Here is a 56,083-nt window from a genome sequence, read left to right on the forward strand (position 1 = left end):
GGCCGGCGGTGTCGCGGCCGAGAAGCTCGATCCGGCCGTCCGCCGGGCGGATCAGGCCGAGAATCTCCTTGAGCAGGACCGACTTGCCGGTGCCGGAGCCGCCGACCACGCCCAGCACCTCGCCCCGCCGCACGTCGAGGTCGAGCCCGTCATGGACCACCTGCGGGCCGAAGCGCGTGACCAGCCCGCGCACGCGGATCACCGCGTCCTGCGCATCCGGTTGTCTGTCGTCAAACGGCGCCACGGTCCCTCACAGCCTGAGGAAGGAGAACAGGACGGAGAACACCGCGTCCAGGACGATCACCAGGAAGATGGACTCCACCACCGACTTGGTGGTCAGCGTGCCCACGCTCTCGGCGCTGCCGGAGACCTTCAGCCCCTCGTAACAGCCGACCATGGCGATCACCAGCGCGAAGACCGGGGCCTTCACCAGTCCAACCAGGAAATGCGGCAGCGTGACGGCGCCGTGAAGCTGGCGGATGAACTGCCCGAAGGTGATGTCCAGCGTCGCGTAGCTCATCACCGCACCGCCGAACAGCCCCATGATGTCGGCGTAGAAGGCCAGCAGCGGCAGGGTGATCATCAGGGCCAGCGCGCGCGGCACCACCAGAAGCTCCACCACGTCCAGCCCCAGCGTGCTGATGGCGTCCACCTCCTGGTTCACCTTCATGGTGCCGATCTGCGCGGTGAAGGCGGAGCCGGAGCGCCCGGCCACGATGATGGCGGTCATCAGGATGCCGATTTCGCGCAGGATCGACACGCCCAGCAGGTTGACCACGAACAGCTCCGCCCCGAAGCGGCGGAGCTGGTCCGCCCCCTGGAAGGCCAGCACCACGCCGATCAGGAAGGACAGCAGCCCGAGGATCGGCAGGGCGTTCAGCCCGGTCTGCTCGATGTGGAACATCACCGAGCGGAAGCGCAGCCGCCGCGGGTTGACGATCAGCCGCCCGAAGGTGATGGCGATGAGGCCAAGGAAGGACAGCAGGTCCCGCCCCTCGCGCAGCCCGTCGACGGCGGTGCGACCGGTGCGCTCCAGCATGTCGAGGATGGGGCGGTGCGTCTGGGCCCGCTCGACCGGCGGGGGGCCGACCTCGCGCACGGCGTCGAACAGGGCGGCGTGCTCCGGGCGGATGGCGGACAGGTCGACGCCGTGGCCCGCCGCCGTCAGCCGGGCGGACAGCGCGGACAGCAGATAGGCCCCCACCGTGTCCATGGCATCCAGCCGCGACAGGTCGAGGCTCACCGTCCCGCCGCCGTCCAGCGCGAAGCCGTCGAGCGTGCCCGACAGGGACCCGGCGGCCTGCAGATCCCAACGGCCGAGAGCCGTCAGCCGCCACTCACCGTCGCCGGCGCGCGACGATTCCAACCACGCCCTTTCGCGCGCCATGCCCCGTCCTGCCCTTCCCTTCCGGTGCCGCCACGCGGCGCTGCTCATGCTTGTGGAGAGGAACTTGGCCGCAAGCCCCCCCGATGGTCAACCTCAAGCCGGGGAAAAACAGCCGCACAGCGGTGGTTTGCACGCGGACCGCCGCCCCGATAGTATGGCGCCGCCGTTGCACAGGAACCTTTTCACCATGCCGAACCCCATCGACCTGAAGAACCACATCCGCGGCATCGCCGACTTCCCCAAGCCCGGCATCCTCTTCTACGACATCTCCCCGCTGCTGGCCCACGCCGAGGCGTGGAAGGAAGCGGTGGACCAGCTGGCCGAGGCGCTGCGCCCGCGCAAGCCGGAGCTGCTGGTGGGCATCGAGTCCCGCGGCTTCCTGATCGCCGCCCCGCTGGCCCTGGCGCTCGGCACCGGCTTCATCATGGTGCGCAAGCACGGCAAGCTGCCCGGCGACAAGGTCGCCCATTCCTACGACCTGGAATACGGCACCGACACCATCGAGGTTCAGGCCGACGCCGTGAAGCCGGGCCAGCGCGTGGTCGTGCTGGACGACCTGCTGGCGACCGGCGGCACCATGGCCGCGGCGATCAGCCTGCTGCGCCGCGTCGGCGCCGACGTCCGCGCCGCCGCCTTCCTGGTCGAGCTGACCTTCCTCAACGGCCGCGACAAGCTGGACGTCCCCAGCGTCTCGCTGATGAGCTACGATTCGTAAAAGCGCCTTCCCGAGAGGCGTCTGCCCATCCTTTAAGCACCCTCTCCCGCCCCGGGAGAGGGTGGCGCCGAAGGCGCCGGGTGAGGGTCGCCCGAGGATCAAGGCACTGATTCTCGGCGGCATCCTCACCCTTCCTGCGCGTTGCGCGGGCCCCTTCCCTCTCCCGGGGCGGGAGAGGGAGCATCGCGGCGGGGTTCGCCGCTCATGGCACAGCGCTTGCGAGAGTGGCCGGTCACAGTTGCTCGGCAGGGCGCCCCATGACCCATATGGCCCCGGTGATTCTCGAACAGCCGCCCCTTCTGGCCGTCCGGCCACCCGAAACCGTCTCCATGCGGACACGCGAGGGCTTGCGGCTGGACGCCGACCTCTACCGTCCCGACGGGGTCGGCCCCTGGCCGGTCCTGCTGCTGCGTCTGGCCTGCGGGCGGCGCACCGCGATGACCAGCCATTACGCGCACCCGCGCTGGTACGCCGCCCGCGGTTATGTCGTCGTGGTGCAGGACGTGCGCGGGCGCGGCACGTCGGAGGGCCGTTTCCGCCCCTTCGAGGCGGAGCGTGAGGACGGTGCCGACGCGGTGGCCTGGGCGGCCTCCCTGCCCGGCTCCAACGGCACCGTCGGCATGTACGGCAGCGGCTACGCGGGAATGGCGCAACTCCTGGCCCTGGCCGAGCGGCCCGCCGCGTTGCGCGCGGTGGTTCCGGCGCTGGCCGGCTGGGACGTCTTCACCGACTGGGCGACGGAGGGCGGGGCCTTCCGGCTGGCCGACGCGATGGGATGGGCGCTGCATTGCGCGGCGGAATCCGCCCGGCGGCTGGAGGATGGCGCGGCCTACCGCGCGCTCCTGGAGGCGATCCGCAGCCTGCCGCTGGACGACGAGATCCCGTCCCGCCCAAGGGTGCTGCGGGATTACGCGCGGCACTGCCATCACGACGATTGGCTGACCACGCCCGGGCCGGGTGGCGGCTGGGACGACCTGTCGCCGCGCCAAGCCCTTTCCGGCGGCGGGATAGGGGATGTGTCGGTCCTTCAGATCGGCGGTTGGTACGACCCGCGCCTGACCGGCACGCTGGCGGCGCACGAGGCCCTGTCCACCGGCAGCGATGGCTCTGTCCGCCTACTGGTCGGCCCCTGGGATCGCCATGGGGTGACGACCCATGCCGGACTCGACGAATCCTGCGGCGACGGCCGGGCGCCGTCCGACGTGCCATCCTTCGATGCGCTGCAACTCGGCTGGTTCGAGCGTTTCCTGAAGGGAGAGATGAACGGCGCCGACCGCGGCGGGCCGATCCGCCTGTTCGACGTTCTGGAACGCCGCTGGCGCGACCTGCCGGCCCTGCCGCCCGCCGCGCACCCGCTGCATCTGTCCAGCGACGGCCTCGCCACGCGGCGCGGCGGTGCCCTGCGCGACGATGCCCCGGGGGAAGCGTTTCTCGATGTGCTGGTCCACGATCCACGTGATCCGGTGCCCACCGTGGGCGGCCACGCCGTGCCCGACGCCGGTCCGCGCAACCGCGCCGCCGTCGACGCCCGCCCCGACGTGGCGGTCTACGACACCGCCCCGCTCACCGCGCCGCTGACGCTGTCCGGTCAGGCCGAACTGGAAATCTGGGTGGAGGCCGACGCCCCGTCCTTCGACGTCAGCGCCGTCCTGTCCGCCGTGCTGCCCGACGGGCGCGTCCTGCCGCTCAGCCAGGGTCACGCGCGGGTCGAACCGGGCGGCGAGCAGCGCCCCATGCCGGTGGCCCTGCGCGCGCTCTGCGCGACCCTGCCCGCCGGAAGCGCGCTGCGCCTCAGCCTCGCCGGGTCCTGCTTCCCGGCCTATCCCGTCAATCCAGGGACGGGGGCGGAGCCGGGCGAGACACGGCTGGTGGATGCGCAGCCGATCACCCTGCTGATCCACGGCGGCGGCGCCCGCCCGTCGCGCCTGCTGCTGCCGGCCCGGGCCTGACCGTCGGAACCCGTCAGGGGCGCCGGCCAAAGCCCTCCTCGCGGGCGTCGCCGAAGACACCCTCGTCCTCATCGTCCGCCTCGAAATCGCGGAGCGCGCGGGCGGCGCTGCGCAGGCACAGGTTCAGGCTGCGGTCGAGCAGGCGCATCATCAGGTCGCGGAACGGCGTCTTGTCGCCCAGCGACCAGGCCCGCTCCACCATCGCGCCATACATCTCGCGATCCTCGTCGGTCACCACCACCGGCGGGAAGCCCGCACGGTTCAGGATCAGGTTGCACAGCAGAAGCGCGGTTGCGGCGTTGCCCTGGAAGAAGGGACGGACGCTCATCAGCCGGTGATGCGCTTCGAAGGCGGCCTCCGGCCCAGCCTCCGTCCGGCGCAGCCAGCCCGACAGCGCCGACATCGACACCCGCACCTTCGCCGGATCGGGGGAAGCCCCGGCGTCGTCCTTGAGCGCACCGTCCCGGTAGCGTCCGGCGTTCGTGTCGATCCCCTGGTACAGCACGCCATGGAAGGCCGCGATGGTGCGCTCCGTCACCACCCCACCGCCCTGGAAGGACAGGCGGGCCATCAGTTCCAGCGCCGCGCGATGGTTGAGCACGAGGCGCTGCGGCTCGGCCGGGCGGCTGCGCAGCACGGAACCGCGGTCCAGCACCATGCGGATGTCGTCCGGTGACAGCTCCACCCCCTCCACGAGGAGGCAGGCGGTGGTCAGGCCGCGCTCGAAGCGGTCGGCCAGATCGCGGACCACCGTCGGCGGCATCGGCCGGGCGTCGTCCAGAACCCGCTTCTTCTCCAGAATATCGTCCAGCAGCGCCATCGTCCCGAACTCCGCAGATCCCTGGCATTTTCATAATGCCTGGACGGCGCGCGGGGAAGCACATCCTTTGCCGCCCCACAAGGTCAACAGGCTGCGGCGCAACCTCCAGCCTGCGGTTTTTTGCCGCTTGTGCGGCCGCGGTTGCCGGTTTTAACATCGCAATACAAGATTTCCGCTGCCCTATACTCGCCTGACCCGGCCCTCTGGAAGGATTGATCCGATGCAACATGTTGCCTGGGATAAATCGATGAGCGTCGGCGTCGACATTCTCGACGACGACCACCGAAAATTGCTCGACATGTTCAACCATCTATTGAAGGCCGGCATCGCGGAGAAGGACCGCGCCAGCCTGTCCGGGCTGCTGGGGGGCTTGCAGGAATACACGACCGTGCATTTCAAGCGTGAGGAGGCGCTGATGGAGCAGCAGGGCTATCCCGGCCTCGACGCCCACCGGGCCGCGCACCGCTATTTCATCGACGAGGTGCACAAGCTGACCTTGGACGATGACGACAGCAACGAGATGATGCTGCGCATCGACCTGATCCTGCTCCTGAAGGAGTGGTTCATCGAGCACATCCAGTCGGTGGACAAGCAGTACAGCCCCTTCATGGCCGAAGACGCCGGCAGCACCGCCACCCATTGAGCGAACGCGCGGAAGCCCCCGCACCGGGTGGAGCGGGGGCGTTCCGGCAGCGCTGCGGCGTTTGCGTCACCGGCATCAGAAGGCCATCGTGCCGCCCGGTTCGCGAAGGCGCAGATTGTTCTGGATGTGACGGACGCCGGAGATGGCGTCGGCCAGATCCTCGGCGCGGCGCTTCGCCATGCGGTCGTCCACCGTGCCGTCCAGCGTGACCTCACCGCCCGACACGGACACGGCGATGTCGGTCGCGTCGAGATAGGGGTCCTCGGTCAGCCGATCGTTCAGGTCGTCCTGGATCCGCTCGTCCGAGCGGGTGTAGCCCCGTGGGCCGCGACCGCGGAACTGGGCGCGGCGCTCATCCTCCTGGCGGCGGCGCTCGGCGTCGTCGTTGCCGAACCAGGACGCCACCTCGTCGCCCGCCTGCTCCCAGAAATTGCGCTCCCGCGCCATGCCGATGGGTTCGTCGCGGTTGCGCTGATCCCGGATGCGGTCGTCGCGATGCCAGCCGCGTTCGGCGTGGCCCCAGTCGCTGCCCCAGCGACGACCGGGATCGCGCCCGCCGGAACCGCCGCTTTCGTAGTCACTCCGGGGATAACCGCCTGCGCCATAGGCGCTGCGCCCAAATTCGTTGCGATCGCGGACGTCGCGGCGGTCGTCCTCGTCCACGTTGCGGGCCTCGTCCTTCCACCGGTTCTCGTACTGAGACATCGTGCCAGACTCCCGTTCGCCGTTGCCCGCCGCCCGTCCGGACGGCCCTTTTGCAACAGGGCGGCGCCGGGCTGCGTTCCCATTTCGACGCATCGCCGGAGTTTTCGCACAGTCTGGCACGCGGATTGCTGCGCTGCACACAGTCATCCACGCAGCCTTGGCCCCGGTCCTCCCTTCGGACCGGGGCTTCTTTTTTTTCCCGGACGACGGATCAGGCCGCGCTGACCCAGCGGCGGATCGGGCTGCGCGACAGGGCGGAGTTGCTGTAGGCCGCCCGGTGCGTCACCTCCGCCCCCACCCAGTCGGGGAGCGGAACAAGTTGGTCGGCATGGGACAGTTCGACCTCGGCGATCACCAGACCGGCGTTCTCACCGCCAAAGACGTCGATTTCCCAACAAAGACCATGATGATGAACGAGGTAGCGGGTCTTCTCAATCAGGCCGCCGCGGCAACTGTGGCGCAGCAGGCCGAGGGCGAGATCAAGGGGAAGCGAATGTTCGGCCTCCTCGCGGCACAGGCCGCGGCGGGGGCCTTTGACGGTCAGCGTGGCGTCCGGCCCGGCCACCCGGACCCGGACGGTTCGGCCGTCGTCGGAAGGCAGATAGCCCTGGACGATGGACAGGCCGTCTCGGCACAGGGGGCGGATGTCCCTACGGACCAGAAACCGCCGTTCGATCTCAACCGCCATGATACCGGCCTTTCGGCATATCGGACACCGTCGAGGATAATCGCCCGCCGTGCTGCGGCGCAACCATGCCTCATACGCATGAAGTCCATTCCTGCGTTGCGGTATTACCATTTGAACACATCACCGAACAAGCACCCACGACGCACGTCCCGGCGCTCCGTGGTGGGAGCGGCCACCCGTTCTGGGGTAGCATGCCGCCATGGCACAAGACCTCGCACCCTGGCTGATTCTGTTCGCGCTCTACGGCGCGCCTCTCCTTCATGTGATGCTGTCACGGCGTGGCGGACCGTGGCGCCCGCCCCCCGGCACACGCTGCCCTTTCGGCCCGCGGGCCGGCTGGGTGGTGATGGTTCTGATCCTGGGACCGATCGGCTGGCTGATGTTCGTGATGCGGAACGGGCGCCGTTCCCGTCCCGGCCGCAGCCCCGGAGCGTGACGCCCAAGGGCCGGTGGCGGAACGGGAACGGCGCCCGCGCGTTGGGTCGCCCGGACGGGTTGCCCGTCAGATCCGGCCCATCAGCAGAAGCACGATCAGGACCAGCAACAGCACGCCGAGGATGCCGCTGGGGCCATAGCCCCAACCGCGGCTGTGCGGCCAAGCCGGAACCGCGCCGATTAGAACGAGAATCAAAATGATAAGCAGAATGGTTCCGATGCTCATGGCGTCCTCCCAAATGTGGAGCTTTCGCTGAGAAGAACGCGAGCTTGGCCGGCTGGTTCCAGCTTCACGCCTGTTCTTTGGCGCCCGCCCTCTCCATTCGGAGAAACGGCGCCCTACCCTTCCGGTCTTTCTGTAAATCCCGTTTCCATCGATTCACATCGGCGGTCCGGTACGGCGACGCGGGCGCTCCCACACCTTCGCCAGCAGCGCCAGCTTGCTCCGCCCCGGCAGCCGTTCGTCCGACAGCGCTTCCAGGAAGTCGGCCAGACGCTTGGAGCGCATCACGCTGAAGGCGATCAGACCGACCGTCGCCAGAAGAACGAACAGGAAGAACAAAACGCGCGCCGGCAGCGGATCGTCGGCCATGGCGAGCAAGTTCATGCCGAGGAAGCCGGTGACCAGCGTGCCGATGGTGCTGACCACCGTCACCACGGTCAGCCGCAGCACCGTGTTGGCCTGCCGCCGCAGCCCGTCGCTGTCCAAGTAGTCGCTCATGTCCTGAACCTCGTCCCGCACCTCGGCGTAGAGGCGGTCGGTGCCGAGATGCCCGGCCCACAGGCGGAACAGGTCGCGCAGCGGCCCCTGGATCGACAGCTCATGGAACCAGTAGCGGTGGGTGAAGCGCAGGAAGATCTCGAACACCTGTCGGATGTCGCGCTTGAACCGCTTGACCGACTCCACGGTGCCGATGTCGAGCTGGCTGACCGCCAGAACCAACCGATCGGACAGCATCACCAGCGCCGCCCGGTGGAAATGCACGACCAGCCCGAGCAGGAAATACTGGTGCCGGAACTGGCCGAGCAGCCCGGTTTCCGCGTCGGTGAAGAAGGCATCGGCCTCCGGCCCCACCATGACCAGTGAATGGCCGCAGCACAGGATGCGGCTGCGCGTCCAGGCGCCGGGTGCCCGCGGGTCCCAGTAGCGGTCGTAGCAGTAGCGCTGCTCGAACCCCTCCAGGAAGGCGGGGGCGAAGGGCATCACCGCGCTGGGTCCTGGCCCCGATCCCGGCACCGATCCCGGCCCGGGCGATGTGGCGAAGCCCAGCCGCACCCAGTCCGCCCGTTCCAGCCGTTCCGGCTCGTCCAGCGACAGATAGGCCATGGCCGGCATCCGCTGATATTCGAGCTGGCGGTAGCGCAGCAGCCCGGTCTCCTCCGAATGGTGGTGGACCAGGGGGCGCAGAAGGAACGACCAGTGGGCGGCGATGCGCGGCGCCCGGTGGCGGCACACGAAGGACAGATAGTCCGCCTTCCGCTCATAGTCGGAGACGGCAAGCACGGCACCATCGGCGCCAAGCCATTCGACGCGGTGCGGGCATTGCGCGGCGCTGCCGTCCGGCTCCCAGGCGGGCGGATAGGTGCGGCCCAGCCGGAACAGCGTGTCCTGCACGCGGTCCAGCGGCAGATCCTCGCCGAACAGCTCCACGACCAGGATCGCCACGTCGACGTCGTGGAAGAAATGCAGATCGACATGGGCAATGTTGAAGCGAAGCGGCGCCTGCCCCCGCCGCAGGATGACCGCCAGCGCCGCCGCGTCACGCCGCCGGAAGACGCGGATCGGAGACCCGCCATAACCGGGCCGGTGGTCGCGCGACTCCCCCTCGCCATAGAGGAAACGCTGCACATAGGGCAGGAAGGACACGAACTCGCTGTAATGGCGCTCGCTGAATTCGCCGGTGTCCTGGGTGAACTCGTCCGCCACCTCCTGCCAGGGGCAGGTCGGCCCGCCCAGCCACTCCCAATGGTTCTGGATCTGCGCGCCGTCCTTCAGCGGCATCAGCTGCACCGGCCACAGCAGGATTTGGCGAAACCGGCGCACGCGGATCGGGCTCTCGTCCATGGCGCCCCTCCCCCTTGTCCTTCTTTTCCCACATCCTAACAGAGTCCGATCCGGCGAGAACGCGGCACCGAAGGGGGATTGCCGGGCGTTCGCGCCATCCCGTCGCGCCGGACCATTAACCAGGACGAAAGCCCCGCCCTGATAGCGTCCCCCGTTCAGATCATGCGCCGGAGGAGAATTGATTTGCCGATGACGCGCCGGATCGGGCTGTTCCTGCTGGCGGCTGGGCTGGGAGCGGCCACTCCCGCCCTGGCCGTTGAAGTCCCCACCTCCGACACCGTCTGCGCCGGCGAGGGCGCCGGGCGGCGCTGCACCGTGTCCACCGTCCAACCCTTCCCCGACAACCGGGGCGGACTCGGCGAACTGAGCATCAGCGCGGTGCGCGACGCGGCCTGCACCTCCCTCTACATCGTGTTCGACGAGCCCATCGCGCTTGCCCGCCCCGTCACGCTGGCGGTGGACGGCGCCCCGCCGCAGCGGTTCTACACGCCGCGGCAGCTTTCCGACCTCGCCGACACCCTCGACAAGGGGCCGCAGACCGGCGCCGCGCCGGAGGTGGGTCCGCCCGAATTCACCCGCTTCCTGTCCCAGGTCGCCGCGGGCGCCATCACCGACGAGGTCGCCGGGACCGAGATGCTGAGGCGCTTCGCCGCAATCAAGGAACCGCGGCGCATCGGCCTGACCTGCGGCCCGATGGAGCGTCTGTTGCCGCTGATGCGCGCGGATCGCCCGCTGCGGCTGGAGTTCCAGAGGCAGGCCAACAGCGCAACCCAGCTCTATCACTGGCCGCGGCTCGACCGGCGGACCGTGGAATTCCGGCTCGGCGGCCTGTTGGAAGCGCTGGACCGCGCCATGCCCGGCTCCTGATGCCGCCATAGGGGTTAACCATTCCGGCCGCTTGACTGCACCCACTCTTTGCCGTCCGACTCGCCCCATGTGGATGATTGGGCGAACCCGGGCCGGGCAAGCGGGTGTGCGACTTGAGAGCGCGCGCCGTCATCCCCATCCTGTCAAGGCAGGCCCCACCCATCGAGGACGGAGGAGAGCGGAGCGTGTTCGGCTTTGCGCGCAAACTGTGGTCGGACCCGGAACCCGTCGCGAGCCATGTGCCGCGGGGCGTGCGCGTCTACGCGGTGGGCGACATCCACGGACGGCTGGATCTGCTGGACCAACTGCTGGCGCAGATCGACCGCGACGCGGCGAGCGGCGCCGACCTCGTCAAGTACCTGGTCTTTCTCGGCGACTATGTGGACCGCGGTCCGGACTCCGCGATGGTCATCGAACGGCTGTGCCGGGAGCCCCTGCCCGGCTTCGGCGCCATCCACCTGCGCGGCAACCACGAGGCCGCGATGATGGACTTCATCGAGAAGCCGGAGGCCGGGCCGGACTGGCTGGAGTATGGCGGGCGGGCGACTCTGGCCAGCTACGGCGTTCCGGCCCCCGTCGAGGACGCCCCGCCGGAGCATGTGGAGGAAGCCCGCCAGCGCTTCGCCGCCGCACTGCCGCCCCATCACCGGGCCTTCCTGGCCGGGCTGCGCTCCAGCGTCGCCATCGGCGACTATCTGTTCGTCCATGCCGGCATCCGCCCCGGCCTGCCGCTGCACCGCCAGCGCGACGAGGATCTGTTGTGGATCCGGCGGGAGTTCCTGACCTCCCACCTCGACCACGGCAAGCTCGTGGTGCACGGCCACACCATCGTCGAGCAGCCCGACGTCCGTTCCAACCGCATCGGCATCGACACCGGGGCCTACGCCTCCAACCGGCTGACCGCGCTGGTCCTGGAGGGCGGGGAGCGCCGCTTCCTCTGCACCATCTGACGCCTTACGGTGTGGCGGCCTGACGGCGCCAGTCCTTGAGGAAGTTGAGGAAGGCACGCAGCGACGCCGGGGGCTGGCGGCGCGACGGGTAGTAGAGGAAGGGGCCGGGGAAGCTCTGGCTCCAGTCCTCCAGCACGGCGACGAGACGGCCGGCGGCGATGTGTTCGCGCACATACTCGTCGAAGGTCATCAGGAACCCTAACCCGTCCAGCGCCGCCCGCAACTGGATGCCGGTGTGGCCGGCGTGGAAGGGTCCGCCGGGCTGGATGCGGACGATACGGCCGTCCTTCTCGAATTCCCAGGGCGGGTGGGCGCCGCTGGCGTAGACGGTGGAAACGCTCGGCTTGCCCAGCAGGTCCTCGGGCCGCTCCGGCACCCCGAAGCGGTCGAGCACGGATGGCGCTGCGCACAGCACGAAGCGCTGCGGCGGGCCGAGCGGCACCGCGATCATGTCCTGCGCCAGATGTTCCTCGTAGCGCACGCCCGCGTCGTAGCCCTGCGCCACGATGTCGATCAGGGCGATATCCACGGTGATTTCCAGCTCCACATCCGGAAAGCGGGTCAGGAAGGGCGTGACCATCGGGGCCAGCACGAGATCCACCGCCGGTGCCGGCGCGTTGATGCGCAGCCGCCCCGCCGGACGCCCCTGGCGCTCCCGCAGGTCCGACAGGGCGCCGGCCACCTCGCCCAGCGCCGGTTCCAGCCGGCGGAGAAGCTGCTCCCCGGCCTCGGTCGGGGCGACGCTGCGGGTCGTGCGGTTCAGCAGGCGGACTCCGAGATGCTCCTCCAGGTCCCGCATCCGCTGGCTGAGGCCGGAGACGGACACGCGCTGCTCCAGCGCCGCGCGGCGGAAGCTGCGGTGGCGGGCGACGGCGGCGAAGGCTTGCAGGTCGCGCAGGTCGGTGTCGTCCATTCCCTGGTTCCGATTATTCGATGTGGTGAACAGCCCGTTCGGCATTGTCCATCTTATCGGATCAATGGGGTCAGATCATCATCCAGGGCAAGGCGGCGCTGGTACGGCGCCGCGACGGACGGAGAGGATCAGGAACATGGAACAGCGCACGCTCGGGGCCGCCGGCCCCGTCAGCTCGGTCATCGGTCTCGGCTGCATGGGCATGTCGGATTTCTACGGCCCCGCCGACCAGGAGGAGAGCATCGCCACGATCCACGCGGCGCTCGACGCCGGGATCACCCTGCTCGACACCGGCGACTTCTACGGCATGGGGCACAACGAGCTGCTCATCCGTGACGCCCTGCGCGGGCGCGACCGCGACAGGCTGCTCACCAGCGTGAAGTTCGGCGCCCTGCGCGACCCACAGATGGGGTGGAACGGCTACGACGCCCGCCCGGTGGCGGTGAAGAACTTCCTGACCTACTCGCTGCGCCGGCTGGGGGTGGACCACATCGACATCTACCGCCCGGCGCGGCTCGACCCGAGCGTCCCCATCGAGGATACCGTTGGCGCCATGGCCGATCTGGTGAAGGCCGGCTACATCCGCCACATCGGCTTGTCGGAGGTCGGCCCGGACACCATCCGCCGCGCCGCCGCGGTGCACCCGATCAGCGATTTGCAGATCGAATATTCCCTGATTTCCCGCGGAATCGAGGAGGCCATCCTGCCGACCTGCCGGGAGCTTGGCACCGGCGTCACCGCCTACGGAGTGCTGTCGCGCGGCCTGATCAGCGGCCACTGGAGCAAGGACCGGGCGGGCCAGGATTTCCGCAGCCGCAGCCCGCGCTTCCAGGGCGAGAATCTGGACCGGAATCTGGCGCTGGTCGAGCGCCTGAGGGAGATCGCCCAGCGCATCGGCGGTTCGGTCGCCCAGGTCGCCATCGCCTGGGTGGCGGCGCAGGGCCGCGACATCGTCCCGCTGGTCGGCGCCCGCCGCCGCGACCGTCTGGCCGAGGCGCTGGGCGCCCTGGACCTTACCCTGTCGGCGGAGGATCTGGAACAGCTCGCCCAAGCCCTGCCGCCGGGTGCCGCGGCGGGCGAGCGCTACCCGGCGGCCCAGCTCGCCCACATGGACAGCGAGACGTACAGGCAGCGCTGAGTTTTGCCCCCACCCCGACCCTCCCCCGCTTTCGCGGGAGAGGGAGACCTGTCCCCTCCCCTGCGAAAGCTCTCGCGCAAACCAAAGATTTGCGCTGACGCGGCAGGCGGACCTTTGGTCCGCCGAGAGCGGAGGAGGGTTAGGGAGGGGGCACCATTGCTGGAGTTTACCCCTCGACCTGCACCACGCGCAGGTTGTTGGTGGTCCCCGCCTGCGCGAAGGGAATACCGGCCACCACGACCATCTGGTCGTTGGCCTTGGCGAAGCCCTGCTCCTTGGCGAAGCCCAGCGCCCGCTCGACCATCTCCTCGTAGGTGTGGATGTCGGCGGACAGGACGCTGTGCGCGCCCCAGAGCAGGGACAGGCGGCGCGACACCGCGGCGTGCGGCGTGATCGCCAGGATCGGCACCGCCGGACGCCGACGGGCGATGCGGGCGGCCGTGGTGCCGCTGGAGGTGTAGGCGACGATGGTCGATGCGTGGATCACCTCGGCCAGATCGGCGGCGGCGGCGGCCACCGCGTGCGGCGCCGTCTGCTCCTCGCCGGGGTCGGAGGCGTCGATGATCGAGCGGTAGAGCTTGTGCTGCTCGGTGCTGCGGATGATGCGGTCCATCATCTCCACCGCCTCCACCGGGAAGGCGCCGCTGGCCGATTCCGCCGACAGCATCACCGCGTCGGCGCCGTCGTAGATGGCGGTCGCCACGTCCGACGCCTCGGCCCGCGTCGGGGTCGGGGCGTTGACCATGGAATCGAGCATCTGCGTCGCCACGATCACCGGCTTCACGGCGAGGCGGCAGGCCCGCACCAGCTCCTTCTGGCGGCCCGGCACCTCCTCGTGCGGGATCTCGACACCCAGGTCGCCGCGGGCGACCATGACGGAATCCGAGAGGCGGATGATGTCGTCGATGCGGTCGAGCGCCGCCGGCTTCTCGATCTTCGACATCAGCCCGGCGCGGTCGCCAATCAGCCCGCGGGCCTCCAGCAGGTCCGCCGGCTTCTGCACGAAGGACATCGCCACCCAGTCGACGCCCAGTTCCAGCCCGAAGGCGAGGTCGACGCGGTCCTTGGCGGTCAGGGGCGACAGCTCCAGCACCGTGTCGGGCAGGTTGACGCCCTTGCGGTTGGAGATGGTCCCGCCGATCACCACCTTGGCGTCGATGTAGTCGTCGCCAAGCCCGGTCACGGCGACGCGGACGCGCCCGTCGTCGATCAGAAGATTGTGGCCCGGCATCACCGCCGCGAAGATTTCCGGATGGGGAAGCGGGATCGCGGTCTTGTCGCCGTCGGCGCCGGACAGGACGAAGCGGATCGATTCGCCGGCGGCGACGGTGATCTTGCCGTCACGGATGGTGCCGACGCGGATCTTCGGGCCCTGCAGGTCCTGAAGGATGCCGATGGGACGGCCCATCTCGGCCTCCAGCGCGCGGATGGCGGCGTGGACCTTGGCGTGATCCTCGTGCGTCCCATGGCTGAAATTCAGGCGGAAGGTATCGACGCCGGCCAGGAACAGCCGCTTCAGCATCTCAGGCGTGTTGCTGGCGGGACCGACCGTGGCAACGATCTTCGCGCGGCGGTGACGACGCATATAGTTTCGGCCTCTTTGGGCCGCCTCCTTGGTGGAGTGTCGAACGGCGGGCATGCCGGGTGGAAAGCGGGCGGTCATAGGACCGTCCGGCTGCCGTTCACATTGGTGGATGACCGCCCGCTGACAACCACCAGGGCCGCAATAAAGCCCCGGCTGTGGCACAGCCGCCGCCTGCGGAGCAGTTCCCACGTCCGTTCGTACACCCAGTCATCACCGATCCGTCACCAGGGGGGGGCATGCAATGCCGCGTTAGCTCGTTTTGGTTGACAATTATTAGTACAATAGAATCTTTGCGCGAATCGCCAATCCGCCCGCAAGACATCGCTTCGACCGGGCGACCAGCGACGGGTTAGCGAAATCCTGCACGGTGTCCGGCACCCGTAGGGCACCACCGGCGCCCCCCGCAGCCGCCGTCCCGGTGACCGTCGACGAGGCAACGTTGGTCAGCGTGTGGGCCGCCGAGCCGCTGTTGGTGCCCGCCGTCAGCGCAAGACCCGTCGGGGCGGCGGACTTGCTTTTGCCCATGCCCCGTCAGGAATATGTCTACGCGGTGAGGCCTTCCCTGGCGCTTCGGCGAACGAGCGTCCGCGCGGCGTTCGCGCATTGGCTGCGCAGTTCGGGCACCGCGGTCATCTCCCAGAACGGCGCGCGGCTGACCGGGCCGAGCGCGAAAAGGCGATCGGACTCCGCCCCGCCCTCGCCGATCAGCGCACCCTCTTCCGTCACGTCGAGGCCGAGGCGCAGCGGGTCGGGACGAGCCAGACCCTGCTGGAGCAAGGCGCGCATCAACGGATGGCGGATGCGCCCAAAATCACACTCGGTGCCCGTCGCGTTGACGATGGCGCCCACCGTTCGCGTCCACAGCGCGTCCTCAACGCCCCGCGCACGGACCGTCGCCTCCACCCCGTCCGACGTGGGAGTCAGAGCCTGAAGGCGTCCGGCACGGATGGTCAGCTGCCCGCTCTCGCGCAGGGACTCGATGCGCGCGGCCACCTCCGGCGCCATGCGGTGGCGGTGCACCTCCCAATAGGGCCGGGCGTGGCGAAGGAAACGCTGCCGCTCCTCCAACGGCAGATGCTTCCAGATCAGCGGGTGGAAGGGCCGCAGGGAATCGAAGGCGGCGCGCCAGTCCAGCCCCTCCTCCCGCGCGCGGCGGACGTCGGCCTTCAGGGCGATCAGCACGTCGAGCACCGTGCCGGGCATCGTCTGGGGATGGACGAAGCTCTTGAAGGGGCGCGTCTCCAGATGGGTGGTGGGCAGCAGCCCGCGGCGCGACAGCGCCAGGATCGGGCCGCGATGGCCCTGGTTCTCCAGGGACAGCACCACATCGACCATCGTCAGCCCAGTGCCGAGGATCAGCACCGGGGCGTCCGGATCGATGGCGGCGACGGCCTCTCGGTTCCAGGGATCGCCGATGAAGCGCTCCGACGCGAAGACCTCGGGCGCCGCGACGCGCGGCGGCGAGGGCGGAAAATGTCCGACGCAGAGCACCGCCCGATCCACCGCGAGGCTCGTCCCGTCGGCGAGGCGCAACCGGACTCCGCCTTCCACCGCCGCATCGACCACCTCCGCCCGCACCGTGTCGAGCGTCACATGGGACGGAGCCTCCGCCAGGGCCTCGCGCAGCACGTCCTGGATGTATGCGCCGTAAAGCCGGCGCGACACGAAGGCGTGGCCGCTGGGCGGCACGTCGCCGCCGAGGTCCTTCGCCCACAGCCAGCGCAGGAAATGGCGCGGGTCGTCGGGATAGGCGCTCATGTTGTAGGCGCGCACGTTCAGCAGATGCGCCGCGCTGTCGGTGGAATAGGCCAACCCGGTGCCCAGCGTGCCGGCGCGTTCGATCAGATGGATGCGCGTCGGCTCCTCCGCCTTGCGCAGAAGGTGGGCCGCCAGGATACTGCCGGTGAATCCGGCGCCGACGATGGCGATGCTGTGCGCGGTGTCTTGGGACGGCATGCTCGTCGTTCCTCTCCCTGTGTCCAGCACCCCGCGGGGCGCCCCCGAATTGACATCATTAGAGCACCACGAATCCCTATTTAACAAGTTGGCTTTTACCGTATCGCATGTGCTTTCATGTTCCACGCACAAAAATAAACTTGGAAATCCTGTTATTAATCCCGACCACCAGGAACCGGACCGCGGAATGACCATGGGCAAGCGTGCACCCTTCGTCGTCGGAATCACCGACCATATGATCCCCCCGCCGGACTTGGAGGCGGCGGTGCTGGACGGCTGTGCCGAGGTGGATTTCCTCGACACCCGCCGCGAAGAGGATCTGGACCCGGAGCGTCTGGCCCGGCTGGACGCGCTGCTGGTGTGGAGCACCCGCATCGGCCCGGCGACGGTGGCGAAGCTGCCGCGCTGCCGCGTGGTCGTGCGGTTCGGCGTCGGCTATGACAAGGTCGACGTCGCGGCGCTGGAGGCCGCCGGGATTCCCTTCTGCAACAACCCGGACTACGGGACCGAGGAGGTGGCCGACCACGCCGTCTCCCTGCTGCTCTCCCTGCAGCGCCGCCTGTGGGAGCATGACTCCCGCGCCCGCGGCTACAGCACGACGTGGCAGACCAACACGCTGACGCCGCTGCGGCGGTCGAGCGCGGCGACGGTCGGCGTCGTCGGGGTGGGGCGGATCGGCACGGCGGTGGTCAACCGGCTGAAGCCCTTCGGCTATCGCATCCTCGGCTACGATCCGCAGCAGCCCGCCGGGCACGAGAAGGCGGTCGGCTACCGCCGCGTCCGCCGGCTCGACGAGTTGCTGGCTGAATCCGACATCGTGACCTTCCATTGCCCGCTGACGCCGGAGACCCGCGGCCTGATCGACGCGGAGTTCCTGGCGAAGCTGAAGCCCGGCGCCCTGCTGGTGAACACGGCGCGCGGCGAGATGTTCGCTGGCCTCGACCCGCTGGAGGCGGCGCTGCGCAGCGGCCAGGTCGCCGCGGTGGGGACCGACGTTCTGCCGACCGAACCGCCCGCCCCGCACCCGCTGCTCGACGCGTGGCGCAAGCGTGAATCCTGGCTGGAGGGCCGCCTCGTGGTCACGCCGCACAACGCCTTCCATTCCGACGAGGCAGCGATCGAAATGCGCCGCAACGCCGCCGAGACCGCCCGCCTGTTCCTGGAGGACGGGGTTCTGCGCAACCGCATCCTGCCCTGACTCCACCCGGTCAGGTCCCCAGGATGACCGGAACGTCGAGGCCGAGCGCGCCTCCGATGTCATGCAGGGCGTGCACGGTGTCGGGGTCGAGCGTGATGCCGCGCTCCGCGGCCAACGCCCGGCTCCGCCGCTCCGGCCCGCCGGGCACCAGCACGCCGTCACCGCCGGGCACCGGCGGGGTGTCCTGGATGTGGTCCAGCACCGAGTCGGCCAACGCCTGCCAGCCGCCGTTCCTCGCATCGGACACCCGCGCCGGATCGATCAGGAACGCCAGCGCGTTGTTCACCACCCGCCCCGGACGCAGGTTCTCCGGAAGGGCCGGCAGCCCGCCGGCCAAGGCCCCGGCGAGGATCTCGCAGGCGAGCGCCAGCCCGTAACCCTTATGCCCGCCAAAGGGCAGGATGGCGCCGGTCGGATCGCGGAACATCACGCCGGGGTCGCGCGTCGGCGCGCCCCGTTCGTCGATCAGCAGGCCGTCGGCGACCTCCTTCCCGGAGGAAGCGGCGACGCGGCACTTGTTGGCCGCCACCGCGCTGGTCGCAAAATCCAGCAGGAAGGGCGGATGGCCCGGCGTGGCGGGCACGGCGATGCAGATCGGGTTGGTTCCCAGCCGCGGCCGCCCGCCGCCATGCGGTGCCGCCAGCGGCCGGCTGACCACGTTGACGAAGAAGACGCCGATCAACCCGGCCGCGATGCACTGCTCGCCGTAGGAGCCGACCCGCCCGATGTGGTGGGCGTTGCGCAAGGCGAGCACGCAGGCCCCGCCCGCCTTGGCCCGCGCGATGGCGAGGTCCGTCGCCTCCCGCGCGATCACCTGCCCATAGCCGACATCGCCTTCGACCACCAGGAACGGCGCCTCGTCGCGAACGACGCGGGCGTGGCGGTTGGGTTGCAGGTGGCCCAGCTCCAGGCTCCTGGCATAGACGGCGATCTGGCACACGCCGTGACTGGCGTGGCCGGTGGCGTCGGAGTCCACGAGGTTGGCGGCGACGATGGCCGCTTCCTCCGGGCTGCTGCCGGAGCGTTGCAGGATGGCGTCCACAAGGGCCACCAGACGGTCCGCCGCGTAAGGACCACTCATCCTCAGAACACCGAATAGTCGATGGGCTGGTGGCGGTCGAGCGTCCGGTGGACCGGCGGCAGCGGGTATTTCAGCCCGGTCGCGCAGTTGAACAGCACGGCGCGCTCGTCGCGGCCCACCCGGCCGTCGGCCAACGCCTGCTTGTAGGCGGCGTAGGTGGCGGCGCCCTCCGGGCACAGCAGGAATCCCTCCTCCCGCGCTGCCTCGTCCAGCGCCGCCTGGATGGCCTCGTCGGGCACGGCGACGGCGAAGCCGCCGCTCTCCCGCACCGCGCGCAGGATCAGGAAGTCGCCGACCGCCTGCGGCACGCGGATGCCGGACGCGATGGTGTGGGCGTCCGGCCAGCGCGGCGCGTGTTCCTCCCCCGCCTCGTAGGCGCGGACCATCGGGGCGCAGCCGGCGGCCTGCACCGCCACCATGCGCGGGCGCTTGGAGCCGATGAAGCCGATGGCCTCCAACTCCGCAAAAGCCTTCCACATGCCGATCAGGCCGGTGCCGCCGCCGGTCGGGTAGAAGATGACGTCCGGCACCTCCCAGCCGAGTTGCTCGGCCAGCTCCAGACCCATGGTCTTCTTGCCCTCGATCCGGTAGGGCTCCTTCAGGGTGGAGACGTCGAACCAGCCGGCCTTGGCCTTGCCCTCCCCGACGATCTTGCCGCAGTCGTCGATCAGCCCGTTGACGCGGTAGACGGTGGCGCCCTGGAGTTCGATCTCGGAGACGTTGACCTCCGGCGTGTCCTCCGGACAGAAGATCGTCGTTTTGATGCCCGCCCGCGTCGCGTAGGCGGCCAGCGCCGCGCCGGCGTTGCCGTTGGTCGGCATGGCCATGTGCTTGATGCCGAAGGCCTTCGCCATGGACACCGCCATGACCAGCCCGCGCGCCTTGAAGGAGCCGGTGGGCAGACGACCCTCGTCCTTCACCAGCAACTCGGCGGCCCCCAGCTTGGCGGCGAGCTTGGGCAGCGCGACCAGTGGGGTCACCGCCTCGCCCAGGCTGACGATGTCCTGCACCCGGCGCACCGGCAGCAGCTCGCGGTAGCGCCACAAATCCTGCGGGCGTTCGGCCAGCGCGTCCTTGGTCAGCGCGCCGGGCACCCCCTCCAGGTCGTAGCGGACCAGCAGCGGCTTGCCCGCCCTGGACAGGTTGTGGACGGTGTCGGCCTCGTACCGCTCGCCGGTGTAGGCGCATTCCAGATGCGTGACGAAGGTCGGGCGCTCGGTGGTCAGGTTGCTGTCGAAAGGCACGGATGGAGTTCCTTGCTCGAGAATCCCCTCTCCCGCCCCGGGAGAGGGTGCCCGCGAAGCGGGCGGGTGAGGGTCGCGTGAGGATCGAACCACCGATCCTCGCCGACACCCTCACCCTCCCGCCGCAGAGCGGCGGGCCCCTCCCTCTCCCGGGGCGGGAGAGGGGTTTTGGTTGCTAGCGGACCATTCCCCACTTGCGGACGGTGTGGGTCTCGATCCAGCGGAAGACGACGTTCTCGACGACGAGGCCGATCAGGATGACGGTGACGAGGCCGGCGAACACCTTGTCGATGTACAGCTCGTTGCGGTTCTGGAAGATGAACCAGCCCAGCCCGCCCTTGCCCGACGAGACGCCGAACACCAGCTCCGCCGCGATCAGCGTGCGCCAGGCGAAGGCCCAGCCGACCTTCAGCCCGGTCAGGATGGCCGGAAAGGCCGCCGGGATCAGCAGGGTGACGACGTAGCGGATGCCGCTCAGCCCGTAATTCCGCCCGGCCATACGCAGCGTTTCCGACACCGAGGTGAAGCCGGCGTGGGTGTTCAGCGCCAGAGGCCACAGCACGGCGTGGACCAACACGAAGGTCAGGCTGACCGCTCCCAGCCCGAACCACAGCATGGCGATGGGCAGCAGCGCGATGGCCGGCAGCGGGTTGAACATCGAGGTCAGCGTGGACAGCACGTCGTTGCCGATGCGCGTGGACACCGCGAAGCTGGTCAGCAGCACGGCCAGCACCACGGCGATGGCGTAGCCCTTCAGCAGCACCGACAGCGACACCCAGGCCATCGACAGCAGGTTCTCCCGCCAGATCGCCTCCCACAGCGCCGCGACGGTGGCGGCGAAGGTGGGGAACATCAACGGGTTGTTCTGCCACGTCGCGGCGATCTGCCAGAGCAACGCCACCGCGGCCAGAACGGCGAAGCGGCGGAGCGCGGTGATGTTGCCGATCCGCTCCCACGGGGACAATGGGCGGGCCACGTCGCCGATCGGGCCGGTGGTGGCGACCGTCCGTTCATACTCCGGGCGGACGGGCGGCGCGCGGCGGCCTCGCGGAGCAAGCGACAGGCCGGTCATGACGGCAGCCCCTTCACCGTTTCCACCTCGTCGGCGAACAGCATGGTGTGGATGCGCTGGGCGGTGTCCTGGAAGGCCGGGCTGCCGACCGCGAAGTGATCGTAGCCGTCGCAGTTCAGCTCAGCCTTCACCTGCCCGGGATGCGGCGACAGCACGAGGATGCGCGAGCCGACGACCAGCGCCTCCTCGATGGAGTGGGTGACGAACAGGACGGTGAAGCGCAGATCGTCCCAGAGCTGGAGCAGCTCCTCCTGCATCTTGCGGCGGGTCAGCGCGTCCAGCGCCGCGAAGGGCTCGTCCATCAGCAGGATGTCCGGCTCCATCGCCATGGCGCGGGCGATGGCGACGCGCTGCTTCATCCCACCCGACAGCATGTGCGGATGCACGTCGGCGAACTTGGACAGGTTCACCCGCGCGATGCAGTCCAGCGCCTTCTCCTCGGCCTCCCGGCGCGACGCCTTGCCGCTGGCGAGCAGCGGGAACATGACGTTCTGCTTGACCGTCTTCCAGGGCGGAAGCTGGTCGAACTCCTGGAACACCATCATGCGGTCCGGCCCCGGCCCGGTCACCGCCCGCCCGTTCAGGCGGATGGCGCCCTCAACCGGCGCCAGGAAGCCGCCCACCGCCTTCAGCAGCGAGGACTTGCCGCAACCGGACGGCCCCAGCAGGACGTAGCGCTCCGCCTGGAACACCTGGAAATCGACGCGGTAGGTCGCGGTCACCAGATGGCGGCGCGTCTTGTACTGGAGCGTCACGCCGGACACGTCCAGCAGGGGACGCTCCGAGAGGTTGGCGGTGTCCACGGTGTCGGGATAGGTGAAGGCGTTCATCGGCTCAGCTCCCGGTTTCGCCGTGCAGGTCTTCGAAGAACAGGTCCTTCCAGGAGGCCGGCTTGTTCTTCATGGCGCCGACCTTGTGCATGAAGTCGGCGAAAGCCCCGACGCGGGCGGGGGCGACGGTGAACTGGTTGTCCGGGTCGTCGAGGATGCTGATGACGAAGGCCTTGTCGAGGTCGCCCCGGTTCTGCGCCAGATAGATGTCCGCCGCTGCCGAATGGTCGGCGTTGATGACGTCCATCGCCTCCCTCAGCGCGCCGAGGAAAGCCTGATAGGTCTTGGGATTTTTGGTGCGGAAGGCTTCCTTCGCCCAGATCAGGTTGAAGGTGTGCGGCCCGCCCAGCACGTCGTAGGAGCTGAAGACCTTGTGGATCTTCGGATCGCGCAGCTGCTGGTACTGGAACGGCGGGCCGGAGATGTGGCCGGTGATCTCCGACGAGCCGGACAGCAGGGCGGCGGTGGCGTCGGGATGCGGCAGCGAGACGGTCAGCTTGTCGAGCGCGTCGAACTTCCCCTCCCCGAACTCCTTCTCCACGGCCATCTGGAGCACGCGGGCCTGGACGCCGACCTTCACCGCCGGCAGGGCGATCTTGTCCTTGTCGGTGAAGTTCTTGAGCGTCTTGACGGTCGGGTTGGTGGTGGTCAGGAACAGCGGCATGCTGTTCAGGGCGGCGATGGCCTTGACGTTGGCGTTGCCCTTGGTGCGGTCCCAGATGGTCAGCAGCGGACCGACGCCCGCCGACCCCAGATCGATGCTGTCCGACAGCAGCGCGTCGTTCATCGCCGCCCCACCGGAGAGCTGCACCCACTCCACGCTGATGTCGAGACCCAGCGCTTTGCCGTGCTTCTCGATCAGCTTCTGGTGGCGCAGCACATGCAGCGGCAGATAGCCCAGCCCGTACTGTTCGGCGATCCGTATCCGGCCTTCCGCCGCCGCCGGACCGGCCAGCGCTGCGGCGGCAAGCCCCAGCCCGACCAGAGCGCAGAGCGCGTGGCGGATGACACGTCCAGGCTTGACCATACGAACCTCCGTTTAATTTCACCTAATCTCTAGTAGGAAAATGACATCATGATTCTACGAATGATTCAACAGAGAAAATCACTCTATAATACATTGTCAATTTGTATTATTTAGGCATGAAATGCCGGTGCCGACATGGGGTAGTTCCCCATGCCGGCACCGGCAAGACGATCAGGCGGCGATGCTCGGTTTGCGGCCAAGCACCCGGGTCACGCTGGGACGGCCGTCGACGCCGACCACCACATCGCCGGCCACCGTCGTCCGGCGGACGACACGGGGGCGGCTGCCATAGTCGTCCACAGCACGGTGGATGGTCGCCCGGTTGTCCCAGATCGCCACGTCGCCCGGCGACCAATGCCAGCGCACCGTGTTTTCCGGACGGGTGGCGTGGTCGGTGACGATTCCGATCAGGCGGTTGGAGTCGGAGGTGCCGAATCCGATCAGCCGTTGCAGGAAATGCCCGACCAGCAGCGTGCGCTCCCCGGTCACCGGATGCACGGAGACCAGCGGGTGCTCCGTCTCGTAGACGGTGGAGGTGAAGACCTCGTTGAAGCGCTTCAGCCCGTCCTCGCGCACCTTCACCCGGTCGCCTGCGTAGTCGTACTGATTGGAATGGATCGCCCGCAATTTATCAGCCAACTCACGCAACGGCTCCGGCAACTCGGCGTAGGCCGCCGCCGTGTTGCCCCACAGCGTGTCGCCGCCACGATCCGGCAGCACATGGGGCCGCAGGATGGAGACGCTGGGGTAGGCGTCGAGGAAGGTGATGTCGGCGTGCCAGGAACTGGCGCGTTCCCCGCGGGAACCGTCCACGTCCAGGATGCCTTCGGTCCCGCCGAGCGACGGGACGGTCGGATGACCGACCAAGGTGCCCCACAACCGCCCGAACGCCTCCTGCCGGGCATCGTCGATGTGGTGCTGGTCGCGGACGAAGACCACCTTGTGCTCGTAGACGGCGTCCTGGATCGCCTTCAGCACCGCCGGATGCAGGTCGCCGGACAGGGTCACTCCGCGCACCTCGGCGCCGATGTTGCCATTGATGGGCTTGATGTCGAACGCGTTGGAAAGGCTCATCGAACAGACTCCTTTGAAAGAAGGAAGGAACGGACAAGCGGAAAGGCGGGCGGAGGGCGGTCGGCGTCAGGCGGCGCCGAACCAGGCGAGCAGCGCTAGGGCGCTGAAGCCGAGCAGCACGCAGGCCACCGACAGGGTTTGGAGACGCCGCAGGTCGAGCGCCGGATCGGGGTCGTCAGGTCCGGACATCGACAGCCACAGCGCCATGGCTTCCGGGAAGGGCAGGCAGATCAGCTCCGCGGGCGGGTCATGGTCGCCGATCATGGATCACCCTCCCGTTTCGCCGTGCAGAATGGGAAAGGTGTAGTCCTTCCATGAGGCCGGCTTGGCCTTGATCGAGCCGACGCGGTGCATGAAATCGGCGATCACGCCGGTGTTGTGCGGGACCTGGGAATAGCTGATGTCCGGGTTGTTCAGCAGCGCCACGACCTCGTCCTGGGTCAGCTTGCTGCGTTCCTCCGCCAGATAGATGCGGGCGGCCTCGGCCTTGTCCCGCTTGATCAGCGCAAAACCATCGCCCAGCGCCTTCACCACGGCGGCGGTGAGTTTCGGGTTGCCGTTGTAGAACGCCTGCGTGGTGTAGGCCAGCACCAGCGTCGCTTCGCCGATCACGTCCCGCGAGTTCAGGATGCGGTGGACGTTCGGGTGGGCAAGTTGCTGCGACCCGTAGGTCGGGGTGGTGACGTGGCCGGTGATTTCCGTTTTGCCGGAGACCAGAGCCGCGGTGGCATCCGGCGGGCTCAGCGTCGTGGTCAGCGGCTCGAAGTCATACTGGTGCCCCGGCCCGAACTCCTTCTCGGCGGCGATCTGGAGGATGACCGAGTTGATCGAGACCTTCACCGCAGGCACCGCGATGCGGTCCTTGTCGGTCAGGTCGCGGATGCTGCGGACGTTCGGATTGTTGCTGTTGAGCCAGTAGGCCGAGGAGTCCAATCCAGAGATGGCCTTCACTCCGATGCCGCCGCGCGTCTTGTCCCAGACGGTCAGCAGCGGCGCGATGCCGGCGGAGACGATGTGGGCGTTGCCGCTCAACAACGCGTCGTTGGCGGCAACGCCGCCGTTCAAAACCAGCCAGTTGACCTTGACCGGCCCGATCCCCTGCGCCTCGGCGTGTTTCTCGATCAGCCCCTGATTCTTGGCGATCATCAGCGGCAGGTAGCCCAGCCCATACTGGATGGCGATGGTCAGATCCGCTACCTCGGCTCGCGCTCCGCCGGGGGACGCCAGCGCCACCCCTGCGGCGAGGGACAGGCCGAGAAAGGCCCGCCGTGCCGTCGATCCGTACCGTGTCACATCCGCTGTCATCGAAGTCTCCCGGGATGGCGCCGTCGGCGTGATTTGTCGCCCAATCACACCAATCCTGTGGAGCGCTGTCAAACAAAATCTACTTCTCAAGTAGATTTCTACATCGATATTTTGCAGAAATAAATTGTTTATTATTGCCGGCATCCGTTGAGGCTATGACGTGGCGAAGGCTCTCGGCGCACGAAAAAAGGGCCGCCAGGAGCGTTGCTGCTCCTGACGGCCCTTTGCATTCTTCCACCACCGATTTGGCGCGATGGCCAGAACCCCGGCGCCTACCGACGGAAATGCCCCCGGATCACTCCCACTCGATCGTGCCGGGCGGCTTCGACGTGATGTCGTAGACGACGCGGTTGACGCCGCGCACCTCGTTGACGATGCGGTTCGACACGCGGGCCAGGAAATCGTGCGGGAACGGGTACCAGTCGGCGGTCATGCCGTCGGTGGAGGTCACCGCGCGCAGGGCCAGCACATGGTCGTAGGTCCGCCCGTCGCCCATCACGCCCACGGTGCGCACCGGCAGCAGCACCGCGAAGGCCTGCCAGATCGCGTCGTAGAGGCCGGCGTTGCGGATCTCCTCCAGATAGACCGTGTCGGCCTTGCGCAGGATGTCCAGCTTCTCCGGGGTGATCTCGCCGGGAACGCGGATGGCGAGGCCGGGGCCGGGGAACGGGTGGCGGCCGATGAAGGCGGCCGGCAGGCCGAGTTCGCGGCCGAGCGCGCGGACCTCGTCCTTGAACAGCTCGCGCAGCGGTTCCACCAGCTTCAGCTTCATGCGCTCGGGCAGACCGCCGACGTTGTGGTGCGACTTGATGGTAACCGACGGACCGCCGGTGAAGGACACGCTCTCGATGACGTCGGGGTACAGCGTGCCCTGGGCCAGGAACTGCGCGCCGCCGACCTTGGCGCTCTCCTCGTCGAAGACCTCGATGAACAGGCCGCCGATGATCTTGCGCTTCTGCTCCGGGTCGGTGACGCCGGCCAGCTTGCCCAGGAACAGCGCGGACGCGTTCCGGTGGACCAGCGGGATGTTGTAGTGGTCGCGGAACAGCGTCACCACCTCCTCCGCCTCGCCGGCGCGCATCAGGCCGGTGTCGACGAAGATGCAGGTGAGCTGGTCGCCGATGGCCTCGTGGATCAGCACGGCGGCCACCGAGGAATCGACGCCGCCCGACAGGCCGCAGATCACCTTGCCGGTGCCGACCTGGGCGCGGATCTTCTCGATGGCCTGCTGCTTGAAGGCGGCCATCGTCCAGTCGCCCTTCAAGCCCGCAACGCGGTGCACGAAGTTCGACAGAAGCTGCGCGCCGTGCGGGGTGTGCACGACCTCCGGGTGGAACTGCACGCCGTAGAACTGGCGGGCGTCGTCGGCGATGGCGGCGAAGGGAGCGCCGTCGCTGACCGCCACGGCCTGGAAGCCGTCCGGCAGGGCGGTGACGCGGTCGCCGTGGCTCATCCACACCTGCTCGCGCGAGCCGACCGCCCACAGGCCGTCGAACAGCGCGCAGGTCTGCTTCACCTCGATGAAGGCGCGCCCGAACTCGCGGTGGTCGGAGCCCGACACGGTGCCGCCGAGCTGGTGGCACATCGTCTGCTGGCCGTAGCAGATGCCCAGGACCGGAACGCCCAGCGTGAAGACCACCTCCGGCGCGCGCGGGCCGTTCTCTTCGGTGACGGAGGCCGGGCTGCCCGACAGGATGATCGCCTTCGGCGCGTAGTCGCGAATCCGCTCCTCGCTCATGCTGAACGGATGGATTTCGCAATAGACGCCGGCTTCGCGGACGCGGCGGGCGATGAGCTGGGTCACCTGCGACCCGAAATCGAGGATGAGAACGCGCTCGGCGGACATGGACGACAACCTGATGCGGGGGGACAAGCCCCTGACTACCGCATTTCGGGGCCCGTGGACAAGCGTGCAAGCGGCGCGAGATCGCGCCAGCCATAGGCGATCTCCACCAGTTCCTTCCCGGCGAAGCGGATCGGCCGCTCCGCCACCCGCACACTGCCCAGCCGCTCGTAGAACCAGCGCGCCGGATTCTCGCGCAGGCACCAGACCACGGCGGTGCGCTTGCCGCCCTCCTGGAGCCGTTCGGCCATCGTCGCCATCAGGCGGCGGCCCAGCCCCTGCCCCTGCGCCTCGTCCAGCAGATAGAGGGCGTAGAATTCCCCCTCGTACCCCTCCACGGGAATGCGGCGCCCGCCGTAGGTGGCGAATCCCACCACCGAGTCCGTGCCGTCCACCACGACCAGGGCGCCCTGCCCCGGCCCGTGCGCCTGGACGGCGTTGTGCCAGCGCATCGCCGCGGCGGCTTCCGACAGGTTGACGAGATAGGAGTCGGGGACGAGCCCCGGATAAGTGGACTGCCACGTGGCGACATGGACCTTGGCAATGCCCACCGCGTCCGACGGGCGCGCGTCGCGAATCACCAGCGCTTCATCCATGGGACATCTCCGGACCCGTTGCCCACCCCAATGGAAACTGGGAGCGGGGCCGGAGGATGTCCAGTCAGCCAAAAGGGCCGGCGGCGCCGCAGCGGGCGGATTGTCGCGCCGCCGGCCGTCGGGTCACTGGGCCGGAAGGGCCGGAACGCCCGCCTGCCACTGGTCCCAGTGGGACACGATGTGATCGGTCATGCGCGAGCCGACCACCGCCACGTTCTCCACCGTCTCGGCGAAGCCGCCGGCGGTCTCGCCCGGCTTCGGGTCGAGGTGCTCCAGCGTGGTCTCCTTGGGGTTGCCCTGGTCGAAGTTGACGGCGCCGCGCAGGCTCATCACCCGGTCGGAGCCCAGCGTCCGCTTGATGACCAGCGTGATCGCCGCGGCCTCCATCTCGGTGATGACGTAGTCGTCGGCACCGTAGAGCTTCGCGATGTACTGCGCCTGCTCGGACATGCCGGGGCCGTGGAAGAAGGTGTCGCCGGTCATGTGCGTGCCGGTGCCGACGAAGGGCGCGCGCCGGGCGGCGTCCTGCGGGTAGCGCTGGCGGTAGGCGCGGGCGCTGTCGGAATCCTTCAGCGGCGTGTCGCCGGTCAGCTTCATCGCCCAGGAGACCAGCGTCGGGTTCAGCTGGAACAGGCGGACGGACTCATAGCCCTTGCGCGGCATGAAGGTCGGCTCGCCCGGCTTGCCCTCTTCCGGCGCCCAACGGTGGCCGAGATCGTAGTCCACCAGCCAGGTCGCCCAGTTGACCTCGGCGATGGTGCCGCGCGACGGCGGCGTGCCGGCCACGCCGGAAATGATGAAATAGGCCTGCGACAGGTCGAGCTGAGGGTTCAGCAGGATCGCCTGCATGGACGCGGAGGAGCTGACCTTGCCCATGCCCAGGACCGCGCCGCAGACGCCGTCGGCGTTGCAGTAGACGGGGTTCAGCGCGCCCTTGACGGCGATCGGCTCGGCGGACTGCCAGTAGCGCTCGTACCAGTTCTGGAACTCGCCGGCGCGGTCGCCGGTGTTCTTGCCGATCTCGAACATGGCGCCGACGAACACCTTGACCTTGACCGGCTCAGCCGCTTCGGCGGAGGTGCCCAGCCCCAGGACAAAAAGGGCGGACAGGGCGGCGCTCCGCCAGCGGGACGTGTTCCACATCATTGCGCTCCAACATGCGGGGAAAGGTCGCACCCTAACCGCAAACCTTGCGGTATGACCCGCACGAAATCAGCAGGCCGGTCCGTGTGTCCCCGCATGAGTGGCGGCGCTCGTCCTTTCTTGGGCTGGCGCGCATTCGCCGCTTTTTCCGCCCGCCGTCAATCTCTCTTACCATGTTGGTTTCGCCAAATTCTTAGCGGGGCGCCAACCGTCACCTTCCGACGCGAGCCTGACCGCCAACCAGTCAATCTATACCACAGTATTCACACAGTTCATTAGCGTACAAATACTTAGGATTCGAACTTTAATATTCTATTATCAATCTTCGCTCAAACTTCTAAGCCAGCAGGCCAAAAATATTTATTTCTTACCACGATGGCATCGACCATCGATCAATGGAGTTTTCCAATGGCTCCGACAAGCGTCACATCACCCGCCGATGTTCCCGCATATTTCCGAACTGTATCGGCATCGCGCTCAACGAACACATCGACACCTTCCGTCGCCACGACGACCGTCCGAAATGGCGGAGCCAGCGACAGCGTGGATCTCAGCGCTCTGGCAACGGCCCTAAAAGGCAATGCCCTTACGATGTTCAACGAGACGCTGGGCGACGAGGACCGTCGGAAACTGGACGACGCCGTGCACGCCGGCACTCTGACCGGCGATGATGTGGCGAAGGGCTTGACGACACGTCTGAAACGCATCGGCTTCGCGCAGTCCGGTGTCGATGTCGCCACCGTCGATCTCGATTCGGAGGCCGCCAACCGCGCTCTCGGCGGAGCGGTGCTCCTTCAGCGCGGCCAGCGCCGGTCCGACACGCCGATGCAGCCGGACAATTCTCCGATCCGCGTCGACAAACCTTCGGCATCGCCCTCCCCGGCGACCAGCAGGGATGCTCAGGCCAACGCCTACTTCCTCGCCATTGAGGATGGCGGTGACGATGCGTCAAAGAAGATCGCCGACCTCGGCATCAACCTAAGTCCGTTTGCCGCCTTCGGCGACGCGGTCCGTCGTCTGATTGGCAAGGGGGCCTTCGACTACCGGTAGGCTCACCTCTTCCGCTGCCAATCTCACAAATCCATCGCGCAAAAATTAAATAGCATCCTTCATTAACTTGCATCACAGAACAGTCCACAATCATATTGTCAATAATTGCATAGCATAAAGGAGATGCAATGATCATTAATTTGGAATTATATTTTCCGTTCTTCCATGTGGAGGCCCGAGAATGATGGGTAATGACGGTCAGGAGGCGGATCAATGACCAGCAGCTCTATCAGTTCCTCTCTTCACTTGTCCGCCGCCGGATACTGGAAGCCTGTACAGTCCGGAACCGGCTCCTCCGGGCATCAATCCTCAAGCGTCGGAAGCGGCGAAAAGACGGATGCCGTGTCCGTGAGCAAGCTTGGGCAAGCCTTGAAGGGCGCCGCCGCCGATGTGTTCAAGCAACTCGACTCAAAGGCGCGCGGCATGCTGGAGGGACTCGTCAACTCCGGCAAGATCAGCGCCTAAGACGCCGTGACCGGGCTGAAATCGATGGCGACCAAGGCGACCTTCAACCGCTACGTCTCCGAACGCCCCCGTGACGAGGAGGACAAGGAGCGGCTGGCCGACTCGGAGGCTGCCTGGCAGAAACTGCAGGCCTACGGCAGCCGGATGTCGGGTGCGCTGTCCGAGGTCGGGCGCAAGACCCAGGAGATTCAGGAAGCCCAGCAGCGCGGCGACATCTCGATGGACGAGATGAACGAACGCCTGAAGCCGGTTCAGGACGCGCTCAAGAGCGGAATCGCGGCGACCCGTGGCGCCTATGGAAAGCCAACCGACCAGACGGCCATTCTCAGCGACGCCAGCGGATTCACGAAAAACATGCAGGGCTTCAAATCCGCGCTGGCCTCCATGGGGGAGGACGCCGGCTTCGCGGAACTGTACGCGCCGGACGGCGAGGCCGCCGAGCAGAAGCTTCAGGAACTTGGCTTCGACCGGACCGTCTTCGGCAACGCGTTCCAGACGTTCGCGGAAACCGTGGACATTCCCGGCGTCGGGCCCAAATCCGCTGTCCCGAAGGCCGACGCCGCCGCTCCGACCCCGGCGCCCGCCGCGGAAAGCAAAATTGCCACGGAGACGCCAGCCGTCGCGAGCAAGCCTGACGCCGAAACCCCACCGCCGCCGGATACTGTCGGCAAGCCGGCGTCGAGCGACCCTGGCAACGCGCAGGCGGCGCTGTCCATGCTCCAATCGGCCCTTGCGTCGGGCGCGTCGAAAGGCGGAACCGGTGTCCTGGGTGCGGTTGCCGGAAACGCCAGCGAAGGCCAGAACACGGTCGCCAGCGGCCTGCTGGAAGCCCTGAAGGCCGGGGCGGGAAAGCCGCAAACCGGAAACGTGCAGACCGGCGACACACCGCCGGCCTGACGCATCCCACCGGGAAAGCTTCTCCCCGCCGATGTTACCCTTCTGAAGGCGCCGGATCAGCCTCGGCCATCTGGTCCACCTCCGCCTCGGCGTCCTCCTCCGCCTTGCGCACCATCACGGCGGCGAAGAAGCCGTCGGTGTCGTGGCGGGCCGGGGTCAGGCGCAGATACGGCCCCTCGGCGGGCGGGGTGCCCGCGCCCTCCTCCGCCCAGACCTCGGCGACCGGCAGCACGGTGAAGTCAGGATGGGTCTCCAGGAAGGCGGCGACCTGATTCTCGTTCTCTTCCGGCAGCAGGGAGCAGGTGGCGTAGACCAGCCGTCCGCCGGGCCTCACCAGCCGGGCCGCGCTGTCCAGGATGTTCGCCTGGAGCGGCACCAGTTCCGCCAAGCCGGGGCCGAGCTGGCGCCAGCGGCTGTCGGGGTTGCGGCGCCACGTGCCGGTGCCGCTGCACGGCGCGTCCACCAGCACGCGGTCGAACTTGCGCTTGTGCCGCTTCACCCAGGGGTCGCGCTCGCTGGACAGCGGGTGCGCCTCGATGTTGTGCAGACCGGCGCGGCGGAACCGCTCGGCGGCGCGCTTCAGGCGCCCGGCCAGCACGTCGCAGGCGACGACGCGGCCCTTGTTCTTCATCAGCGCGGCAATGGCCAGCGTCTTGCCGCCGGCCCCGGCGCAGAAATCGACCACCTGCTGCCCCGGCTTCGGCGCCACCGCGATCGCCACGAGCTGCGAGCCCTCGTCCTGGATTTCGACCAGACCGTCCTTGAAGGCGTCCACGGCGCCCAGCGGCGGGCGGCCCTGGACGCGCAGGCCCAGCGGCGACCACTGCGTCGGCGTCGCCGTGATCTGGGCGCGGGCCAGCGCCTTGATCGCGCTCTCGCGGTTGGCCTTCACCGGGTTGATGCGCAGGTCGAGCGGTGCCGAGTCCAGCAGCGTCCGCATCTCCACGGCAAAGCGGTCGCCCATGGCGGCGCGCATCGGCTCCTCCGCCCAGGGCGGGCATTCCACCGCCACGCTCTCCGGCATCTGCGGATGCTCCAGCGTGTGGGTGTCCAGCTCGTTGGCGAGCTTCGCCTCCTCCGGGGCCAGCGGGGCCGGGGCGAACTTGGTGGCGCCGAACAGAGCCTTCACCGTCGCGGCGGACTTGCCGTCGGCCAGGATCTCGTTGGCGAGCGCGCGGGCGCGCGGGGTCGGCGGATGGCCCTGACGCTCCAGCCACCAGCACAGCCGGGCGTGCCGCCGCAGGATCGCGTAGGCCGTCTGCGCCACCGCGGTGCGGTCTTTCGACCCGATGTAGCGGCGGGCGCGGAAATAGGCGCTCATCACCGCGTCGGCGGGGCGCGGGGTTTCGTCGATCTCGGTCAGCAGGTCGATGACCGCCTGAAGGCGGGCGGCGGGGGTCATGGGATGGTCCTCGGATAGATTCCCTGCTCGATAACCCGAGCGGGGGGCGGTTGTCATCCCCCGCGCACGCGCGGCAGCCTTTCGAGTCGCCGTCCCAGGCGCCAGCCCTGTGACAAGACGGCCCGATCGAAACCATCCGCGCGAAGAGCGGTTGACCGCAATCCCATGAATGAGGCAAAAAAGGGGTAGTTGTTCTTGCCCTGGCTCTCTTGCGGGCGGCAAGTCCAACGTTCCCTCTTCTTCGGCGTCTTCTTGAAATCTGGTGCGGGGTCCGCGATGACGGCTGCGGTCGGCAGTGTCATGGCGCGTGCGTTGGCGCGCGTCTCCACCCTTCTTGCGTTTGGCCTGCTGGTGGGCGGCCTGCTGGCGGGCTGTGCGGGCGACGCGGCGACCGGGTCGGGACCGGGCGGCGGCGTCACCGCGGCGTCCTGGCGGCCGGGGATGGAGAAGGTATCCGCGGATTTCCGCGGCCTGCCGGGCTGGATCGACGACGACCACGCGCAGGCCCTGCCCGCCTTGCAGCGCACCTGCCGCTGGGTGGCGTCGCAGCCGGCCGGCAAGCCGCTCGGCCCCAACCCCGCCGCCGGCACCACGTCCGACTGGCGCCCGATCTGCGAGGCGCTGCGCGGCCTGCCCGACGCCCAGCCGGAAACCGCCCGCCGCTTCTTCGAGGATCACTTCACCCCCGTCGCCCTGTCCGAGGGGCAGGAGGGGCTGTTCACCGGCTACTATGAGGTCGAGCTGCGCGGAAGCTGGACCCGGACCGAGCGCTACAACGTCCCCCTCTACAAGGCGCCGAAGCGGACCAAGCGCGGCCTGCCCAGCCGCGCCCGCATCACCGACGGCGCGCTGAAGGGCAAGGGGCTGGAGATCCTGTGGGTGGACGATCCCATCGACGCCTTCTTCCTGGAAATCCAGGGGTCGGGCCGGGTGCGGATGACCGACGGGTCGGTGGTGGCTCTGGGCTATGGCGGGCAGAACGGCCACCGCTACGTCCCCATCGGACGGCACCTGATCGACATCGGCTACGCCACGCCGGAGCAGGTCACCATGCCGCTGATCCGCCGCTGGCTGACCGAGCATCCCGGCGAGGCCAAGCGGGTGATGAACCTGAACCCGTCCTACGTCTTCTTCCAGCTCCGCCCCGACGTCGGCGCGCGCGGCGCGCGCAACATGGAGCTGACGGCGGGCCGCAGCCTCGCCGTGGACCCCGGCTACGTCCCGCTGGGCGTGCCGCTGTGGCTGGACGTGCGCGAGGCCCCCGTGCCGCAGGGCGAGATCAAGCGCCTCGTCGTCGCCCAGGACACCGGCGGCGCCATCAAGGGTGCGGTGCGCGGCGACCTGTTCTGGGGCCATGGGGCGGAAGCCGCGGAGGGCGCCGGCGTGATGAAGGCCAAGGGCCGCTACACGATGCTGGCGCCGCGCACCACCTCCTTCACGCTGGCGCAACGCCGCTGAGGGTCTGGTTGCCGATGCTGGTTCGCCTGTCCGCCCTGCCCGACCACGGGGCCGCCCTGGCCGCGTTGGAGGACATCTTCTTCCTGTCCACGCTGCGCAAGGACTTCGCCTCGGCGGAGGAGCGCACGGCCTTCCTCCGCACCTGGACGGGCTGGTACGTGGAGCGGGCGCCGGACGACGTGTGGTTCGCCTTGGCCGAGGACGGCACCATCATCGGCTATCTGACCGGCTGCAAGGACAGCGCCGGGGCGCTGGACCTCGCCCGCATCATCCCGAAATACGAGGTCTTCGCCGACCACTTCGCCTCCTTTCCCGCCCATCTCCACGTCAACGTCTGGCCCGGCTTCCGCGATCGCGGGGTCGGGCGGGCGCTGGTGGACCGCTTCGCGGAGGACTGCCGCGCCGACGGCCTGCCCGGCCTGCATCTGGTGACGGGGGTCTTCGCGCGCAACGTCAGCTTCTACCAGCGCGCCGGCTTCACCGCGGCGACCCAGCGGGGTGCGCTGCTGTTCCTTGGCCGGCGGCTGGATTGAGCGCGATTCGGAAGGCGCCCTTTAAAAGGCGGGCGGACAGCCTTCGGCCTTGAGCACCCGCTGCGTGGACGCCGGGTTGTTGACCAGCTTTCCCGCCGGGCGGACGGGCCGCCGCACCAGCTCGCCCCCGCAGTTCGGACAATGCTCCTTCAGCACCCCATCCCGGCAGTCGCCGCAGAAAGTGCATTCGAAGGAGCAGATGTAGGCATCGCGGGAGTCCGGGGGCAAATCCCGGTCGCAGCATTCGCAGTTGGGCCGCAGCGCAAGCATGATGGGGATCGCCTTTCCGTGGTTCCAGAAGAATAGCAGCGTAGCCGCGGCGGGAAAACAGGCGGTGGCCGCACGGCTTCCGAAAGCCCCCTCTCCCCAGAGGGGTGAGGGCTATGAAGGCGGATCGGCCTTCCCAACCCGGCGCACCGCGCCGTAAGGTCCACGATCACGACGACCGCCCGCCCTGGAAAGCCTGTCCCGCATGACCCGCCTGCCGCGCCTGATCGAAAGCCCGCAGAATCCCCAGTTCAAGCTGTGGGAGTCGCTTCTGGAAAGCCGCGGCCTGAAGAAACAGGGCAGGTTCCTGCTCGCCGGGCTGAAGACGGTGCCGGAGGCGTTGGCCCGCTGGCCGGAGCGCTTTTCCACCCTGCTCGTCACCGATCCGGCGCAGGCCGAGGGCTGGGGCCTGCCCGCTGGGCTTGAGATCGTCCAGCTCGCCCCCGCCCTGTTCCGCACGCTGGATGCTCCCGGCACCGGCTTCCCCCTGCTCGTCGGCACGGTGCCGGACACGCCGCTCATCGACCTTTCCCAACCGCCGCAAGGGCTGGAACTGGTCTGCGCGCTCGGCGACCCCAACAACCTCGGCGCCCTGCTGCGCAGCGCCGCCGCCTTCGGCGCCCGGCGGGTGATCCTGCTCGATGGAGCGGCGCATCCCTACCACCCCAAATGTCTGCGCGCCGCGTCGAACGCCCAGTTCGAACTGACCCTGCTGCGCGGCGGCCGGTGGGAGGACGTGAACCGGGCCGCCGGGCCGCTGGTCGCCCTGGACGCCGGGGGGGCTGACATGGCCGCCTACCGCTGGCCGCGCGACGTCCGTCTCGTCCTGGGCGAGGAAGGCCAGGGCGTGCCCGCTACCCTGCCTGTCCAGCGCCTGTCGATCCCGACCACCGGCGCCGTGGAATCCCTCAACGCCACCGTCGCGGCGAGCGTGGCGCTGTTCAGCCACTTCGCCGCCAACCGCTGACAGGGAAACGCTGAAACGCGGACATGAAAAAGGCGAGGGGAACGCCCCCTCGCCTTCTCGAACCTCACTCCAAGGGACGGCCGGTCAGCCCTGGCGGTAGTTCGGGGACTCGTTGGTGATGGTGATGTCGTGGACGTGGCTCTCGCGCAGGCCCGCGTTGGTGATGCGGACGAACTCGCACTTCGTCTGCATCTCGGCGATGGACTGGCTGCCGGTGTAGCCCATGGCGGCGCGCAGGCCGCCGACGAGCTGGTGGATCACCGCCGACACCGGGCCCTTGTAGGGGACGCGGCCTTCGACGCCTTCCGGAACCAGCTTCATGGTGGAGACTTCCTGCTGGAAGTAGCGGTCGGCCGAGCCGCGGGCCATGGCACCCACCGAGCCCATGCCGCGGTAGCTCTTGTAGGAACGGCCCTGGTAGAGGATGACCTCGCCGGGGCTCTCGTCGGTGCCGGCGAACAGGCTGCCCAGCATCGCCACGCTGGCCCCCGCCGCGATGGCCTTAGCAAGATCGCCCGAGAACTTGATGCCGCCGTCGGCGATCACCGGGATGCCCATCGTCTCGCAGGCCTCGACCACGTCCATGATGGCGGTGAGCTGCGGCACGCCGACGCCAGCGACGATGCGGGTGGTGCAGATGGAGCCCGGGCCGATGCCGACCTTCACGGCGTCCGCGCCGGCATCGACCAGCGCCTTCGCCGCCTCGGCGGTCGCCACGTTGCCGGCGATCACCTGGGTGTAGTTGGACATGTTGCGCGCCGCGCGCACCTGATCCAGCACCTTCAGTGAATGGCCGTGCGCGGTGTCGACCACCAGAACGTCGACACCGGCGTCGAACAGCGCCTCGGCACGGCGCAGCCCGTCCGAACCGGTGCCGGTGGCGGCGGCGACGCGCAGGCGGCCATGGGCGTCCTTGCAGGCGTTCGGGTAGGCCTGGGCCTTCTCGATGTCCTTGACCGTGACGAGGCCGATGCAGCGGTGCGCCTCGTCCACCACCAGCAGCTTCTCGATGCGGTGCTGGTGCAGCAGGCGCTTGGCCTCGTCCTGGCTGACGCCCTCGCGCACCGACACCACGTCCTTGGTCATCAGTTCGCTGACCGGCTGGTTCGGGTTGGTGGCGAAGCGGACGTCGCGGTTGGTCAGGATGCCGACCAGCTTGCCGCTGCCGCGGGAGTCGCGGCTTTCCACCACCGGGATGCCGGAAATGCGGTAGTCGGCCATGAGCTGGAGCGCGTCGGCCAGCGTCTGGCCCGGGGTGATGGTGATCGGGTTGACCACCATGCCGGACTCGTACCGCTTGACCTTGCGGACCTCCTCGGCCTGCTGCTCGATGGTCAGGTTGCGGTGAACCACGCCGATGCCGCCGGCCTGGGCCATGGCGATGGCGAGGCTGCTTTCGGTCACGGTGTCCATCGCCGAGGACATCAGGGGGATGCCCAGTTCGATGGTCTTGGTCAGGCGCGTCCGGGTGTCCACCTCGTTCGGCAGGACCGAACTTTCGGCCGGAACCAAGAGGACATCGTCGAAGGTCAGAGCTTCGCGAATCGTGGACGAGCGGGCCATCGGCGGTCTCCCGGGAGGTAAAAAGGGGCCGGAAAAAAATTTGGCGCACTATACACAAGACCGTGGGCTTGTGAAGGCGCCTGAACCACAAACTGTCGTATGCCGGGCCTCATCCGCGCAAGCCAGCCATGACCTGCGCGAACGGGCCGCAGCCGGCGGTGGACCTAGTCGTTCATGTTGGCCCCACGGAAACCGGTGGCGACCACATAGGTTTCGGAGGATTCGGCACGGCTGGCCGGCGGCTTGGCGTGGCGCACCGTGGCGAAGTCGCGCTTCAGCCGCTCCAGCAGGGACTTCTCCGCCCCGCCCTGGAACAGCTTGGCGACGAACGCCCCGCCGGGGGCCAGCACCTCCTCCGCGAAGTCGTAGGCGGCCTCGGCCAGCGCCATGATGCGCAGGTGGTCGGTGGACTGGTGCCCGATGGTCGGAGCCGCCATGTCGCTGAGCACCACGTCAGCGGGGCCGCCGAGCGCCTCCTTCAGCCGCTCGGCCGCGCCCTCCTCCAGGAAGTCGGCCTGCATGGTGGTGGCGCCGGGCACCGGGTCCATGGGCAGGATGTCCAACCCGACGACCTTCCAGCCCTCGCGCCCGGTCTGCACCTTGTCCACCGCGACCTGCGTCCAGCCGCCGGGAGCGGCGCCGAGGTCGACCACGCGCTTGCCCGGCCCCAGCAAATGGAACTTCTCGTCCAGTTGCAGCAGCTTGAAAGCAGCGCGGGAGCGGAAGCCGCGCTTCGTCGCCTCGTGCACATAGGGGTCGTTCAGATGCCGCTCCAGCCAACGGGCCGAGGAGGTGGTGCGCTTGGCCGCGGACTTCACGCGGACGGTGGCGCGGCGCCCACCCGGCGTCGAGGAGGACGGAGGCTTTCCAACCATGGTCTCACATTTCCTTAATAGATTTGCCGCGCCGACCCGATCAGCTCCACGAGGATGCCCTCGCGCAGCCCGCGGTCGGCAATGCGCAGGCGCTCCACCGGCCAACAGTCGCACAGCGCGTCCAGCACCGCGCATCCGGCGATCACCAGATCCGCGCGGTCCTGTCCGATGCAGGGATGCCGCGCCCGCCCGTCGAAGTCCAGCGCGACGAGACGTTCGATGACCGCCCGGGCGTGGTCGATGCGCAGAAAGCTGCCGTCCACCGCCCGCCGGTCGTAGCGGCAGAGGCCGAGATGCACCCCGGCCAGCGTCGTCACCGTGCCGGAGGTGCCGAGCATCTGCACCTGCCCGGCCAGAACCCGCTCACGGATGCCGTTGCGCGCCTCGAAGGAAGCGATGGCCGACGCCACCTCCTCCACCATGCGCCGGTACATGCCGCGGTCGGCGTCCGCGCCGCCAAACTGTTCGGTGAGGCCGATGACGCCGCACTGGATGGAGGTTTGGTCGAGGATGCGCGGGGCCCGCCCCCGCTCCACCGCCAGCCACATCAGTTCGGTCGAGCCGCCGCCGATGTCGAACACCACGGCATAGGGGACGTTGGGGTCGAGCAGCGAGGCGCACCCGGCAAGCGCGAGGCGCCCCTCCTCCTGGCTGGAAATGATCTCGATGGCGATGCCGGTTTCCCGCTCCACCGCGTCGATGAACTCGCCGCAGTTCCGGGCACGGCGGCAGGCCTCGGTCGCCACGGCACGCGCCGCGGTGACGCCGCGCCGTTCGATCTTGGACCCGCAGATTCTCAGGGCGGCGAGGGTGCGCTCCATCGCCGAGTCGGACAGCCGGTCGTTGCGGGTCAGCCCCTCGCCCAGCCGGACGATCCGCGAGAAGGCGTCGATGACACGAAAACCGCCGGGAATTGGTCGGGCGATCAGGAGACGGCAATTGTTGGTGCCGAGATCGAGGGCTGCGAAGACCGGGCGCGCAGGGGCCGACGAACGCAACCGTCCGGTGTCGTTCTGCCGCTCGCTGTGCACCTGAAGGTCCACGTCTCCTCCCCGCCATGCTTAAGGGAGTCATCTTAACCCGGTTTCACGTCCCGGCGAAAGCCCACGAATGGCATTGAAATGTGTCCGCAAGCCCACACCAAGGTACCGGTGTCGAAAAAAGGGCTATACAAGCCCAGCCCGCTTTGCTAAAAGGGCGGCCCACGACGGGACGCGGCGCAGCGCCACGCCCGGTGACGGTCTGGGGGATCGTCTAGCGGTAGGACAGCGGACTCTGACTCCGCCAGCCTAGGTTCGAATCCTAGTCCCCCAACCAACTTTTCCTAGAAATCCTTGCACATCAGGCACTTAGGGCGAAGCCAGCAGGCTGGTCCCCCAACTGTGCCATCAGCCTGTGCCAACGACGGTTCGGCGCCCTTTACGGGGGAGTGCCGGGGATGTCGCTTGGGGTCCATCTCTACCGCCGCGGATCCGTCTACTGGTGGCGCCGGATACTGCCGGCATGTGGGGCTGCGGTCGGGGATGTCGGCGCCCCGGAAAATTCTTCGAGAAAAATCGTCGGTCGGGAGATACGCCTTTCCCTGCGGACAAATATGCCCGGCCTCGCACGGCAGCGAGGGCGGCGTCTCAGCGTCGTGGTCGATGCCGTGCTCGCACTCCTCGGCGAGGTCATGCAGGCCGGCACCATCGACACCAGCGCGCTCCGCGCCCTCCTCCAACCGATCCTGCTCGGCGAGCTGGAACGGGCTGAGGTGGCGCGTGCCCTGGGCGGGGAGCGGGGGCCGGAGGAGATCGCCCGGCGTGTCCAGGCCGAACTCGACGCTGTCGCCACCATCGAGGACGCCGTCCGGCACAACCGTCTTGACGCCGCCCGCGCGGTGCTCGAGCGCGCCGTCACCATCGGCCTGCCGGTGCCGGCGGCGGAGACGGCCGAGCACAGCTACCTCGCGCGGCTGGTGCTGCGCGGGCTACCCCGCATCCATCGCATCAACGCCGAACGGGAGCAGAATCACTACGACGACGACCTCGAGGATGTCCTGCCGCCCTTGCCGGCCAGCAGCATGGCGGTCGGCGTGCCGGCCGGCGCACCGTCGGGCACTGCGGTTCCCGGAGCCGAAGGTCAGACCGTCATCGTGCTGGCGCCGCAAGCGCCGGTGCCGATCGTCATGCCTGCGCAGGCGGCGGCGCAGTCCTCTTCGGCCGAGGCCCCTGTGGCATCAATCGACCCCGTTGAACCCAACGGCAGCCCGGTGCCCGTCCGGACGGAGGTGGAAGCCCACCCGCACTCCCAGGCCGCTCAGCCCGCCGTCGCTGCGGCGGCGTCCGTGCTCGTCACGACCTCCCCTGCCGCAGTTCCGGCGAGCCCGATCGGCGTCCCCTCTGCCATCATTGTCGACCGGACGCCCGAAGCGACGGATGCGGAAGCACGCCACCAACCGCAGAGGTCCAGCCCGGCAAAGGACTGGACGATCCAGCAGGCCATGGGCGAATGGGTCCGCCGCCGTCAGCGGGATACAAACCCCTTCAAGACAGCGTCTCTGTGCAAGGAGGAGGAACGCAACTACCGCGTTGCCGCGGAGCTGTTCACCAGCCTCATCGGCGACCGCCGTGCCGTCGAGGTGACGGAAGAAGACCTGTTGCGGTTCAGGGGGGAACTGCACCGGGTTCCGAACCTGTTCGGCCGCGGCACCTATCGCAACATGACCGGCGCCGAGGCCGTCGCCAGGGCCGACGCGGTGACGGCCTCCCAGCAGGCTGCGGTGATGGCGCGTGCGGAGGACGGCCAGATCGACCGCGACAATCTGGCCCACGAGATGCGCGACGCGGAGGTGCCGCGCCTGTCGATGAAGACCGTCAACAAGCATCTCGACAAGATCAAGGGGCTGCTCCGCTGGCTCCGGACCACGATGAAGGTGGCGATCGACCGGGACCTGCTTGATCTCAAGATCCGCTACGATCAGAAGGATATCGGACGAGCGGCCAACGCCGATCGGGAAGCCTTCTTGAGCGCGGACCTCCGCAAGCTGTTCGCCAGCCCGTGCTGGACCGGCTGCGCCGGGATCGACTACCGGCATCGTCCAGGCTCCAGCACGGTCAAGGACGCCAAGTTCTGGATTCCGCTGCTGGCTGCCCTCGAGGGGGTGCGGCTCGGCGAGGCGGCGCAGTTGCTGACCACCGACATCCAACTGCGCTGCTTCGATCAGGAAGATTTCACCGACTGGGATGTGGATCTCGACAATCCGTCGGGTCCGTGGCCTCGCCTGCGGCGGTTCTCGCCCAAGGATGAGGATGGTGTTCCGACTGTCGGCATTTGGTGCATCGACGTCATTCCGGAGGACGGCAAGAGCGTGAAGACCCCCTCTTCGAAGCGGATCATTCCGATCCACCCGCTGCTGCTCGAGCTCGGCTTCCTCGACTACGTCGACGCGCAGAAACGCGCCGGCAAACGGGACCTGTTCCCCGGCCTCCGGCCGGAAAAGGCGACCCGCGCCGGCGAAAACCTTGGGGAATGGTTCAGCCGCTACCTCGAGTACATTGGGATGAAGCGGGAACGGCTTTCGTTTCATTCGTTTCGCCACAGCTTCGACACGCACCTGTTCAACCGCGAGGTTCCGGATGTCCGAGTGAGCGAGCTGATGGGGCACGCCCAGCACGGGCAGACCCGGAATCGCTACTACAAGGGCGCGCGGCTGGCGAAGCTGACCGAGGCGATCGCGTCGATCAACTACCGCCTTCACACGGCCATGGTCGACGGCCAGCTGTGCCTGGTGTTGCCGCCGGGCGCGTGAGTGGGGAAGCTTCCGCAGGTTCGGAGGACGCCCTCAGCGTGTGAACCGATCTTCCCTTCCCGGCACCGCACGAACGTGGTGCCCTCGGTAAGGAACGGAACGCATGACCGACACGATCGACACGGAGTGCATGATCCTCGTCGCCACGCTGAAGCGTGATGTGGAATCGCTGAAGAAGGTGAGTGAAGCAGCCGCTGATGCCATGCTGGCTGTCTATCGGACGGCGGTGCCGCTGGCGAAACACGAAGAGTCGCTCGAAGCAATGCTCGAGGGGTTGAATCAGGCGCTGGACAAATCGCTCGAGCTGACCAAGGCGCTCCGTAGCCTGTCCCGTCGCATGGAGAAGGATGAGATCAGCGGGCACGAGCTGGCGGAAATCCTCGCCCGCAAACACTATCTCGATCGCCGGGGCTACACATCCTGGACTTTCGCTCCGCTGGTGCCGGAACGCAATCCGGCGCCGGGCGAATAGCGCGTCCGGTCACCCTTTGCCTTCGTGGACGATGCCGGACGCTACCCGCCGCGCTGATGGGGGACGCTCCCGGAAGCGTTGCCAACGGGCACTGGATCCACGGCCTCCTGCTCGAGCAGGAGGCCGGTTTCCGCAATCGTCCGGGCGATGATCCCGACCGCTCCGGGGCGCCGGCTGAGCGCCCTCACGTCGCCCGCGCGCCCGGCACGCCCGAAGCGGCGCACGGTCGATGCGTCCATCAGGTGCGGAACGACCGCAGTCCCGAGGCTGTCCTCCAGATGTCCGGCGATGCGCGCGCCGCCGGCGTCGACGTCGCCCCAATGGAACAGGCGGGGTGGCGTCGGGGCCGCGCGGAGCAGATGGCGCAGCGCCCGAAGCACGGTGAGGCTCGGGAAACCCCCGGTGTAGACCACGCACACGTCCGCCTGCCGCGCCTCGCGCACTTGGCGGTGGAAGGACGTGAGGTTCTCGACCGTCAGAATCAAAAAGGGGCTTCCGCCATCCCAGGGTCGGATGACCGCTCGACAAGCGTGCCATGTCCCGGTAGCCCGGCGCCTCCTGGCGTGCGAAGCGGTACGCCAGACCGTGGAACGAGCGCTTGCGCAACTGCCGGTTAAGTTCCCCGAGCAGCCCGCCCATTACGTCGAACGCGCCGCGCATCTTGCCGACGAAATCCTCCTTGAAGGTCTGGATCGCCTCCAACCGCGCCTGGGCGGCCTCGGCCTCCTTGCGCACGATTTCGTTGTCGCGCAGGTTGGCGTCCTCCCCCGCGACACATGCGGCGACCGCGTCGATCGTTGCCATCGGGTCATCGTCGGACACGTCGCCCGCCACGTCATCGAACAGGGGGGCAGCCGGCACGCACGCCGGGCGCGGCAGGTCGGAGCGCCGGAGGTACTCCCGGATGGATTCGAGGAAGGCGTCCTCGGTGCCGGCGAGGCGCTTGTCGCTGCGGAACAGGACGTAGCCGTCCAGATGCTCAAGGGCGGCCGGCAGCCACCGCGGGTCGTCGACCGGGTGCTTGATGAGCGCGAACTCCTCCTCCATCAGCACGCGGTCGAACTCGGGGCGCCCAGGGTCGCCTACAGCGATCAGCACAGCCCTGCGCTCGACCGCCTGCGACGCGACCATCACGCGATCAGCGTAGGCGAGCGACCCTTCCACTTTGTCCCGTAGGTCCGCGATGCTCCGCTCAACCGCGCCGATGCTCGCGCACGCCCTACAGGGCGCCCTCAATGCGTCCTTTCTCCGCCGTGGCCTCGCAGATGGCCTCCTCGGTCGCGGGAAGACCGCCCTGGCGGCGCGGATCACCTCGATCGGCGCTCGGTCCTGCGCGGCCTCAAGCTGCTGCTGTCGCATTTCGGCGTCTGCACGGTCTTGCGCGACCCGATCGAACTCCGCCAAGTTGGCCGTGAGACCGGGCGCCGTGAGGCGCTCCAGTTCCGCCACCTCGTCCCGCAGGGCGCGCTCGGCGCTGCGCGGGCGCTCCAACGCGGTCCGCTGCTCGGTCAGGCTCGCCTCCGCGTCCCGACGGCTCTCCTCCTCCGAGTCCAGCATGCCCTGGGTGTCGACCTTGCCGAGCAGGAACGGGACCGGCGCCCGCAGCTTGCGCACCGTGCGGCCGCCCGCGGGCATCAGGTCCCGGATGATAGCGGCTTCCTCGCGGCGAAGCTCGGCCTCCGTATCGACCATCAGGATGAGGGGCTTCTTCGCCGATCCGCACGCGCCGTGGCAACGGGCGACCAACGAGAACACTGCTGGCGTCCGCTCGTCACTTTGCCGAGGCTGGCGATCCAGAGGGCTTGGCGCCGGGCGCGCACCGCAGCCCGCAAGTCGGCCGAACTCTATGCTGATCCGGGCGCTTCCGGTCCCAGCGCCCCACGGAACCGAGCCGGGCCGTAGGGCTGTCGATCAACTCCCTTGCGCGCCTGCCCGTCTCCCGCCATGATCGTTCAGGTTGATTCCTCCCTTTTACTCACAATTGGGGCTGCAAGCACCCCCGAGACGCCATGCAGGTCGACGCCGCCGAGTTCGAGAATCTGAAGCGCGAGTTTCTGCGGCAGATGCCGGGCTTCCGGTCGTTTGCTGAGGCCGGAGCCGCGTACGTCGAGACCGAGCGCCGTTCCAAGGACGAGCTCGTGGCGCTCGTGCGCGCGGCCCTGCTCCCCCGGTTGACGGCCCCTGCGGCGACCCCGGCGCAGGCGCGTGAGGTGTGCGCCGCGCTGTATCAGGTGATGCAGAGGGAGGCGCTGCCGTCGAGCGGGCGTCCGCAGAACCTCGTAGGCTGGCGATCCTGGGAGCACTTGGCCAAGCTGACCGACGAGCAGTGCCTCGCCGCCGCAGGTGCCCTGCGGGAGTTGCTGCTTGGCGAGGGCGACGCGGCGGAACGGCTCGAGCGCTTCACGAACGCCTACCAGGCTGTACTCCCGACGGGCGGCGGCAGGCCCGCGGTGCTTCGCAACGTCGGCACGCTGCTGCTGATGCTGATCGATCCCGAGCGGGACATCTTCGTCCGCACCGACCTGTTCGACAAGGCCGGCGCTCGGCTGAGCGGGCGCAAGCTGGGCGGTTGGGGACGCCCGCCGAGCGCCGCCGATTACCGTGATGCGCGCGCGTTCGCGGCCGCCATCCGGCAGAAGCTGGCCGAGGAGGGCTGGGCGCCGCGCGACATGATCGACGTCCAGAGCTTCCTGTGGGTGGCCATGGCCGGCGACGACGCGCCGGCGACGCCGGACGCCGAACCTCCCGTGCCGGCGGGCGGCGGGCTTGCCGCCATCCTGGCCGCGACCGATGCCGCCTCCCGACGCCTGGTGGTGCGCGTCCGCCCGCCGGCCGAGGGAATCGGCGGCTGGCTGGCCGGCTCCGACCTTCGCCTCGACGTGGCCCCCGCCACGGACTTGGCGGCGTTCGCCACGCAAAAGGACCTTGCCGCCGCCCTTGCCGACGCCAACCCGGACGAGGGCTTCGCGCAGGACACCGCCGCCGGCTTGTGGCTGGTGCGCGCGCTCCAGCCCGGCGACGTCGTCGTGGCGGGGGAGGCGTCCGGCGAGGTGCGCGCGGCCGGCGTCGTGACCGAGCCCTACCGGCGGCTGGCGGCCCCGGAGGACGTTCACCGCGTCGGCGTCGCCTGGCACACCGGCGGCTTTCCCCGCCGCGTCGAGCAACGCTCCTGGCGCTTCAACGACGTCCACGAGGTCCATCGCGAGCTGCTGGTCCAGCTCGCGATGGAGCAGCCGCGCCGCGAGACGCTGCCGGAGCCGCCGTTTGCGGAGATCGTCGACCGCGTCCGGGCCTCCGGCCTGCGGCTGTCCGAACGCACCTTGCGCCGCTACCACGTCGCGCTGAAAGCCCGCGGCTTCGTCATCCTGGCCGGCGTGAGCGGCACGGGCAAGACGTGGCTGACGGACGTTTACGCCAAGGCGGTCGGCGCGCGGTATCTGGTGGTTCCGGTGGCGCCGAATTGGACCACCAACGAGGATCTGCTCGGCTACTTCAACCCGCTCGACCGCGCCTTCCACGCCACTGCGTTCACCCGCTTCCTTCAGGAAGCGGGCCAGGAGTACGCCGCCGCGCAGGCCGCCCGGCGCTCGGCGCGCCCGTTCCATCTCGTGCTCGACGAGATGAACCTGGCCCGCGTCGAGTACTACTTCGCCACGTTCCTGTCGGCCATGGAGCTGCGCGCCCGCAGCGGGCAGGCCGAGGTCGAGCTCGCCGGCGGGCGGCGGGTCGCGTTGCCGCCCAATCTGGCGTTCATCGGCACGGTCAACGTCGACGAGACCACGCACGCCTTCGCTGACAAGATCTACGACCGTGCGCAAATGCTCGAGCTGGACAGCCCACGCGAGTTGCTGGCCGCGCAGCTCGACGGCAAGCCCTTTGCCGCCCCGGTGCTGGACGTCTGGGACGTGGTCGCCGAGGTCGCCCCCTTCGCGTTCCGCGTCTTGTCCGAGATCGACCAGTACGTCGCGCACTCCCAGGCGCTGGGCGTCGCGTGGCCGGACGCGCTGGACGAGCAGGTGCTGCAGAAGGTGCTGCCGAAGATCAAGGGCAACGATGCCCGGGTCGGCGACGCGTTGCAGCGCCTCGTCGACCTGTGTGCCCCCACGATGCCGCTCAGCGCCGCCCGCGCCCGCCAGATGCACCACCGCTTCCTCGCGCATGGCTTCACCTCTTTCTTCTGATCCCGCACCGCCGGCCGGCGCCACGCCTTCCCTCGTGTTCCACGACGCCCGGGGGGTGCCGGTCGCCGTCCCGCGCGAGTGGGAGCCGGGAACACTGGTCCTGGCGGACGTTCCCTTGGAGCGGTGGGCCGATGTCCAGGTCACGCTGAACGGCCGGCCCCTCGCGGTCCGGGTGGAGCGGGTCGCGGGCGTGCCGCGCGTCACCGTCCCCTGGGACCGAGCCGGCGCCGGGCGCTGGCGCGTGGCGGTCCGCGACGGCGCCTCGCTCGCCGAGGCGGTGATCCACATCCGTTCGGCTAAGCTGTCGGACGCGGCGTTGGCGGCCATGGTCGAGGACCTCGAGACACGCCTGCCGGCTTCGGTGGCCATCGGGCTCGACCGGCTCGGCGCGTTCGCCGGCCTGTCCTTCCGTCCGCCCGGGCCGGCGACGCTGGCGCAAGAGTTCGAGGAAATCCGTCAGGCGCTCGAAGGTGCGGCCGGGCGGCCCGGCCTGATCGAAACCTTGAACCGGCTCGGCCGCGACCCGCACGTCGTGCTCGCCGACCGAGAGATTTGGACGCCGGCCGAGCGCGTCCGTCGCCCGGTCCCGGGGCGGCTCGCGGCGGCGCTGGGGCGGGCGGGCAATCTCACGGCCGAGCGGTTGCCGCTGCGACTCGTCGATGCCCGCAGCGAGCCGACCCATGACACCTACGAGAACCGGCTCGTGCGCGAGTTCCGCGACCAGGTCGACGGACGGCTGCGCCGTCTCGAGACCTGCGCCGGTCTGTCGGCCGGCTTCGCGGCCGCGGCCGGCGACATCCTGCGCGGCCTGCGCGCCCGCTTCCGCGCGGCGTGCCGGGCCGCGGCGTTTCTCGACGGTGTCGGGCGACTGCGCTCCGCCCCGGACCGCCTGACGATGGTCCTGCTGCGCCGGCCGGCGTACCGCGCCGCCTTGGAAGGCTTCCTCGCGCTTCGGCGTTCCGCCCGCGCCTGCCTGCGGGACCCCGCGCTCGAGGCCCCGATGGAGAACGTGCCGGCGCTGTACGAGACCTGGGGCACGCTCACCCTGATCGACGCCCTTCTCGCCGTTGCGGCCGACCTGAGGTTCACCGTCGCCGGCCAGCGTCTGGTCACGCCCGGGCTGATGGGGGCGCTGGTGGACGTGCTTCCGGATGGTCGGCCCGCCGTCGTGCTCAGCCGCGCCGACGGCTGTACGGTGACGCTGACGCCGCAGCGCGACTTTGCCCCGCCGCCCTTTGCCGACCTGGGCAGCGTCAGCTTCCGCCAAATTCCGGACGTGACCTTAGAGGTCCGCACGCCGCTGCGCCGCGAGCTGCTGATCCTGGATCCGAAGTACAAGCTGTTCGGTGACGCCGACGGGGACGGCGGCGCCGCCGGACCGAAGAAAGAGGACATCGACAAGATGCACGCGTACCGCGACGCCATACGGGACGCGAACGGCGACGCCGTGGTGAGGATGGCAGCCATCCTCTATCCGGGACCGGAGCGGTGGTTCGGCGACGGCGTCGCGGCGCTGACCGCCATGCCCGGCACGGATGCGTTGCGGACGACGGCCGCCCGCCTGTTCCGCGCCGCCCTGGAGCCGGCGGTGCCGTTCGCCAGCAGGCCGGTCGCGGTCGGCCAAACGATGTGAGAGACGCGTGAGCGACGATCAGCCGACCATTGCGCTGGGTGTCCTCGACGGCCAGCACGTGGCGTTCGCAATGCTCGGCGGGGAGATCCTGTTCCAGTGCACCGGAGCGAGCGAAGAGGCCGCGAGAGCCGCCGTGCTAGCCCGCCTTCGCCCCGCCGGGGCGGTGGGTGTCCGCAGCGGTGCGCTGGTGCCGGCCACCGGCGCCAGCGGCGGCGCGCCGGACGTTGCCGATGGTCCGGTGTTCGAGCTGCGCGGCGGCGCCGCGGCGGCGCGCGGCCGATCGGATGGGAACGGATTCATCGTGCTCGCCGGTTCGACCGCCCGCGCCCACGGCACCGACGTCAGTCGCGACCGCCCGCTGCGTGACCAACTCCTGGCGCGCGGCGTGCTGCGGCCGGCCGCCGATCCCAAGCTGCTGGTCTTTGCCCAAGCGTGGCGGTTCTCCAGCGCGAGTCAAGCCGGTGGCGTCGTGCTCGACCGCAACTGCAGCGGTCCGACCGCCTGGAGGATTCCCGGCACCGGCCAGACGTTGCGCGATTGGCAGAAGGCCAGCCCCGGCGCGCCGCCACGGCACGAGGAGCCGCGCTGATTCCGCCGTTGTGCCCATCGCTCCAGGACGACACTGGAGCCAGGGGTGGCGCGTGGCCGGTGCAGAGGCTTGAGCGGGTGATCGACATGGATGTGGAGGAGGCGCATGACGGCACACAGGATGACCATCGAGCTGGACGACGTCACGATCAGCGCTGGGCTGGTCGACGGCCGTCCCGTCGCCGTGGTCCTGTCGGGTGGGGAAGCGCTGTTTCAGACGACGGGCGAGGATGTCGGCGATGCCGTCGACAAAGCGCACGCGCGGCTGGCCAATCGCCATGCCCCGCGAACCTCGGCCACGACCGTGCCGGCCCCGGCAGCCATGGCGACCGACGGGCCGGGGCGGGTCGCGTCGGGGTGCATCCAGGTCCAGCCGCGGACCCGGCGGCTTCCCCTGCCGGCCTTCTTCTGTCTGGAGGCCGGCCGGGAACTCCGCCCCAGGCTCTCCGGCAACGCCGACGACGGCATTTTCCAGGGCTTCCACCAGGTCGACCCAACCCGCCAGAGCCCGATGACGCCGGTCATGCCCAACATCGCCCGGGCGCGGGCGTCCGGGAACGCCTATCCGGCCCGGGCCGACGAAACCGTCGTGAGTTCGGCTGCCTACCGCGATCTCGTCATGGTCAGTCACGCCGTCTACGCGCTGCTGAAGGAGCGCGGAACCGTGTGCGCCCAGGACATCGACGGCGAGGTTGCCGAGCGGGTGTCGGGCCGCTTCACCGGCCCCGAGGTGACGAAGAAGGTCAGGCCGTGCGTGCTCGACACGCTGCGCGACCTGCGCCTCTTCGGGCTCGCCACGGCTCCGGTCCAAGGCGGATTCCGGCGCACGACGCCGTTCCGCTTCGTGGACCCGCACACGGTGCTGCTGGCCGACGCGACGGAGACGCTGACGGCATGATGTCAGAAAGCCGAACAGGGAGGATCGCGCCATGGGCGGGATGATCATCGTGGAAGAGGGTGCGTTGCGGATCGTCGGCGGGCTGGTCGACGGCCGCCCCGTCGCCGTCGTCCAGGAGGCCGACGACGTGCTGTTTCGCGTGTCCGGCAACAGCATCGAGGACGCCGTTGCCGTGGCACGGGCGCGGTTGGGGGCTGGCGGCGGCGTTCCGTGCCAGCGCGCGCCGGTGGACGTGCCTGTCGATGCGGCGGCGCCCACGCTGTCCGCGCCGCCGCGCGACCTGCGCGCGTTGCTCCGCGCCGCCGTTGCCGCGTTCGACCCGCTGCGCAGCGAGGGCGTGACCGAAGGTCCCGGCAAGGACCGCTACCGCAAGATCTACGTGGCGGGCTGGCCGGCCTTGGTGCATTACGAGTTCCTGCCGTCCCACGCCCGCCGCCACATGGGCGTCGAGTTGCACGTCGAGACGGAGAAGGCCGCCGCGGTTACGGGCATCCTGCCCGCCCTGTGCGCCGGAGTGCGCGATGCCATGCCCGGGCAGGCGGTGGTGCACGATCCCAATTGGGTCGGCGGCTGCGGACGCCTGCAGGTCGTTTTTCCAGACACGGCGACCGCGGACACACTGGCGCGTGCCATGCAGCAGTTGATCGTACTCACCCGGCCGCGGGTCGAGGCTGCGCTTCACTAGCGCGTTTGCCACGAAGGCGGAGCCGCCCCGTCGCCGAGTGTGGCGAAGCGGGAGCGGCTCCTTGCCGACGCCCGGCCGCCTCCAGGTCCGGGTGGGTGCCGGGGACGGGCAGCCCACGGCAACGCTTCGAAACCGTTGTCGCGTCATCAACGCTGAAATCGTCGCGGCCACGTCGACGCCCCGTCATCAGGCGTGTTCCGTCATCGGCTTACCGGAGGTGCTCCCCTCTTGCTAGCCGCGCCAGATCATGCGCCGTCACCACGCCAAGCGCCAACAACGCCGCGAGGGCGTCGTTCATGGCCGGTTCGGCCGCCACGCAAGCCTGATCAACGGCCAAACCGTCCACTACCTCCCATCCCGCCTCTTCTGTCCGCTGCGCCAGGACCGACCAGACCCACTCGGTACGACCGTCGCCATTCCGGGGCAGCGGATCCACGTGAAGCCTGAGGCCCGGCCCGACATCCAGCCGCCAGCCCTGGCCAATCATTCGCCAGCCCAGTTCCGTCATGGGACGACGGACCGCGCCAGGGCGGCACGCTCATGGCCGCTCAGGCGTGCGAGTAGTGCCGCTTCCGCGGCGACCATGGCGGCCGTCGCCGTTGCCGCGTCGCCGCTGAACGGCCGGTCCGGGCTAGGTGGCTTCGCGCCCCAGTTCCATGATGTGGCGGTCGGATGCGAATTAGGAGATGCCCAAAGAAACCAGCCGCGCCAGGCCGCCGCCATGTGGCCGAGATCCGGCGGGTCGCAGGCCAACGGCCGCCAGTGCAGCAGAAGTTGCCCGTCCGACATCAGCCGCCTCCGCCCGAAGGAGTTTCCTATTCCAACCCTCCGCAACGGGGCCAGCCGCCATGGCGGTGTGCGGCACCATCTCCGTCCAGGTCTGCGCCGTGAGGGACGGTCGCGATGTTCCTGGCCCCAAATTATGCGAGGTGGGTCCATCATACCGAACAGCCTGTCACCTGACATGCCGCCGCTGTCATGCACTCTTTCGCTTTGGGACGCCGGCGGTATCAGCGGGTATCCCGGTGTGCCGTTGTCCAGCGTCCGCCGGATGGTGAACGTCCTTTCGGTCAGACGTTCTGGCGACGACGCGCCGGTACCCTGATCCGTCCGCGCAGTCCGCTGGCCGCTGCCGCACCGACCAACTCCGCCAGGCTAGTGCCGAGGCCGTACAGTTTCGCCGCCCGAAGCACCATCGGACGGTCGCCAGGATCGGCGAGCGCCGCGCGGATCCTGTGGCCTTGCACCACCAGGGCGGCGACGCTCTCGAGAATGCGTCTCTCGCGCAGGTCATGGCTGCGGGCGGAGAAGAAGGCCTCGGCGTTGCGCCGCTCGGTCGCCGTCAGCTCGGCGGCGATGCGGGACGGCAGGCCCTCGGCGTCCAGGGGCAGCGTGGCGACGACCCGTTGCCGGTTCCGGCCGATCTCCGGGTCGTAGCGGACGCTGATCACCTGAAGGCAGCCGGCTCCACGCTTTCCCCTGCGCTCGCGGATCATCGCGGTCCTCCGGTCGTCGGGTGTGAGGCGGGCGGTTCCCGTCCGCCGGCGGACGGGGCTGGACAGCCGGCGGACCGGCGTTGTCCGCCTTTTCCGGAAAGCGTCTCCGCCGTGCTCCAGTCCGCTGCACTCGCCGCCATTGCCATCCTCCCCATCCGCTCATCGGTGCGCCAGGAATATGGGTTCGACCGGCTACCGGCATCCCTCGCCGTCCCTCCATTTCCTCACCGCATTACGAGCAGCGGGCCTCGCGATGCCCCTCGCCGAGGGGCGTCGCCTTTCCTCCCTTGTTCTTCCAATTCGACGGATTCATTGATTCAGAGAGCGAAAAGCCACGCCCGACCAATCGGTTACCAACGCCATTCCGGCATCTGTTCGGGGCCATCCCGGCATCCATTCGGGGGCACCTCCGGGTGGGGCCGCCATCGGCGGACGAAATCCGGCAAAGGCGGACGAAAGCGGTCCGCAACCCCTTGATCCAGCAGAAGCAGGGCAATCATTGAAGAGTCATCGATGATTCCGGCAAACGCGATCAGCGGAAGCGGCGCCACTTTTTCGGAGACGCTGCACCGGAACGGCCCCATATGGTCGGCGGCGACGCGACGCATTTCCGCCGGCCAGCCCTCCTTGACCCGCCGTACCGCACGGCGGCCATCGTGGAGGAGCAACATGACGACCGCCCAATCGCTCGAAGCCCTCGCCCGGCTCATCACCCGCAGCGCCGCCCTGGGGCGCGCCATCCATCCGCTGCTCGACGGCCCGACGCCGTCCGAGGCGCTCCGATGCCGGATCATGGAACTGGCGGGCCTCTGCGACCGGGTGCAGGACCGGAATGTCGACGACGAGGGCGACGACCCTGACGATCGCTACGAAGCGGCCTTCGACGCCGCCCTGCGTCGGCAGGCCGAACAGCGCGCCGTCGAGGCCCAGGTTCTCGACCTTCTTCAGGCGATGACCGAGGACGCCGTCGTCAGTGGCCGCCTCGCCGCCCCCCATCAGCACCTCGAGATCACCATCACGGTGCATGACCGCCCGCGCACGGCACGGGTGGCGGTCCTTCGCTGACGCCGGTCTTCCCGGCCGCCACATGCCTGCAGGACGTCGAAGAAATCGGCGTCCTGCACCCGCCTCCTCCGTCCACGGCCCCATATGGCCGGCGCAACAGAGGAGGAGGACCCGATGTCCCTTGATCAGCTCTGGTACAGCCTCGACGAGGCTGCCGACCGGTATGGCGTGACGCGGCGGGCCGTTGAACGCTGGGCGCGGGACGGACACATCGTCATCACCACGCTGGCCGGCACCACCCGCCGCATCAGCGCCGCGTCGCTCCTGGCGTTCGAACAGGCGAACCGGGCGGTCACGCTGCCGCCCGCGCTCACACCCGACGATGCCGACCCCTCCGGGAACACCGGCGGGGACACGAAAGGCAAGCCCGTCCGTCCCTCGACCAAGCCCCGCCGGCCGCGCTGACGCGCCGCCGCGGATGGTCGTCGATTGTCGCTGATTTTCCAATCACTTGGGCCGGCTCGGGACAAGGGGTGCGAAACAATGGGGGCTTTTCCCCCATCCCCTGTCCCGAATGTGCGTAGATGTCGCGGATTGTCGTGGATTGTCGTGGATTGTCGCGCATTGTCGGCCCCCTTGCCGTCCCGAAGCCTTTCGCGTCGGGAGAAACCAGGAGGACCGCATGACGGAACCGCTCACGTTGCCCCGCCGCGATGCGCCGGGTGCCCTGTCGCCGGATTGGCGTCGCCTGTGCGACGCCCGCGCGGCGCTCGGCACGATTCCGGGACCGCTGTCCACCACCGCGCGCTGGTGCAGCGCGAATGGCGTCGAGCCCTCCGCCGTCAACGAGGGCGTGCTGAACGCGGTGGCCGACCATCTGACGACCGCCGGAACCTGGACCGACCGCAAGGAAGCCTACCGGCAGGTGCGGACCTATTGGAACGCGGCCGTGCAGCAGGTCCCCGGTTGGCCGGAGGCGATCGTGCAGGCCCCGCCGCAGCCGCCCAGGCCCCAGACCCCCGCTGTGGTTCGCCCAACGGCTCGGACGCTCGAGGATCTCCGGCAGGTCGTCGCCTCGTCCGCCCGGGTGGCTGACAGCGACCGGCCCGCGCTGGTCAGCGCGATCACCAGCGTCGCGCGCTGGCTGGGGCGTCCGCCCGGCGAACTGCCGGCCAGCCTGCGGTCGCTCGATCCGCAACTCAAGGCGCTCGCCAACCAGCATGCCGCGCTCGGGGTATCCCGGAAGACCGTGAAGAACGTCAAGTCGCTGCTGCGCAAGGCTCTGGACCTCGTCATTCCGCGGCCGGCCCTGCCGTCGGTCACCGACCCGAGCGCCCTCACTCCGGAATGGCGGGCGCTGTGGACGGCATGGCGGGCGACGGTGCCCCGCGCCTATGGTCCGCTGTCCTTCCTGATGCGCCACTGCTCCGACGTGGGGATCGCCCCGGACGCCGTGGACGACGCCGTCGCCGCCGCGGTGGCCGACCGCATGATGGCCTGCGGCTGCCGCAAGGATCTGACCATGGCGATCCGTCACATCCGAGGCTATTGGAATCAAGCTGCGGAAACCGTTCCAGGCTGGCCACGGCGGCGCCTGACGCTCGGGCTCGCCGCCAGGGGGCCGGGCAGCCTGCCGCTGACCGCGTTCCCGCCGGCCTTCCAACGCAACCTCGAGGATCTTCTGGTGGTCGCGCGCACTGGGTATCAGCCGGGCGTGACCGGGCTGCGCGCCAGGGCCGAGGCCAGGAAGAGCCGCGCCATCAAGGGCGATGACCGCCGGAAGGAGGATAACGGCGGGCGCAAGCGGCTCCGCGACGCCTCCATCCAGGGGCTGAGTGACTTCGTCCGCCGCTTCGCCTCCTGGGCGGTTCACCACGGCCATAGGAAGCTGGAGGACCTGTGCACCGTCAGCGATGTCGTCAATGAAGAGGTGTTCATCGCGTGGTATGACGCCTACTGCGCCGAGCACATTCCCGCCGGCGAGAGGGAATTGCCGCGCAAGCCGGCCAAGACGCTGCACAACGCCTGTGGGTTCCTCGCCATGGCCGCGATCCGCCTGCCGCCGGAGGACGCCCCGGTGGTCGCCGATCTTCTCCCGCTGATCGAGTGTGCCCGGGAGGGGCACGAAATCTATGATGACATGACACCCGAGAATCAGCGGAAGCTCGCCCAGTTCGCCGCCCCCGAGAACCTGCGTGCGCTGCACGAGATACCGATCCGGGTGATGGAACGCCTGGAAAGCGAACGGCATTCCCGTGCCGCTGTGGGGGAAACGCCGGTCACGCTACGCATGGCGCTGACCGCGGCGGCGGCGATGGGAGTGCTGCTTCTCAACAGCCTGCCGGTGCGGGTGCTGACCCTCAGCGGCACCCGTCTCGACAATGTCGAATGGCCGCTGTCCCGCCGCGCCGAGGGCGCCGTCGCGTACGAAGCGCGGCAGACCAAGGGGAAAATTGCCGCGCGTGCGGTGCTGCAACCCTGGAAGATGATGTTGTTGAGCATCTACCGCGCCCACTACCGCCCGCTGCTCGGCGCCGCCGGCAGCCCCTTCCTCTTCCCCCGGTGCGGCGAGAACAAGCCGATGCAGGCGGCCGCGTTTTCCGGACTCATTTCGCGGGTGGTCGCGCGC

The 56,083-nt window shown here is 68.9% G+C and carries 55 protein-coding genes and 1 tRNA gene (2 of these 56 cut by a window edge); 26 read left to right on the forward strand and 30 right to left on the reverse strand.

The features are described from left to right. Both FHW79_RS10070 and FHW79_RS10075 read right to left on the reverse strand, forming a co-directional pair. Window positions 1-244 carry the 5' portion of an ABC transporter ATP-binding protein gene (locus FHW79_RS10070; protein ID WP_183178772.1) on the reverse strand. Its footprint begins 551 nt before the window's first position, so 244 of the gene's 795 nt are visible here — the first part of the coding sequence; the start codon lies at window positions 242-244; the stop codon falls past the left edge of the window. Between the two features lie 6 nt (window positions 245-250). Beyond that, a complete protein-coding gene (locus tag FHW79_RS10075; RefSeq protein ID WP_247884256.1) occupies window positions 251-1,387 on the reverse strand; it encodes an MlaE family lipid ABC transporter permease subunit in 1,137 nt (378 codons plus the stop codon). Between the two features lie 199 nt (window positions 1,388-1,586). Between FHW79_RS10075 and FHW79_RS10080 the strand changes: the two genes are divergently transcribed. Together FHW79_RS10080 and FHW79_RS10085 are read left to right on the forward strand one after the other, a co-directional pair. Then, window positions 1,587-2,102 (forward strand): adenine phosphoribosyltransferase, encoded by a 516-nt coding sequence (locus FHW79_RS10080; RefSeq protein WP_183178847.1) that lies wholly within the window; start codon window positions 1,587-1,589, stop codon window positions 2,100-2,102. Window positions 2,103-2,359: 257 nt separating this feature from the next. After that, window positions 2,360-4,051 (forward strand): CocE/NonD family hydrolase, encoded by a 1,692-nt coding sequence (locus FHW79_RS10085; RefSeq protein WP_183178774.1) that lies wholly within the window; start codon window positions 2,360-2,362, stop codon window positions 4,049-4,051. Window positions 4,052-4,064: 13 nt separating this feature from the next. Here the strand turns inward: FHW79_RS10085 and FHW79_RS10090 are convergent, their stop codons facing one another. Continuing rightward, window positions 4,065-4,871: a Fic family protein gene (locus tag FHW79_RS10090; protein ID WP_183178775.1), complete on the reverse strand. Its 807-nt coding sequence runs from the start codon at window positions 4,869-4,871 to the stop codon at window positions 4,065-4,067. A gap of 220 nt (window positions 4,872-5,091) precedes the next feature. Between FHW79_RS10090 and FHW79_RS10095 the strand changes: the two genes are divergently transcribed. Continuing rightward, entirely contained in the window at window positions 5,092-5,514 is a 423-nt protein-coding gene (locus FHW79_RS10095; RefSeq protein WP_183178776.1) for a bacteriohemerythrin, read from the forward strand. Between the two features lie 75 nt (window positions 5,515-5,589). Here FHW79_RS10095 and FHW79_RS10100 read toward each other — a convergent pair whose 3' ends face one another. After that, window positions 5,590-6,219 (reverse strand): BON domain-containing protein, encoded by a 630-nt coding sequence (locus tag FHW79_RS10100; protein WP_183178777.1) that lies wholly within the window; start codon window positions 6,217-6,219, stop codon window positions 5,590-5,592. A gap of 211 nt (window positions 6,220-6,430) precedes the next feature. Then, complete coding sequence (locus tag FHW79_RS10105; protein WP_183178778.1) at window positions 6,431-6,907, reverse strand: CYTH domain-containing protein; 477 nt, start codon at window positions 6,905-6,907, stop codon at window positions 6,431-6,433. A 199-nt stretch (window positions 6,908-7,106) separates the two neighbouring features. Between FHW79_RS10105 and FHW79_RS10110 the strand changes: the two genes are divergently transcribed. Next, window positions 7,107-7,343 carry a hypothetical protein gene (locus FHW79_RS10110; protein ID WP_109071676.1) on the forward strand — a complete coding sequence of 79 codons (237 nt, stop codon included), beginning with the start codon at window positions 7,107-7,109 and terminating at the stop codon, window positions 7,341-7,343. A gap of 66 nt (window positions 7,344-7,409) precedes the next feature. On the opposite strand, the gene FHW79_RS10115 is transcribed toward FHW79_RS10110, so the two are convergent. Both FHW79_RS10115 and FHW79_RS10120 read right to left on the reverse strand, forming a co-directional pair. After that, window positions 7,410-7,562 carry a DUF3309 family protein gene (locus tag FHW79_RS10115; protein WP_205215827.1) on the reverse strand — a complete coding sequence of 51 codons (153 nt, stop codon included), beginning with the start codon at window positions 7,560-7,562 and terminating at the stop codon, window positions 7,410-7,412. Window positions 7,563-7,721: 159 nt separating this feature from the next. Then, window positions 7,722-9,407, reverse strand: a complete 1,686-nt coding sequence (locus FHW79_RS10120; RefSeq protein WP_183178779.1) for a CorA family divalent cation transporter — start codon at window positions 9,405-9,407, stop codon at window positions 7,722-7,724. Window positions 9,408-9,596: 189 nt separating this feature from the next. Here FHW79_RS10120 and FHW79_RS10125 point away from each other — a divergent pair, with 189 nt between their 5' ends. Further along, on the forward strand, window positions 9,597-10,274 hold the full coding sequence (locus FHW79_RS10125; RefSeq protein ID WP_183178780.1) for a hypothetical protein: 678 nt from the start codon (window positions 9,597-9,599) through the stop codon (window positions 10,272-10,274). Window positions 10,275-10,459: 185 nt separating this feature from the next. Continuing rightward, window positions 10,460-11,224, forward strand: a complete 765-nt coding sequence (locus tag FHW79_RS10130; protein ID WP_183178781.1) for a metallophosphoesterase family protein — start codon at window positions 10,460-10,462, stop codon at window positions 11,222-11,224. A gap of 4 nt (window positions 11,225-11,228) precedes the next feature. On the opposite strand, the gene FHW79_RS10135 is transcribed toward FHW79_RS10130, so the two are convergent. Then, the gene (locus FHW79_RS10135; protein WP_183178782.1) at window positions 11,229-12,137 is read right to left on the reverse strand and encodes a LysR family transcriptional regulator; all 909 of its coding nucleotides are present in this window, start codon (window positions 12,135-12,137) and stop codon (window positions 11,229-11,231) included. A gap of 136 nt (window positions 12,138-12,273) precedes the next feature. On the opposite strand from FHW79_RS10135, the gene FHW79_RS10140 reads away from it, so the two are divergent. Then, entirely contained in the window at window positions 12,274-13,275 is a 1,002-nt protein-coding gene (locus FHW79_RS10140; RefSeq protein WP_183178783.1) for an aldo/keto reductase, read from the forward strand. 166 nt (window positions 13,276-13,441) lie between these two features. Here the strand turns inward: FHW79_RS10140 and pyk are convergent, their stop codons facing one another. Then, complete coding sequence (pyk, locus tag FHW79_RS10145; RefSeq protein ID WP_183178784.1) at window positions 13,442-14,860, reverse strand: pyruvate kinase; 1,419 nt, start codon at window positions 14,858-14,860, stop codon at window positions 13,442-13,444. A 543-nt stretch (window positions 14,861-15,403) separates the two neighbouring features. Next, entirely contained in the window at window positions 15,404-16,816 is a 1,413-nt protein-coding gene (locus FHW79_RS10150) for an FAD/NAD(P)-binding protein (protein WP_183178785.1), read from the reverse strand. 193 nt (window positions 16,817-17,009) lie between these two features. Here FHW79_RS10150 and FHW79_RS10155 point away from each other — a divergent pair, with 193 nt between their 5' ends. After that, window positions 17,010-18,014: a C-terminal binding protein gene (locus tag FHW79_RS10155; RefSeq protein WP_183178786.1), complete on the forward strand. Its 1,005-nt coding sequence runs from the start codon at window positions 17,010-17,012 to the stop codon at window positions 18,012-18,014. 10 nt (window positions 18,015-18,024) lie between these two features. Here the strand turns inward: FHW79_RS10155 and FHW79_RS10160 are convergent, their stop codons facing one another. The 11 genes from FHW79_RS10160 to FHW79_RS10210 all read right to left on the reverse strand — a co-directional run bounded on the left by FHW79_RS10160 (window position 18,025) and on the right by FHW79_RS10210 (window position 29,229). Then, window positions 18,025-19,095, reverse strand: coding sequence for a malate/lactate/ureidoglycolate dehydrogenase (locus FHW79_RS10160; RefSeq protein ID WP_183178787.1), 1,071 nt, complete (start codon window positions 19,093-19,095; stop codon window positions 18,025-18,027). Window positions 19,096-19,097: 2 nt separating this feature from the next. Beyond that, window positions 19,098-20,339, reverse strand: coding sequence for a threonine synthase (locus FHW79_RS10165; RefSeq protein WP_183178788.1), 1,242 nt, complete (start codon window positions 20,337-20,339; stop codon window positions 19,098-19,100). Window positions 20,340-20,514: 175 nt separating this feature from the next. Then, window positions 20,515-21,411 carry an ABC transporter permease gene (locus FHW79_RS10170; protein WP_183178789.1) on the reverse strand — a complete coding sequence of 299 codons (897 nt, stop codon included), beginning with the start codon at window positions 21,409-21,411 and terminating at the stop codon, window positions 20,515-20,517. Continuing rightward, entirely contained in the window at window positions 21,408-22,241 is an 834-nt protein-coding gene (locus FHW79_RS10175) for an ABC transporter ATP-binding protein (RefSeq protein WP_183178790.1), read from the reverse strand. The genes FHW79_RS10170 and FHW79_RS10175 overlap by 4 nt, the downstream gene beginning before the upstream one ends. A gap of 4 nt (window positions 22,242-22,245) precedes the next feature. Then, complete coding sequence (locus FHW79_RS10180) at window positions 22,246-23,268, reverse strand: ABC transporter substrate-binding protein (protein WP_183178791.1); 1,023 nt, start codon at window positions 23,266-23,268, stop codon at window positions 22,246-22,248. Between the two features lie 171 nt (window positions 23,269-23,439). Continuing rightward, complete coding sequence (locus FHW79_RS10185) at window positions 23,440-24,342, reverse strand: TauD/TfdA family dioxygenase (RefSeq protein WP_183178792.1); 903 nt, start codon at window positions 24,340-24,342, stop codon at window positions 23,440-23,442. A gap of 66 nt (window positions 24,343-24,408) precedes the next feature. Beyond that, window positions 24,409-24,606 carry a hypothetical protein gene (locus FHW79_RS10190; protein ID WP_183178793.1) on the reverse strand — a complete coding sequence of 66 codons (198 nt, stop codon included), beginning with the start codon at window positions 24,604-24,606 and terminating at the stop codon, window positions 24,409-24,411. 3 nt (window positions 24,607-24,609) lie between these two features. Continuing rightward, entirely contained in the window at window positions 24,610-25,647 is a 1,038-nt protein-coding gene (locus FHW79_RS10195; RefSeq protein WP_211108176.1) for an ABC transporter substrate-binding protein, read from the reverse strand. Window positions 25,648-25,942: 295 nt separating this feature from the next. Beyond that, window positions 25,943-27,493, reverse strand: a complete 1,551-nt coding sequence (gene guaA / locus FHW79_RS10200) for a glutamine-hydrolyzing GMP synthase (RefSeq protein WP_183178794.1) — start codon at window positions 27,491-27,493, stop codon at window positions 25,943-25,945. Between the two features lie 35 nt (window positions 27,494-27,528). Then, entirely contained in the window at window positions 27,529-28,086 is a 558-nt protein-coding gene (locus FHW79_RS10205) for an N-acetyltransferase (RefSeq protein ID WP_183178795.1), read from the reverse strand. A 123-nt stretch (window positions 28,087-28,209) separates the two neighbouring features. Continuing rightward, on the reverse strand, window positions 28,210-29,229 hold the full coding sequence (locus tag FHW79_RS10210; RefSeq protein WP_183178796.1) for a purine nucleoside permease: 1,020 nt from the start codon (window positions 29,227-29,229) through the stop codon (window positions 28,210-28,212). 543 nt (window positions 29,230-29,772) lie between these two features. Here FHW79_RS10210 and FHW79_RS10215 point away from each other — a divergent pair. The 3 genes from FHW79_RS10215 (at window position 29,773) to FHW79_RS10225 (ending at window position 31,641) form a co-directional block, all read left to right on the forward strand. Next, entirely contained in the window at window positions 29,773-30,279 is a 507-nt protein-coding gene (locus FHW79_RS10215; protein ID WP_348984104.1) for a hypothetical protein, read from the forward strand. A gap of 213 nt (window positions 30,280-30,492) precedes the next feature. Continuing rightward, on the forward strand, window positions 30,493-30,744 hold the full coding sequence (locus tag FHW79_RS10220; RefSeq protein ID WP_183178797.1) for a hypothetical protein: 252 nt from the start codon (window positions 30,493-30,495) through the stop codon (window positions 30,742-30,744). 24 nt (window positions 30,745-30,768) lie between these two features. After that, complete coding sequence (locus FHW79_RS10225; protein ID WP_183178798.1) at window positions 30,769-31,641, forward strand: hypothetical protein; 873 nt, start codon at window positions 30,769-30,771, stop codon at window positions 31,639-31,641. A 34-nt stretch (window positions 31,642-31,675) separates the two neighbouring features. Here FHW79_RS10225 and FHW79_RS10230 read toward each other — a convergent pair whose 3' ends face one another. Beyond that, window positions 31,676-33,043 (reverse strand): RsmB/NOP family class I SAM-dependent RNA methyltransferase, encoded by a 1,368-nt coding sequence (locus FHW79_RS10230; protein ID WP_183178799.1) that lies wholly within the window; start codon window positions 33,041-33,043, stop codon window positions 31,676-31,678. 276 nt (window positions 33,044-33,319) lie between these two features. Between FHW79_RS10230 and FHW79_RS10235 the strand changes: the two genes are divergently transcribed. Beyond that, window positions 33,320-34,501, forward strand: a complete 1,182-nt coding sequence (locus tag FHW79_RS10235) for a murein transglycosylase A (RefSeq protein WP_183178800.1) — start codon at window positions 33,320-33,322, stop codon at window positions 34,499-34,501. A 14-nt stretch (window positions 34,502-34,515) separates the two neighbouring features. Further along, window positions 34,516-35,034 (forward strand): GNAT family N-acetyltransferase, encoded by a 519-nt coding sequence (locus tag FHW79_RS10240; protein ID WP_183178850.1) that lies wholly within the window; start codon window positions 34,516-34,518, stop codon window positions 35,032-35,034. Between the two features lie 21 nt (window positions 35,035-35,055). Here FHW79_RS10240 and FHW79_RS10245 read toward each other — a convergent pair whose 3' ends face one another. Continuing rightward, a complete protein-coding gene (locus FHW79_RS10245; RefSeq protein ID WP_211108177.1) occupies window positions 35,056-35,304 on the reverse strand; it encodes a DUF1272 domain-containing protein in 249 nt (82 codons plus the stop codon). 202 nt (window positions 35,305-35,506) lie between these two features. Between FHW79_RS10245 and FHW79_RS10250 the strand changes: the two genes are divergently transcribed. Beyond that, complete coding sequence (locus tag FHW79_RS10250) at window positions 35,507-36,268, forward strand: RNA methyltransferase (protein WP_183178801.1); 762 nt, start codon at window positions 35,507-35,509, stop codon at window positions 36,266-36,268. Window positions 36,269-36,352: 84 nt separating this feature from the next. On the opposite strand, the gene guaB is transcribed toward FHW79_RS10250, so the two are convergent. The 3 genes from guaB to FHW79_RS10265 form a co-directional block, all read right to left on the reverse strand. Then, window positions 36,353-37,831 carry an IMP dehydrogenase gene (gene guaB, locus FHW79_RS10255; protein WP_183178802.1) on the reverse strand — a complete coding sequence of 493 codons (1,479 nt, stop codon included), beginning with the start codon at window positions 37,829-37,831 and terminating at the stop codon, window positions 36,353-36,355. Window positions 37,832-37,995: 164 nt separating this feature from the next. Beyond that, window positions 37,996-38,706 (reverse strand): RlmE family RNA methyltransferase, encoded by a 711-nt coding sequence (locus FHW79_RS10260; protein WP_094306430.1) that lies wholly within the window; start codon window positions 38,704-38,706, stop codon window positions 37,996-37,998. 14 nt (window positions 38,707-38,720) lie between these two features. Then, window positions 38,721-39,749: a Ppx/GppA phosphatase family protein gene (locus FHW79_RS10265; RefSeq protein WP_183178803.1), complete on the reverse strand. Its 1,029-nt coding sequence runs from the start codon at window positions 39,747-39,749 to the stop codon at window positions 38,721-38,723. Between the two features lie 200 nt (window positions 39,750-39,949). Here FHW79_RS10265 and FHW79_RS10270 point away from each other — a divergent pair. The 3 genes from FHW79_RS10270 (at window position 39,950) to FHW79_RS10280 (ending at window position 42,968) form a co-directional block, all read left to right on the forward strand. Continuing rightward, window positions 39,950-40,023, forward strand: a tRNA-Gln gene (locus FHW79_RS10270). Between the two features lie 319 nt (window positions 40,024-40,342). Then, window positions 40,343-42,496: a site-specific integrase gene (locus FHW79_RS10275; RefSeq protein ID WP_348984105.1), complete on the forward strand. Its 2,154-nt coding sequence runs from the start codon at window positions 40,343-40,345 to the stop codon at window positions 42,494-42,496. A gap of 103 nt (window positions 42,497-42,599) precedes the next feature. Further along, window positions 42,600-42,968, forward strand: coding sequence for a hypothetical protein (locus FHW79_RS10280; protein WP_183178805.1), 369 nt, complete (start codon window positions 42,600-42,602; stop codon window positions 42,966-42,968). Window positions 42,969-43,009: 41 nt separating this feature from the next. Here FHW79_RS10280 and FHW79_RS10285 read toward each other — a convergent pair whose 3' ends face one another. After that, the gene (locus tag FHW79_RS10285) at window positions 43,010-43,411 is read right to left on the reverse strand and encodes a Wadjet anti-phage system protein JetD domain-containing protein (protein ID WP_348984106.1); all 402 of its coding nucleotides are present in this window, start codon (window positions 43,409-43,411) and stop codon (window positions 43,010-43,012) included. Window positions 43,412-43,553: 142 nt separating this feature from the next. On the opposite strand from FHW79_RS10285, the gene FHW79_RS32615 reads away from it, so the two are divergent. The 6 genes from FHW79_RS32615 (at window position 43,554) to FHW79_RS10310 (ending at window position 50,953) form a co-directional block, all read left to right on the forward strand. Then, the gene (locus FHW79_RS32615; RefSeq protein ID WP_247884259.1) at window positions 43,554-44,144 is read left to right on the forward strand and encodes a hypothetical protein; all 591 of its coding nucleotides are present in this window, start codon (window positions 43,554-43,556) and stop codon (window positions 44,142-44,144) included. Window positions 44,145-45,178: 1,034 nt separating this feature from the next. Then, window positions 45,179-47,149 (forward strand): AAA family ATPase, encoded by a 1,971-nt coding sequence (locus tag FHW79_RS33505; RefSeq protein ID WP_211108178.1) that lies wholly within the window; start codon window positions 45,179-45,181, stop codon window positions 47,147-47,149. Window positions 47,150-47,204: 55 nt separating this feature from the next. After that, window positions 47,205-48,782, forward strand: coding sequence for a DUF2357 domain-containing protein (locus FHW79_RS10295; RefSeq protein ID WP_183178807.1), 1,578 nt, complete (start codon window positions 47,205-47,207; stop codon window positions 48,780-48,782). A 7-nt stretch (window positions 48,783-48,789) separates the two neighbouring features. Beyond that, complete coding sequence (locus FHW79_RS10300) at window positions 48,790-49,371, forward strand: DUF4357 domain-containing protein (protein ID WP_183178808.1); 582 nt, start codon at window positions 48,790-48,792, stop codon at window positions 49,369-49,371. Between the two features lie 105 nt (window positions 49,372-49,476). Further along, the gene (locus tag FHW79_RS10305; protein WP_183178809.1) at window positions 49,477-50,268 is read left to right on the forward strand and encodes a hypothetical protein; all 792 of its coding nucleotides are present in this window, start codon (window positions 49,477-49,479) and stop codon (window positions 50,266-50,268) included. A 31-nt stretch (window positions 50,269-50,299) separates the two neighbouring features. Then, window positions 50,300-50,953 (forward strand): hypothetical protein, encoded by a 654-nt coding sequence (locus FHW79_RS10310; RefSeq protein WP_183178810.1) that lies wholly within the window; start codon window positions 50,300-50,302, stop codon window positions 50,951-50,953. 208 nt (window positions 50,954-51,161) lie between these two features. On the opposite strand, the gene FHW79_RS10315 is transcribed toward FHW79_RS10310, so the two are convergent. From FHW79_RS10315 to FHW79_RS10325, 3 genes are all read right to left on the reverse strand, one after another. After that, on the reverse strand, window positions 51,162-51,461 hold the full coding sequence (locus FHW79_RS10315) for a hypothetical protein (protein ID WP_145671697.1): 300 nt from the start codon (window positions 51,459-51,461) through the stop codon (window positions 51,162-51,164). A gap of 562 nt (window positions 51,462-52,023) precedes the next feature. Beyond that, complete coding sequence (locus tag FHW79_RS10320; protein ID WP_183178811.1) at window positions 52,024-52,449, reverse strand: hypothetical protein; 426 nt, start codon at window positions 52,447-52,449, stop codon at window positions 52,024-52,026. Window positions 52,450-52,799: 350 nt separating this feature from the next. Next, entirely contained in the window at window positions 52,800-53,120 is a 321-nt protein-coding gene (locus FHW79_RS10325) for a hypothetical protein (protein WP_183178812.1), read from the reverse strand. Here FHW79_RS10325 and FHW79_RS10330 point away from each other — a divergent pair. From FHW79_RS10330 to FHW79_RS10340, 3 genes are all read left to right on the forward strand, one after another. Further along, window positions 53,119-53,514, forward strand: a complete 396-nt coding sequence (locus tag FHW79_RS10330) for a hypothetical protein (RefSeq protein ID WP_145671690.1) — start codon at window positions 53,119-53,121, stop codon at window positions 53,512-53,514. The two genes, FHW79_RS10325 and FHW79_RS10330, sit on opposite strands and share 2 nt — an antisense overlap. A 114-nt stretch (window positions 53,515-53,628) precedes the next feature. Continuing rightward, the gene (locus tag FHW79_RS10335) at window positions 53,629-53,919 is read left to right on the forward strand and encodes a helix-turn-helix domain-containing protein (protein WP_183178813.1); all 291 of its coding nucleotides are present in this window, start codon (window positions 53,629-53,631) and stop codon (window positions 53,917-53,919) included. 217 nt (window positions 53,920-54,136) lie between these two features. Next, on the forward strand, window positions 54,137-56,083 hold the 5' portion of the coding sequence (locus FHW79_RS10340) for a hypothetical protein (protein WP_183178814.1). 249 nt of this gene lie beyond the right edge of the window; the window shows 1,947 of its 2,196 coding nt (coding positions 1-1,947); it begins with the start codon at window positions 54,137-54,139; its stop codon lies beyond the right edge, outside the window.

Source organism: Azospirillum sp. OGB3 (assembly GCF_014192915.1).
GTDB lineage: Bacteria > Pseudomonadota > Alphaproteobacteria > Azospirillales > Azospirillaceae > Azospirillum.

Coding starts and splice junctions, on each gene's coding strand:
- FHW79_RS10320 (WP_183178811.1), bottom strand. CDS start 52,449: ATGATCCGCGAGCGCAGGGGAAAGCGTGGAGCCGGCTGCCTTCAGGTG.
- FHW79_RS10075 (WP_247884256.1), bottom strand. CDS start 1,387: ATGGCGCGCGAAAGGGCGTGGTTGGAATCGTCGCGCGCCGGCGACGGT.
- FHW79_RS10315 (WP_145671697.1), bottom strand. CDS start 51,461: ATGACGGAACTGGGCTGGCGAATGATTGGCCAGGGCTGGCGGCTGGAT.
- FHW79_RS10220 (WP_183178797.1), top strand. CDS start 30,493: ATGACCAGCAGCTCTATCAGTTCCTCTCTTCACTTGTCCGCCGCCGGA.
- FHW79_RS10160 (WP_183178787.1), bottom strand. CDS start 19,095: ATGAGTGGTCCTTACGCGGCGGACCGTCTGGTGGCCCTTGTGGACGCC.
- FHW79_RS10325 (WP_183178812.1), bottom strand. CDS start 53,120: ATGTTGCTCCTCCACGATGGCCGCCGTGCGGTACGGCGGGTCAAGGAG.
- FHW79_RS10095 (WP_183178776.1), top strand. CDS start 5,092: ATGCAACATGTTGCCTGGGATAAATCGATGAGCGTCGGCGTCGACATT.
- FHW79_RS10110 (WP_109071676.1), top strand. CDS start 7,107: ATGGCACAAGACCTCGCACCCTGGCTGATTCTGTTCGCGCTCTACGGC.
- FHW79_RS10230 (WP_183178799.1), bottom strand. CDS start 33,043: ATGACCCCCGCCGCCCGCCTTCAGGCGGTCATCGACCTGCTGACCGAG.
- FHW79_RS10225 (WP_183178798.1), top strand. CDS start 30,769: ATGGCGACCAAGGCGACCTTCAACCGCTACGTCTCCGAACGCCCCCGT.
- FHW79_RS10335 (WP_183178813.1), top strand. CDS start 53,629: ATGTCCCTTGATCAGCTCTGGTACAGCCTCGACGAGGCTGCCGACCGG.
- FHW79_RS10125 (WP_183178780.1), top strand. CDS start 9,597: ATGACGCGCCGGATCGGGCTGTTCCTGCTGGCGGCTGGGCTGGGAGCG.
- FHW79_RS10170 (WP_183178789.1), bottom strand. CDS start 21,411: ATGACCGGCCTGTCGCTTGCTCCGCGAGGCCGCCGCGCGCCGCCCGTC.
- FHW79_RS10140 (WP_183178783.1), top strand. CDS start 12,274: ATGGAACAGCGCACGCTCGGGGCCGCCGGCCCCGTCAGCTCGGTCATC.
- FHW79_RS10090 (WP_183178775.1), bottom strand. CDS start 4,871: ATGGCGCTGCTGGACGATATTCTGGAGAAGAAGCGGGTTCTGGACGAC.
- FHW79_RS10205 (WP_183178795.1), bottom strand. CDS start 28,086: ATGGATGAAGCGCTGGTGATTCGCGACGCGCGCCCGTCGGACGCGGTG.
- FHW79_RS10100 (WP_183178777.1), bottom strand. CDS start 6,219: ATGTCTCAGTACGAGAACCGGTGGAAGGACGAGGCCCGCAACGTGGAC.
- FHW79_RS10250 (WP_183178801.1), top strand. CDS start 35,507: ATGACCCGCCTGCCGCGCCTGATCGAAAGCCCGCAGAATCCCCAGTTC.
- FHW79_RS10235 (WP_183178800.1), top strand. CDS start 33,320: ATGACGGCTGCGGTCGGCAGTGTCATGGCGCGTGCGTTGGCGCGCGTC.
- FHW79_RS10310 (WP_183178810.1), top strand. CDS start 50,300: ATGGGCGGGATGATCATCGTGGAAGAGGGTGCGTTGCGGATCGTCGGC.
- FHW79_RS10210 (WP_183178796.1), bottom strand. CDS start 29,229: ATGTGGAACACGTCCCGCTGGCGGAGCGCCGCCCTGTCCGCCCTTTTT.
- FHW79_RS10260 (WP_094306430.1), bottom strand. CDS start 38,706: ATGGTTGGAAAGCCTCCGTCCTCCTCGACGCCGGGTGGGCGCCGCGCC.
- FHW79_RS10305 (WP_183178809.1), top strand. CDS start 49,477: ATGACGGCACACAGGATGACCATCGAGCTGGACGACGTCACGATCAGC.
- FHW79_RS10150 (WP_183178785.1), bottom strand. CDS start 16,816: ATGCCGTCCCAAGACACCGCGCACAGCATCGCCATCGTCGGCGCCGGA.
- guaA (WP_183178794.1), bottom strand. CDS start 27,493: ATGTCCGCCGAGCGCGTTCTCATCCTCGATTTCGGGTCGCAGGTGACC.
- FHW79_RS10155 (WP_183178786.1), top strand. CDS start 17,010: ATGGGCAAGCGTGCACCCTTCGTCGTCGGAATCACCGACCATATGATC.
- FHW79_RS10120 (WP_183178779.1), bottom strand. CDS start 9,407: ATGGACGAGAGCCCGATCCGCGTGCGCCGGTTTCGCCAAATCCTGCTG.
- FHW79_RS10105 (WP_183178778.1), bottom strand. CDS start 6,907: ATGGCGGTTGAGATCGAACGGCGGTTTCTGGTCCGTAGGGACATCCGC.
- FHW79_RS10190 (WP_183178793.1), bottom strand. CDS start 24,606: ATGATCGGCGACCATGACCCGCCCGCGGAGCTGATCTGCCTGCCCTTC.
- FHW79_RS10240 (WP_183178850.1), top strand. CDS start 34,516: ATGCTGGTTCGCCTGTCCGCCCTGCCCGACCACGGGGCCGCCCTGGCC.
- FHW79_RS10245 (WP_211108177.1), bottom strand. CDS start 35,304: ATGCTTGCGCTGCGGCCCAACTGCGAATGCTGCGACCGGGATTTGCCC.
- FHW79_RS10135 (WP_183178782.1), bottom strand. CDS start 12,137: ATGGACGACACCGACCTGCGCGACCTGCAAGCCTTCGCCGCCGTCGCC.
- FHW79_RS10185 (WP_183178792.1), bottom strand. CDS start 24,342: ATGAGCCTTTCCAACGCGTTCGACATCAAGCCCATCAATGGCAACATC.
- FHW79_RS10175 (WP_183178790.1), bottom strand. CDS start 22,241: ATGAACGCCTTCACCTATCCCGACACCGTGGACACCGCCAACCTCTCG.
- guaB (WP_183178802.1), bottom strand. CDS start 37,831: ATGGCCCGCTCGTCCACGATTCGCGAAGCTCTGACCTTCGACGATGTC.
- FHW79_RS10330 (WP_145671690.1), top strand. CDS start 53,119: ATGACGACCGCCCAATCGCTCGAAGCCCTCGCCCGGCTCATCACCCGC.
- pyk (WP_183178784.1), bottom strand. CDS start 14,860: ATGCGTCGTCACCGCCGCGCGAAGATCGTTGCCACGGTCGGTCCCGCC.
- FHW79_RS10280 (WP_183178805.1), top strand. CDS start 42,600: ATGACCGACACGATCGACACGGAGTGCATGATCCTCGTCGCCACGCTG.
- FHW79_RS10085 (WP_183178774.1), top strand. CDS start 2,360: ATGACCCATATGGCCCCGGTGATTCTCGAACAGCCGCCCCTTCTGGCC.
- FHW79_RS10180 (WP_183178791.1), bottom strand. CDS start 23,268: ATGGTCAAGCCTGGACGTGTCATCCGCCACGCGCTCTGCGCTCTGGTC.
- FHW79_RS10195 (WP_211108176.1), bottom strand. CDS start 25,647: ATGACAGCGGATGTGACACGGTACGGATCGACGGCACGGCGGGCCTTT.